This window comes from Acetatifactor muris, from assembly GCF_024623325.1.
Lineage (GTDB): Bacteria > Bacillota > Clostridia > Lachnospirales > Lachnospiraceae > Acetatifactor > Acetatifactor muris.
Map to the genome: position 1 here is coordinate 1 of NZ_JANJZD010000025.1, position 57,671 is coordinate 57,671.

Below are 57,671 nucleotides of genomic sequence, written 5' to 3' on the forward strand. Positions count from 1 at the left end.
CAAAATATCCTTTATACTGTGGCGTACTTTTCTGTGCTGCCTGACATCCTCGATGATCTCCATCCATTCCAGTAACTGCTCCATATCACCATCTCCGTTTTTATTTCCATTATAACGGATAATGGAGCAGTTTGTTCACATTTTATTTACTCATGCGTTTGTCGTGCCGTCCATGTAATCACAAGCCCCCAATCTGATAGCAATAGGAAAATTATTACCAACTGCATTACGGACTGACTTTATAATCTCCTTGTGTAATTTTAGCCGTCCATTAAGCGTTTGTGCATTATATTCGTCTGTACGTTTGTTGGTTAATGGAGAATAAAATTGATTTAACAAATATCCGTGTGCAGAATGAATTTCTACTCCGTCAAATCCAGCTTGTTTTGCCCGTATGGATGCATTGGTAAAATCATGGATTACTTTGTGAATATCAGCCAAAGACATTTCCAATGGGATAAAGCCTGTTTTCGGCATTGGATATGCACTTGCTCCATAAACAGCCTTTCCAGTAGTTTCACTGTTGGCGGCGCCTCCCGCATGACTGATTTGTGCCATAACTTTTGTTCCGTTTTCATGTATCACTGTTGTAAGTTCTTTTAATCTGGTGATGCTGGTGTCATCTGCTATGGAAATTTGTCCTTTTCCAGCTTTTCCTTCGAGATTAACATAGGAATGTTCTGTGATAATTAGTCCAATATATCCACCAAAGGATTTTTCGTGGTAATAATCACAAATTTGCTTTGTTACCTGTCCGTCATCGGTTGCCTTTGCCGTAGCCATAGGCGGCATGACAAGGCGATTTTTTATCGTTAAATCGCCTATTTTGATTGGACTGTTTAATATACTCATTTTCGTACCTCCTGGTTTTTTCTGGACTTTTATAAGTATATCATGATATAATTGATAAAGAAAGAACACACATTTTTGATAGATACTACCTAAAAGGAGAGTATAAAATGAAGAAAGACACTATCCCCTGCAAAGAGATTGATGTACGCCCGTTTGCCTATGCAATATCTTTAGTAGATGGAAAATGGAAAATGCACATTTTATTTTGGCTATGGAAAAAAGAGATTCTTCGCTACAGTGAAATAAAACGGGCATTGGGAAAGGTAACACATAAAATGCTGAGTAGCCAACTAAAAGAATTAGAGAATGACGGCATTGTTATACGCAAAGAATATCCTCAAGTACCTCCCAAAGTGGAATATCGTTTGTCGGAAAAGGGGAAAAGCATTATGCCAATTTTAAGTGCTTTTTGTAAATGGGGACATGAACATATTCCTGACGGTTGGCAAATTCCATAATTGTATGGAATTTCCAATAATTTTTAAATAGGGGTGGGTGAAAGGGATTCCGTAGTAGTCGGCATTGTGGGAATGTGTATAACTGGCTGTCTTATGGAGTTGTGGGTAACTCTGTTTGACAGACGAAAGGAAAGCGGCTCTTTCGCTTTTCCATGTGCTGTGAATAGAGTTATCCATGACGGAATAGCCTGTTATGCACAATTTCCATAATGCTTATCTTTTGGTCTTTGTTTTCTATGGTTCGGAATAGTGTGGTGCTGGCGGTCTATCTCTTGTTTTCGGTTGCTTGCTTCTTTACCGTACATGAGCATCCTCATAAGTCATGTCACCCCAGCTCTTATTATCTGCATAAACACAGCCGCTCATGGTAACTGATACTATCACCAGTACAATGGTTATGGATCATCCCGTTTATCTGCCCGAATACTGCCGCCGCGTTTATCCCTGAAGGGTTCAAATATTTACTGGTGTTTTCCGCCAGCGGCGCCTCATCCTCTATCATCAGACAATCATATACCATTTATCCGTTTCCTTCCTTATCAGCCATACAATCCAAATCTTCTCACCCTACTCTGCCTTTATGAGACTGCAGGGAACAATTTTCCTGACCTTCCATGCTGAAAGGAATGCTGTCAGGCATCCTGCCGCTTCCATACACAGTGTCGGACAGCGAATTGAGGGAGACGCAAACCGCGAATTATTTTTCCAACCTTTATCCAATTGACTGCGCAGTGCTGTCTGTGAATGCATGATCCTGCCAAAAATGCGGCGCACTGCTGTCAGGATGGATTTCCTCCTGAAACTTAAAAGGCAATGGATCCCATCAAGAGATCCACAGCCCATATGAAGTATTCAGTTTTCATCTGCCTGGCAGCCAGGGCAGGCAGATGGACCAGGCCGGCGGTGACAGTCACCGCACCCACCTTCCGCATGAGGGAGCCAATCCTTTCTTCATTCCAGAAGATATCGGAGAAATCGGAGAGCTCGCACCCTACATCGTGGTTGGGAATACACAGGTAGTTTCCATATTTATGGCGTCCGGCGAGGATGTGGAAGTAAGTCCCCCGTCCATTAATCTCAGCTTCATACCATCCGTTTCCCCCGCCCAGCAGGATGATTTCCCCCGTCCAGGTCTCCCTGCGGGAGCTGCTTTTTAAGATACAGGTGTAATTCATGTTCCATGCCCCCTATCCGCGATTCTGGCTGCTGACGGAAGCCAGGATGACATCCGTATCGATCACCTTCCTGTCCATCTGCGCCCCCAGTGTCAGCGCGTCGGTCATCAGGTTGTCCACCAGGCGGGGGCTGCCCTGGGAGTGGCTGTGGACGGCGGAAAGCGCCGCCTGGTCGATGATGGAGGCCGGCCCTCCGGCACAGGCGATCTTGTGGAGGATGTACTGCGCCACTTCCGAATCCGACAGCCCGGAGAAGTTGTAGTGTACGGTGATCCTCTGGCGCAGGGCCTCATGGACGGGCTTCTTCAGGGTGCTGTTCAGGTGGGGCTCCCCGCAGAGGATGAGTGTGAAGCAGTTCAGGGAGTCGTACCCGTAGTTCATGAGCATCTTGATGTCCTCCAGGATGCCGGTGGAGAGGTACTGTGCCTCATTGACGGCCAGGAGGAGGGGCTGCTTCTTGTCCTCGCAAAGGTAGAGGATCTGCTTCTGTACGGTGCGGAACATGCCGGGCTTGCCGCCCCTCGGTTCCACCCCTAAGACGGAGCAGAGCTGGCGGCAGAACTCCATGACGCTGCCGGTGGAGAGGCAGATGTACTCCATGTGGTAGAGGTTCGGGTTCAGGCTCTTTGCGAAGCAGCGCAGGGCGAAGGACTTGCCCATGCCGGGGCGTGCGGTAAAGAGCCCGATGCCCCTTGTATCCTTGAGATAGTCCAGCCGGGACGTCATTTCCGAGATGTCCTTTGAGAGGAACCGGTCCTTCTCTTTTGCATTCTGCTTGTCAAAGGGATTGAAGGAAAGCCCATAGTAGGAAAGGGACATCAGCCTTCACCTCCGATCTTTGAATAATCGATGGACGGCGTGTTGTTTCGCTTCGTCCTGCAGTTCTCATTCTTATCCGTAGGGCGGATGGGGTAATGCTCCCCCTCGTAAAGGATGAAGGCACCGGCCATGTCGTCCGGCAGGAAGCGGATCTCCACTTTGGAGGAGATGAACTGCATGGGGACATCATAGGACACCTTGTCGATGGAGACGGTGGAGTCCCTGTTCACCTTCCTGGTAATACGGTTCAGGAAGCACTCTTCCAGCCATTCCCTGGATTTGGGCATGCGGATGGAGGAACGGGTCTGCTGGTAGCGCTCCATAGGCGTGGTGCCGATGCCGGAATGGACGGATGTATTGTAGGTGCGCATATAGTCTCTGAGCAGCCCGCCAAACTGTGCCAGCGAGGTGATGGAATCCAGGTCCAGGGTATAGAGCCATGTCTCCTTGAGCGTTCTGAACTGGCGTTCGATTTTTGCCTTCGAGGCGCCATCACGGATTTTCGTGTGTAAAAGTACGGTGCCGATGGAGCCGCAGATAAGGGAGAGCTGTTCATTGGAGTAGCTGCATCCATTGTCTACATAAAGCTTTGACGGGATCCCGTGGGCGGCCACGGCATCTTTCAGCACTTTCTGGAAGTTATAGGCATTATCGTTATAGAAGAGCCCGCCGCCCACCAGGAAGCGGGAATGGTCATCGATAATCATGATGCAGTAGACCCTCCTGCGCCGGCCGTCCTCCGTGATATAAGGAAGATAGCATGTGTCAGCCTTTATCCGATATCAGGATAAGGCGGACACCATAAGCCTCTCGGACACGCAAACGTAAAGTGGATGGGGCAGGACTCGAACCTGCGGTGTTTCTGTGTGACGGATTTACAGTCCGCTGCCCTCGCCGCTAGGCATACCCATCCATAATGTGACCAGGGGGAATCGGACCCCCGTATGCAGAGCCACATATCTGCAAAGCGAACTGCGTTCGCTTTACTGCCACTGTCCTATGGCCACAGTAGCTCCTGCGGGACTCGAACCCGACATCTCCGGCTTGAGAGGCCGGTATCCTGACCTTTAGACTAAGGAGCCATAATGATCCCCATGGGACTTGAACCCAATACCTCCGGCTTGAAAGGCCGGTGTCCTGACCTTTAGACCAGGGGACCCTACTGCAGGCATTTTCCAGCCTGCTGTTATCTTATTTTTTCTCTTTCTTATCTTCCATTCATGCGCTGATCTGTATCTGCGCCGCTTTATCCGTAACCAGAATATCATCCAGGCGTACCTGCAGAACCGCTGCAAGCACCACCAGATTGTCTATGGTCGGCAGGGCAACACCCTGCTGCCACTTGTAGATGGCCTGCGGCGTGGCAAAGCCGAAAACATCCTGCAGATCCCTTACCGATAGCCCTGCCTGCTTCCGCAGCCTTGCTATGTTCTGCCCTGTCCTAATCATATCTATAGTTGGCAGATTTACCATGATTCTCACCTCCTGCTATTTGGAATCAATATCCAGGCGGCAATGCTCCATATGGGACTTGAACCCATGACTCCTCGATTAAAAGTCAGGGATGCCCTCTATCCCTTGTGCTCCTCCCAACTGAGCTAATGGAACATAAAAAATACCGCCTACCTCATTTAAGATAAGCGGTACTTGAAATCTATGGACTATTCCCGGCAGCCTTCCAGAAAGCCTGCCTTCAGACATCACACAGTTTTTCGCCTTTTCCTTATCTTACATGAGCGCATCTTAACCAGACTCTGTTCTTTTTCTTTACTGAACAGTGCCTCATAATGTTCGCTATGCAGATAATAAACAACCGGAGTTGTTGCGAAACCATTCGCAGCGAAATTAACTGTTGTCATGATTGTTTCCTTTCCGGACTTATCCGTCCTCTTCGTTTTCTACTGTAACCACTATAACACCGATTCCCGGATTTGTCATTATACTGATAATATAATTTAATGGATGCCCTCCTGTCTGCTATCCCTGCCTCACCTCCAGCCCGTCCAGCGTAAGCCCCGGCAGCCCCACCAGATACCATCTGTCATCCATGCCCATCTCCATACGGGCGGGAATCCATACATCATTCAAGCGGAATTCAAAGACCTCCCCATAGTGGATGCCGCCGTAATCACGCCTGTCACCGTCCTCATCCGTGTAATGAAAATTGTACCTGCCGCTTTCCCTGTCATAAAATAATGTTCCCTGCTTCATAAATGTCCTCCTTCTTAAAATATGTTTCTATATAATAAAGAGTCCCTTTCTCCTATTTTCTTGAATTTTTTTCGCAAATTCTTTTACAAAATCTCTGTTCATGACTCTTCCTCCTCTGCACCCTTCAGCTCCGACTCATATTTCTTTGCCAGCCGGTAGAAGCTGTCTTTCTTGAGCCCTGTGAGCGTCATCGCCTCCTTTGCCGAGATCACGCTGCTTTTCCATCTCCCGTAGCAGTCCTCCCAGTTCTCCGGGTACTCCACCCTCGGCCTGCCAAGGTGCTTCCCGCCTGCCTTTGCCACCTCGATGCCCTGGCGCTGCAGCTCATGGCGCTCCGTCAACCCAACGAAGTTGGGTTTGTCCTCTATCCGCCACATATGCGAATACCGCCAGCACCACATCCGTGATAAGCTGCCCCACCAGTTCCTTCGACTGTGTGGTATCCAGTATGGGCATGGAAGTCACTTTGATGTCAGCGCCGATCTCCTTTGCGATGTGGAACCACTCCTTATAGATCTCGCCGTAGTTCCTCCCGAACCGCTTCAGCTCCGTCACCACCAGCAGGTCCCCTTCCCGCAGGATGTTGTCCACCAGGGAGCGGTACACCGGGCGCTCGAACTGTCTCCCCGATTCTTTCTCTACATAGATGTCGCGCTCGTCGATGCCCTCCTCATCCCGTAAGATGTGGATCTGCCGCTCCGGGTTCTGTTCACGGGTGGATACGCGCACATATCCGAACTTCTTTGCTGCCATGACAGTCCTCCTACTACAATAGATTTATGGTTAGTATCCCTTACAGCCAGTAAGGAATTATCCATCTTGTTGCTTAAGCTGTTAGAATGATAAGAGCAATCGGTATATCGGAAACCTCCTTGAACTTCGCGTCCGTACGAAAGTCTGATAACCAGCTCCTCATTCGCAGCGTTCGTTTTATGCAGGTTGAGCCGCCCTCTCGGTGCGTTCGTGTCACACCACAGTAGATTGAATGGGCAATGAGTAAAACTGGCACTGACCAATTGCAATCTTTATTTAGGAGTGACATTTTTATGAACATGAACGCAGTAGGTATTGATGTTTCCAAACGAAAAAGCACGGTAGCAATCCTCCGTCCTGGTGGGAAGGCTGTTGGAAAGCCCTTTGATGTTCCTCATCTGTCCGCAGATTTCCAATCTCTGATAAAGCGGATCCGGGAGCTTGATGGTGAAACTCGCATTGTCATGGAATGTACTGGCCGCTACTATGAACCGGTGGCACGTGAACTTTCCCAGGCGGGCTTTTTTGTAAGCGCTGTGAATCCCCAGATCATCCGTAACTTCCAGGGACAGGACAATCCTCTCCGCAAAGTCAAGACCGATAAGGCAGATTCCGTAAAAATCGCCCGCTATACTCTTGACAGCTGGGCAAACCTAAAACAGTATAGTCTTATGGATGAATTACGTTCCCAACTTAAAACCATGAACCGCCAGTTTGATTTCTACATGAAACACAAAACTGCCATGAAAAACAATCTGATCGGTCTCATCGACCAGACCTATCCAGGCGCCAATGCCTATTTCGACAGCTCTGCCCGCGAGGACGGCAGCCAGAAATGGGTGGACTTTATTGACACTTACTGGCATGTCGATTGTGTTCGTAAATTGTCCCTGACTGCTTTTATTAACCACTATCAGAAGTGGTGCAGCCGTAAGAAGTACAACTTCAGCAAGTCGAAAGCTGAAGAAATCTACGGAAAGGCCAAGCCGCATATTTCCGTGCAATTCCCAGCTTGTCCATGACGCCCTTCATACAGTTGACAGGGTTCATGACCTCGACCTTCAGCAGCTTCACAAGGTTCCCGGCGGCAAGCTGGTACTTCCCGTACAGGAGCTTTAACTGGTCGTCAAACTCGCTGAGTTTCGTGCCGTTCCTGTGCCCCAGCCGCAGCGGGCTGCCCAGGCTGATGGTGGTGTTCTCCTTTCCGGATACCAGCATGGGGAAGATGTTCGCCCCGCCGGAGCCTGTGTCGGATGTGGTGATCCTTACCACCGGCTTCATCTCATCGGGCGTCTTCCCGTGCAGGGCCAGCTCCTTTTTGTAGGCATCCAGCAGTCCGTCCTCCCCGGAAAGCTCCCAGAGGGCGGATGCCATGTCATGCTCATAGAAGCCGGCAAGGTAGCTGCAGCCTTTGAAGTTCCCTGTCAGGTAGTCCACGGAATGCAGGAAGACCTGCTCCATGTCAAAGCTTTTAAGAAAAGCTTGCACCGCATAATCGTGGCAGTCGCCTCCCAGTACGGCGGAGACCTTTCCTTCCGAGATGCGCAGAAGCGCCTCGCCCTTTGCCACCTTCAGGCAGTCGTTCAGGATTCGCGCATACACGCTCTTTTCCACCCTGCGCAGCCCCGCGCCGGAGATCCCAGCGCGGTCAAGGATGCTCTTGATCGCGCAGCTCCTTACCGGGTAATACTGGTTCCTTACCTTCAGGAGCAGGCCCGTGTTGATGATGGTATCCGTGATGATGTCCTCATCCAGCCCCTCGTCTGCATACTTCTCCTTCAGTTCCTCCTCCACTTTGCTCCCGCTGGTGATCGCCACCAGGCGCAGATTTTTGGAGTTCCTCCTTTCCCAGAACGAATTCCTGCCGATGCTTTTCAGGCACTCAAGGAAATCCTCCTGCTTCTGGAATACGCCGCGGTATCCGTCGGCAAATACTCTTGTCTCATTCATTTTCGTTCCACCTTTCTTTTCTCTCCGTTTGCGGAGGTTATTTTTATCCAGCCGCTTATGCGGACAAGCCCTCATGGGCATTTCTGGCAACAAAAAAGGAATGGCCCTTGACTGTTTCCATTCCATACTGCGTGTGGTGATCCACAAATCTGTTTTTGTCCCTTACAGTTATACACATCCTGCGGAAACAAAAAAGTGCCAAAAGACTGCCATGCTAATACATGGTATCCTCTGACACTACTTACAATCTTAAACAGCGTATGCCCCGGTTCTCCCGGAAAGGAGCCGGAACCTGCCGGTTTCCTCGGAGGTGCGGATATATCGGGTATATCCAGCCTGTCCCCGTTCCCCGTCTGCAGGTAAGCATAAAAATCAATTACGGGTTTATATTAACACAATATCTTGTATCATGTCAACTTGAATATACTATATATTCCATATCCTTTTGCTGCTATTTTTATCTTTTCAAATTTTTTTCAAGTTTTTTCAAGTTTTTATCCCCTCCCGGATATTTACTTTATAGATCAGCTTTTTATCGTGGCTGGTCATTTGTTCTTTGGGGAGAAAGCAGGACTGCCTTATGTTGTATTCCATTCCCTGCGCCACTCCAGCACAACTTATAAGCTGAAGCTCAACCATGGGGACCTGAAGGCAACACAAGGGGATACCGGTCATGCGCAGATTGATATGATTACCGACGTTTATGCACATATCCTGGATGAGGACAGAAAAGTGAACGCCCAGAAATTTGAGGCCACGTTTTATGCCAAAAATCCTGTTAATCCTTTGAAGGATGTAAAGCCGCCTGAAGAAACCGGCACTGACCTGACAAATTTAATCGCAGCACTGGAACAGTCTCCGGAACTGGTTGCCATGCTGACAAAAGCACTGAAAGGATAACTTTTGAAAAAAGTTTGATATTAGCAGCTAAAACCTGCTAATTCTGCAATTAGCAGATTATTAGCAACAGCTCTGAAAGTGCAGTTTCGTGTTCGATTCCCTCTTAGCAGCATGGCTGATAACAAATATCCAAAAAACGAGTCCTCTGACTTTTGGTTTTCTCTTGAGACAAAAAAAGAAAAGCATTGAAAAATCCAGTGTTTTCAATGCTTTCCAGCGTCCCCGAGACGACTTGAACGTCCGACCTATCGCTTAGGAGGCGATCGCTCTATCCAACTGAGCTACGAGGACTTGTATGAAAAACCTGCTAATAAGCAAGTCATTCAGCTATTAAATTGTTGATTTTACGTTGCTCTGGCAATCGAACACCTACCACTTAGGAGGCGGTCGCTCTATCCATTTGAGCTACGGAAACGTGTATAAAATTGTGTGTGGCTTGCGGTCTTCTGCTCCTCCAAAAAGTTTCCGTTGTAGGTTCTCTTAGGAGGCGATCGCTCTATCTATCTGAGCTACGAGGACCTGTATGAAAGACCTGCTGACAGGCAAGTCATTCAACTATGAATTCTATGCGAACTCTTCCGGAAAATTGATACTCCCCTGAAGCCAGATGACGCCTTTAAATCTTCTGCCCACCTGTGGCTCGCCATATACATCTATTATATTAACAGATACATCAAATGTCAACTCATTACAGCAAATTGTTAAAATATAAATTTTCTCTCCGGTTACCTCATTTGTAACCAGACGTATTGCCATGATTTCACCTAAAATGGAATACTGATCACATTCCACACCATAGGGCATAAAATAAGTATCCACCAGGCTGAATACATCTTCTTTCTGAATTCGTTTGGATATAATAGTATACATATCCATATCTTCCAGAGTCAATGTCTCAATGGCATCTTCGTCTCCCTTTCTGGCAGCTGCCATAAGATTGTTCCTGGCGACAGAATTCTTTTTTACACGCTGCTCCTGTTCTGCGTCCTTTTGAATGGGAAACAATATAGTGCCGCCTGTTGACAATGCGGACAGAGTAAGTGTTGTACCGCGTACAGGAAGTCTGTTGGTCGCTTCTGCTCTTATATAGGGAATCTTATCTTTCAGGTAAAAAATCAGTGAAATGCCAACCTTAATATCATCGCACACACCAGCATAGGATTCTTTGTCCGCATGTCGTTCTACCGACACATCTTCATAAGAAGTGATGCCGGTGCCATCCAGATAAGGGTAATAATATTCATAGATAAATCCGTCTTCTTCATCCAGTTCACCACAGACAGCGACGCCGAGACCTTTGGCAAAATCTTTGCAAAATTCGCCTACTAATATATTTTTTTGATTTCTGGCGAGACTTCGCCTGTCAGCATGTATCACTGCATCTGTCAAAAGCTCCTGAAGTTTTTTACGGCTTTCCATTGTACTGAATCCAATAGCACGCATATATTTATGCAAATATTTCACCTTCTTTATTCTGATATTATTTTATTTTTTTATAGTATTTTTATTTTGCATTCGGCAGGATTTTTTCCTTCCCACCCATATAGGGACGCAATGCCTCTGGTATTCTGATGCATCCATCCGCATTTACATTATTCTCCAGGAAAGCGATCAACCCTCTGGGAGTTGCCAATACTGTATTATTTAAAGTATGCACATAGTAAGTCCCATTTTCTCCCTTGGTGCGGATTCCGAGACGTCTCGCCTGAGCGTCTCCCAGTGTGGAACAGGAACCCACTTCAAAATATTTCTGCTGTCTGGGACTCCAGGCTTCGATGTCACAGGACTTCACTTTCAAATCAGCCAGGTCACCGCTGCAACATTCCAATGTGCGCACCGGAACATCCAGATTCCTGAAAAATTCTACTGTATAGGACCACATTTTATGATACCAGTCCATAGAATCCTCCGGTTTACAGAGCACAACCATTTCCTGCTTTTCGAACTGATGTACGCGATATACTCCTCTCTCTTCGATTCCGTGAGAACCTACTTCTTTTCTGAAGCAGGGGGAATAAGAAGTCATGGTTACAGGCAGACTGCTTTCTTTTACGATTTCTCCTTTAAATTTACCAATCATGGAATGCTCCGATGTCCCAATGAGATACAAATCTTCCCCTTCTATTTTATACATCATTGCTTCCATCTCAGCAAAACTCATAACTCCATTTACCACACTGCTGCGAATCATAAAAGGTGGAATGCAGTAAGTAAATCCTTTGTCAATCATAAAATCTCTTGCATAGCTAATCATCGCAGAATGAATTCTTGCCGCGTCGCCCATGAGATAATAGAACCCGTTTCCGCTGGTTCGGCCAGCTGCATCCTTGTCCAAACCGCTGATGCTGTTCAGGATATCAGCATGATAAGGAACCTCAAAATCAGGAACCAGAGGTTCTCCATATTTCTGTATCTCCACGTTCTCACTGTCATCTTTGCCGATGGGAACAGATTCGTCAATGATATTGGGGATAACCATCATAATTTTCGTAATTTTTTCCTGAAGCTCCGGTTCCAGTTTTTCCAGCTCAGCCAATCTCCTGGCATTGGCAGCAACCTCTGCTTTTTTTTCTTCTGCTTCTTCTTTTTTCCCCTGGGCCATCAGAGCACCGATTTCCTTTGAAATCTTATTCCGGGAAGCACGCAGGCTGTCTCCTTCCTGCTTTGCCCGTCTGCTTTCTGCGTCCAAAGTAATTACTTCATCTACCAGAGCAATTTTCTCATCCTGAAATTTTTTCTTAATATTTTCCTTTACAATATCGGGATTTTCTCTCAAAAATTTAATATCAATCATAATTTATTTCATTCCTTTCTTTTTTCTGCCTGTTTTATACTCTTTTTAGCAATGGCCAATGCCTCTTCTTCTTCGGCGCTCAAAGTAATTTGATTATCACTATTTCTGATTTCTTTTGAGTAGGAGTAACATCCATCCACGCTATGAACAGAATTAATAATGAAACCATTATCATTTTCATCCAGTAAAGCCAGACTATAACTCAGCTGCCCGCCCATCTGATTAAATGCATCATATTTTACCAGGCCCATTTTCTGATATGTGGATTCCATTTTTTTAAACAGAATGGATATATCTTTTCTGTTTTTGTCAGTACTGTTTTTTAGAAATTTGTTGTCTTCAAATAAAGCAATGATATCCTGTTCCAGGCTGGCCCCTTCTTTACCTGCAAGAAATTTATCTAGTCTTTTCTTCAATTTATTTACCTTGACAATCTGAATGATCAATATAATTATCAGTATCAGAATTAAAACTGCAAGAACAAGTATTCCAACGGCCATATATCCCAAATCAAAAGATTCCAGTCCCAGCCGATTTAAAAAATTACTGTTTCCCTGTATCATATATCTCCTTTTGTACTTAAATAAATTACTTTTCTCCAATCATATCCAACAGTCTGTCCAAATCCTCATGATTATAGAACTCTATTTCAATTTTTCCGCTTCCCTCTCCTTTGGAGGTAACTGTCACCTTAGTACTCAATTTCTGTTTCAGCTTGTCCTCTATATCCTGATAAATGACCTGCATGGTTTTGTCATCGGATTTCTTTTTTGCTTTTTCTGGTTTGTGCAGATTTTTCACTAATTTTTCTACATCCCGCACACTTAATCTTCCATCAAAAATTTGCTGTGCAAGTGTGTATTGTTCTTCTGGGTCTTCCACTGCCAAAAGCGCACGCGCGTGGCCGGTACTGATCATATCATCAATAACCATTTGCTGTACTCTCTCATCCAGCTTCAGCAGACGAATAGAATTGGTAACTGCAGCACGGCTCTTTGATACTCTTTCTGCCACTTCATCCTGTTTTAAATTAAATTCTGTCAGCAACCGTTTATAGGCCTGTGCTTCTTCAATTGGATTCAAATCTTCCCTCTGAATATTTTCAATCAGGGAAATCTCCATAATCTCCTGCTCAGAATAATTTCGAATAATTACAGGAATTTCTTTCAATCCAGCTAATTTTGCTGCACGCCACCTCCGTTCACCGGCGATAATTTCATAATGATCCTTTTTGTCTTGCACCAAAATCGGCTGTATTAATCCAACCTGCTTAATCGAATCTGACAACTCCTGCAATGCATCTTCATCAAAATTCTTACGCGGTTGTTTTCTGTTGGGTTCTACCATAGTGATTTTTATAATTGTTTCCTGAGTACCCTTGCTATCTGTACTTTCCATTTCACTCATCGCGGCAGCTTCTTTTTTCTTCTTTGCCTCTCCCACTGCATCTGGTATCAGAGAGTCAAGTCCTTTACCCAGTCCTCTTGCTGATTTTCCAGCCATATTATCTTATCCCTCCCTACTCATCTATCATCAAGCCCTTTATCAACCAACCGATTTTAATAGCTCAATATTTAAAACTTCTATTTTATAACTTTCAAATCACCACGACAATATAATTATAAATCTTCTGCCTTAATATTGACAATATAATTATCTTTTAAATTTTTTACTTTTGTTTGAAACATTTCTGTCATTAAAGTAATATCCAGCTTCCATGTTCCAATTATAAACATGCATCCCTCTTTTTTCAATACCCGTTTACATTCTGAAATAATTTTATCGTATTGATTTTGAATGTGATATAGTCCATTATAAATAACGACAATATCAAAAGACTCATCACTAAAACTCATTTCAGCCGCATCCATTTTTTTAAATTCTATCTTTTCTATATTATGAATCTTCTCATTCAGACGATTTTCATCAATATCAATACAATAAATTTCTTCTGCATATTGGACAGCAGAAAGAGAAAAGTCCCCACTCCCGCAAGCTATTTCCAATAATTTTTTATTTTCAATTTCCTGTTTGATGAGTTCAACAACTGTATCTGTTTTTTTCATTATGAATTATCCTTTAATTATTTGATTATTTTATATAACTGGATATTTTTTCTGAGCTACTCAAATAAGAAATTATATATTGCTGATAATCTCTTCAGCTAATTGCATATAAGCTTCCGCACCTGCTGATTTTGCATCATATAAGTTTATAGGCATACCATGACTTGGTGCTTCTGCCAATCTGATATTTCTAGGTATCAGTGTATTATAAATTTTCTGACTCAGATTCTGCTTTACATTTTCCACTACCTGCATAGAAAGATTTGTACGGGAATCATACATTGTAAATACAGCGCCTTCCATATCTAAATCAGGATTTAATCTTTCCTTTACCAGATTAATTGTATGAATTAACTGACTTAGTCCTTCCAAAGCATAATATTCACATTGAATAGGTACCAATACGCTGTCTGCTGTAGTCATAGCATTAATCGTAAGCATATTCAAAGAAGGTGGACAGTCAATGATAATAAAGTCATACTCTTCTTTTATGTAGTCTACTTCTTTTTTTAATATGTATTCTTTTCTGTCTATTCCGATTAATTCTATTTCTGCCGCTGCCAGATTTACATTAGAGGGCACAATAGAAATATTGGAAATAACATTTTTTATAATACAGTCACTGATAGAACATTCCCCGAGAATTAAATCATATATTGTGTTTTCCAGATTATTTTTATCTATGCCAAAACCACTGGTAGTATTACCCTGAGGGTCAGTATCGATTACCAGGACTTTCTTGCCTTTTTCTGCCAGACAGGCGGATAAATTAATGGATGTGGTAGTTTTACCTACTCCACCTTTCTGGTTTGCAATCGCTATGGTCTTTGCCATTGTATACTCCTTTCATATATGATACATCATTTATTTTACTTTTACATTTTGGTCTCAGGTAAGTCATGTTTTTTATTATAGCACTTATTGTTAAAGATAGCTATATAAAAGTTAAATTTTGTTCCAGTTAAAATAGCAAAAGTTAGTTAATGTGGAAGTAACTGAGTTTTAATTTGTTTGAAATTATTATAGAAAGCATTAATTTTCTGACGTTTCACAGTAATATTTATATGTTTCACGTATATCTGCACAATATATTGGGTCATATGTTTCACGTGAAACATTATCTTGTGTTCAAAATAACAACGGCACAGAATGTTTCACGTGAAACATTCTGTGCCACATAAATAAACTTATCACTGGATTTTTTAAATTTAACTACCTTTTCGGAAAATCACCCCCTGCAATTTTGACTTTCATAATATCAGTAACTTTTCAGAAATCATTTTTATCTTTAATTCACGTTTTATTAAAAACCCAGCATTTTCATCCATTATCATTCTCTGATACTGATACATATCATTCTGAATATCAATGTCAAGATTCATCCATGAAATACAAATATCCTTTTTCCACTCCTTTATGATTAAATTACTCCATTATCATCATACCAAAAAATACTTGATTGGTATGAAAACGTCTCTGTAAGTTCTTTCTCACTTTGACTTCAATATAAATCTCTGTGTCGGATAATTCAAAGAGACAGTCAACTCTCCAGGAACAAATCCCATATAAATATAAAATGCCCGGGAAGCAATTCCTTTTTCATCTCCTTCCCGAAAAGTTTCCACTGAGATATCTCTGTTAGAATCCAGCTTTGTCAGCATCAGCTCAATCATACGGGAAGCTATATTCTTTCTTCTGTATTCCGGATGAACTGCAAGACAACCAATCATATTATGTTTTACAGAAAACAACAATATGCCTGTCACCATATTTCCATCCAAAGTACAGATAGCTCTCTCCTCTTTTATATTCTTTATCAAAGTTTGATAATATTCTTCTATTCCTTCATTTGTCTCAAGGCCAGGAAAATTATCTCTTACAATTTCAACCAAACTCATCCAGGACTCCACATTTTCAAAGGAAGCAAAACCAACTGTTAATCCTCCTTCTCTGTTACCATGTGCATCAAATTCATGTATATCGCCTAAATCAAATAATTTATCCAGAAACCAATAAGGAACCATAATCCCGGCATTCTGCATACGCAAAGCTTCTTCTCGTCCTACCCACTTCACCTGCTTTACCTCTGCATTCTGTAAATGCAGATTTCCGATATCAATATCCTTCTTAACAATATAATAATCATCAAATCCATCCGAAAAATTCATGGTAAAACTAGGACGTTTCTCTGATAAATCCAGCTTCAGCCCAAGCTCCTCCAACACTTCTCTCTCTGCCGCCTGTCCACTGTCATCACCGGCCACCGCAGATCCTCCTACCGATACATCCCACATATTGGGCCATCCTTTTTTAAAAGGCTGTCTTTGTTGAATTAAAAGCTGATTTTTGCTGTTAAAAATACAGACATGTACTACCAGATGATATTCTCCTTTTTCCATCTTATCTCCACGTCTGTGTGTTTTACCTGTTTTCACTCTGTCCTTTGTATATACATCCCACAATTCTTCTTCCAACTTTACAGGTACCATAATACCTCCTTCTCTTTAAACAAATTACAGGTTTCAATAAAACAATTCTAAATCAAAATCATACCGTTTTTTATGGCAAAAACTGCTGCCTGTGTCCTGTCATATACATCAATTTTTCTGAAAATATGCGACAAATGATTTTTAACTGTCCTTTCAGCAATATTCATAGAAGATGCAATTTCCTTATTCAGCATTCCCCTGGCCACATATATCAGAATCTCCTTCTCCCGTTCTGTCAATAAAGCAAGCTTATTCATTTCGTCATTCTGCGTTAACTCTCTCACACTTTTTGTATTTAATACCTTTGCCAGCTCAGACTGTATATATTTTTCTCCCTGCAAAACAATATGAATTGCCTTCTTTAATTGTGCAAAATCACAATTTTTCAACAGATATCCATCTGCCCCTGCCTGGAATACCTTTACCAGATAATCCTCATCATTTTTATCATTTAAACCAGTCACAATCAAAACCTTTAAGTTCATTCCATTATTTCTTATATCCTGCAGAACTTCAATACCAGTCCTTACCGGCATAAAGATATCCAGTAACAAAAGATCCGGCATTTGATTCTGCTTCTGATAGTTTAACAACTTTTCAATACATTCTCTTCCGTCTCCCGCCTCATCTGTCACAATGAAACCTTTATCTGATTCAAGTAACTGTCTGATTCCCTGTCTCACCAAAGTATGATCATCAGCCAACATTACTCTTATACTCACATTCCACCTCTGCCAAATCAATTTTCAGATAACCTGTAATCATTCCTCCTGCCTCAGACAATCTCTCAGCTTATCTGCAATTTCTCTCAAATATCTCCCAATAATAATAAAATCCTGCTTTGCCTGAACCGGATTCCTTTCAATATAACCAAAGCACCCTTCCATCCTCTGAACCAGATTATCAAGACCAGAAAGTGTATCCTTACATATACTTTCCATTTGCTCATTTCTCTCAGTATTCTCTGTTTTACTATGCTCTAAAACATTCTCAAGTCTTTCGACATAATCTGTCAGAATATTTTCCCTTGACAGTAACTTTTTATTTGCTTCCTCGCAGGCAGCCTTTTCCTCAGAAACGTTTTCTATTCTCCTCTTTTCTTCTGTATCGGCCCTTCTCGGCGAGAAGATTCTAAAATCATCAGATACAGAATCCACATAAGAACTGAGATAAGCCTCTGCCGTTTTCATACATTTTGAATTATGTTCTATCTGAATTTCTATATCTGACTTTTCCCGACGAAATTCATTCAATATGGAACGCAAAGTATCATAATCTTCGAATCTCATAGTATCTCCATTACATCGAAACCAAAATATCTACATAACAATTCCGACATATATCACAATCACTTATATAGTATGCTTTACTTACCTACACCGTATATAGGAAAATGCGGCTATCTATCTTAATCCTCGCCTTCATAAAAGCTGCAGCCACAACGTCCATTTTCCTTTGTCCTGTAAAGGGCAGAATCTGCATTTTTATAAAGCTCATCCCTGAAACCGGAAGGAGAAAAAGCACCGCCGACACTGAGAGATACTTCAGGCAGACCATCCGTTGGATGAAGCAATTCCTCATTGATATCATTTATTTTTTTCATAATTACAGATTTCATATCCGGTAATATATCTGTCAAAATAACCGCAAATTCATCTCCACCGATTCTGGCCGTATAATCCGAAGTACGAAAACTTTCTTCCAGAATCTTCGCCACCTTTTTTAGAACAAGATCTCCCACTTCATGCCCATATCCATCATTGATCAACTTAAATTTATCTACATCAACAATTAGCAAAGCTATGGGAATCTGTTTCAGCTTCAGAAGCTGTCTGAGATTCTCAAAAGCACCTCTGTTGATAATTCCTGTAAGAGGATCATGCTCTGCACGGTAATTGAGCATTGCTTCATTCGCCGCATTCAACTCATAAATATTATTATAAGTCAGCGCCAGGTATTTAAACTCGTAAGACCCCGATATATCCAGCCTTTCCTTATCTTCTATATTTTCTATATAAATTTTCAGCGGTTTAATAATCAATACGATTATCAGGAAAAACATCAGAATATTTTCAACAAACAATATGCTGATCAATACCTGTTGCCTGGTCATGGTCTGTTTCAGATTCTGCACACTGTCTTCCTGTTTCTCAATAGTATCATCAATATTCTTATTCAGGAAGAATGAAATATCATTCATTATCACACTTTTTTTATTCTGATATTCCTGGCCAAAAACCATATTGCGTGCTTTTTCTATCATTTCATCATAACTCAGATTTTTGTCCTCTTCCTTAATTTCCACATTCTTAACCACATCCGGGAAAAGCGACATATCCGATTCCTGTGCCACGGAAATCAATTTCATGGCATAAATTTCTTCTTCCATCAGTTTATTAGAATTATCAAGTGCACTCTGAAGATATTCACCCGCCTTTTCTCCCAGATGCAGGGCCTTCATTTCTTCCAGAGCAGAATCTCTTCTCTTTACTGTATAAACTTCTCTAAAGTATTCTTCCACATACTTTTTATCCATTGTCACCGTATAGAGACGCACCTGCTCTGTGAGGTAATCCGAACCTTCCTTTACCAGATCTGCATTTTTCTCACAGGCAATATAATCTTCCATGGCAGAAGTCATCAGATTATATCGATAAGAAGCGTTAATTGTCGCAAGAATAAGCATTATGTACAAAATAAAAGAAATCAAAATCATACAAATATTCATCGTACGTATTTTGATTCCCTTTACAGTTTTTTTACTATTACCATTCACCTGTTTTCACCATCCTTTTAAATCCTATGTTCTATTATACTCTATTTTGGTGAAAACTGACAACTTATTTTGTAACAGCTCTGAAAACAGATCAGACAGATCCGTAAACTGTCACACTATATGTTACAAAGGTTCCTTTCCCGGCAGTCCCGCTTTTCTGGGATACCGGACAGGTGTCTTTCTGTCCTTTTGTATTACATACAGAACCCGACCGATATCTGAATCAGGCAGCATAAAATCAACCTTTTTCTCCAATCTTCCTCCTAACAGCGAAATAGCTTTGCCTGCCTGCTCCATTTCATCTGAAGATTTCTCGGATTTATAAGCAATAAAATATCCGTTCTGTTTTACAAAGGGAAGACAGTATTCCGAAAGTGTGGAAAGATTTGCTACAGCCCTGGACACGCATAAATCAAAATGCTCTCTCCACTTTCCCTGTCTCGCATAATCTTCTGCTCTTCCGTGGACCGCTTCCACATTTTTCAGTCTCAATGCGCCAATCACAGCATTCAGGAACTGAATTCTCTTATTCAGAGAATCCAGTAATATCACATGAGAATCAGGAAATATAATTTTCAAAACCAGTCCCGGAAATCCTGCTCCTGTTCCAACATCAATCACAGAGACAGCTTTGCTGATATCATAAGCCTTTATCAGAGAAGCACTGTCTATAAAATGCTTCTTCATTACATCTTCAAATTCTGTTATGGCAGTCAGATTCATTTTCTGATTCCATTCCAGCAACATCTCATAATACTGCATTAATTGTGACAATTGTCCGTCAGTTAATGTAATGCCCAGGGAATTCATATCCCTTACCAGGTTTTCACTATTATATTGATCCATACAAAATCTCCGCTTTATATTCTTTTTATTTTGATTTTCCTAAATTCTGTATTTTCTTCGCCATACTCATATGGATGCTCCTCTCTTTCCTTATCCTGCCGGTAAGCTCAACATTTCTGACAGCTATTTTATTCCGCCGCAGCCTGCATGGAATAATTTATGTAACGGCATTATACCAGAAAAAAGAATAAAAGCTCCACCATTTTACACTGGAAAATTGTCAGCCATTGGTTGCATCAGCTATTTTTTTATCTTTTTCCATGTGTTTGAAAAGTCTGATCAACACAATAACTGCTATAAAGGCCAGAAGCATCTCTGAAGTTACCTGCGCATAAGGCAATCCATAAAGAGGAAACAGTTTATTCAGAATAAAAAGCGCCGGAATCTCAAATATTACTTTTCTGAGAATGGCAAAAATCAAAGCCTTCTCTCCCATGCCCGTAGACTGGAACACACCTACCGCCAGAAAGTCCACACACATAAAAGGAAGCTGCAGACACATGGCTCTGAGAAAATGAGTACCGTAAGAAACAATTACATCATTGTTCATAAACAATCGAATCAGAGAACCTGCAAACACAAAATATCCCACTGAGACCGTAATTACCAGACACAGACAAAGTTTCATGGCATAGAAAACTGTATCTTTCATTCTCCGATGATTACCATTTGCATAATTATATCCAATCAAAGGCAAAATACCCTGCGACAGACCAAAAAACAAGTTCATGGGTACCATATTAATTTTCTGCGCAATTCCCATGGAAGCCACCACATCAGAACCAAAAGAAGCAGAAAAGTTATTCAATAAAGTCATACTGGTCACATTCAGCAGATTCTGTATGCTGGCCGGTATACCCACAGCACAGATACCCAGAATAATTTTCTTATCAAGAGTAAAATATTTCGGAGAAATCGATACATATGTATGTTCCCTTCTCACAAACAATAACACGAAAAAATAACAGCAGGCTGCCGTATTTCCAAGAAAAGTTGCCAGACCCGCTCCTTCCGCACCCATATTCAGTCCCCATGGAAGAATAAACAGCGGGTCCAGAATCATATTCAATACACAGCCGCTGATAGTCCCTATACTGGCATGGAGAGTAGCGCCCTCCGAGCGAACCATATATGCCATAACCACATTCAAAATCGCGGGCACCGCCCCCCAGCAGACAGTCCACTTCATATAACCTGCAGTTGCGGTAATTGTATTTTCTTCTGCTCCCAGCAAATGAAGTAAATTTGTCCGAAAAAGAATACTTCCAAGAGAAAACAATGCCGCCGCACAAATTGTACAGTAAAATCCCACAGCAGAAGAACGTCTCACTGTCTCCTCGTCATGACGTCCCAGAGCCCGGCTCATCATACTGCTGGTTCCCACTCCAAAGAGGTTATTTACCGCATTAAATGCCAGCATCAGCGGTGCCACCAGAGTAACTGCAGCATTCTGTATCGGATCATTCAGCATACCCACAAAATATGTATCAGCCAGATTATAAATAATCATAATCAAAGAACTTATAATTGTGGGAATCACCATTTTCCTGACAGCTGCAGGAACAGGCGTCCGCTCAAATAATTCTGTTTTATCCTGATTTTTTATTTTCAATTCACTCATGAAATCCCTCTCATGTGCCTTTGTAATATACTTTATCTGCCATATCTTTCCAGATACACAAGCAATACAGAGATATCTGCCGGGGAGACGCCGGATATTCTGGATGCCTGTCCAATGGATATCGGACGAAAGAGCTTCAGATTCTGTCTGGCTTCTATCCGAAGGGAAGGCACTTCATCATAATCAAGATTCCCAGGGATTTTCTTTTTCTCCATCTTCCTGTATTGCTCTACCTGACGTTTCTGCCTGACAATATATCCTTCATATTTGATTTCGATATCTACCTGTTCGATTACTTCTGCCGGCAGTGCCTTTCTATCCCTGTCGATTTCTCCCAGAATTTCATAGGAAAGTTCCGGACGACACAACAATTCTGCGAGACTGGCTGCTGTCTTTAAGGAAGAACTGTCATGAGATTCCAGAAAGTGCTGTACTTCCTTATTTGCACCTACAGAAGTATTTTTCAGTCTTTCTATTTCACTCTCTATCAGCCTTTCTTTTTTCAGCAAATGTTGATATTCTTCCTCGGATATCAATCCTGCTTCATATCCTTTCTTTCTAAGCCGGAGATCAGCATTATCCTGACGCAACAATAGCCTGTATTCCGCACGGGATGTCATCATTCTGTAAGGTTCTCTGTTATTTTTCGTCACAAGGTCATCAATCAGCACACCAATGTAACCTTCTGATCTGTCAATTGTCAGAGGGCTCTTTCCCAATATTGACATGGCTGCATTTATTCCTGCTACCAGGCCCTGACAGGCTGCCTCTTCATAACCGCTGCTTCCATTAAACTGTCCTGCGCTGAAAAGTCCCCTTATTTTCCTGAATTCCAGAGTAGGATAAAGCTGTCCCGCATGAATACAGTCATATTCTATGGCATAAGCATTGCGCACAATCCTGCAGTTTTCCAGGCCGGGAACCGTTCTGTACATGGCAAGCTGGACATCCTCGGGAAGGGAGGAAGACATTCCCGCCACATACATTTCATTGGTATGAAGTCCTTCCGGTTCAATAAAAACCTGATGTCTCTCCTTTTCCGCAAATTTTACCACCTTATCTTCGATGGAAGGACAATATCTGGGACCTGTCCCTTCAATAATTCCGGCATAAATCGGAGACCTGTCCAGATTTTCCCTGATAATCTCATGCGTCTTCTCATTTGTATAAGTAAGCCAACAGGATACCTGTTCCTTCTGTACTGTATCCGGATCCGTTGAAAAGGAAAAAGGAACGATACGTTCATCTCCAAACTGCTCTTCCATTCTGGTAAAATCCAGACTTCTTCTGTCCATTCTTGCAGGAGTTCCTGTCTTAAAACGACGAAGCTCAATCCCCATTTTCTTCAATGATTCTGTCAGATGATTGGCAGCCTGCAGGCCATTTGGTCCCGTATAGGTGATAGACTCTCCGCACAGACACCTTGCCCCAAGATAAGTTCCCGTACACAGAACCACTGCCTTACATTCATAAACCATTCCGGTAAAAATCTTTACACCTTTTATTCTCTTCTGATACCCGTCCGGTTTCTCCTCAGAATCTGCTGTCTCTTCCCACAGCAGTTCACATACTTCTGCCTGCTTGATAACCAGATGATCCTGATTTTCCAGAACCTTTCTCATTGCTCTGGTATATTCCGCCTTGTCAGCCTGCGCTCTCAGAGAATGAACTGCAGGTCCCTTTGACACATTAAGCATTTTCGACTGAATAAAGGTTCTGTCAATATTTTTCCCCATTTCGCCGCCCAATGCATCCAGCTCTCTTACCAGATGTCCTTTGGAGGATCCTCCCACATTGGGATTACAGGGCATCAGAGCAATACTGTCCACACTGACTGTAAAAATAACTGTTTCCAGACCCAGCCTGGCACAGGCCAGAGCTGCCTCACAGCCAGCATGTCCTGCTCCGATTACACATACATCCACTTTTTCCACAAATTCATTTGTTTTACTCATCTCTATTTTCCCATACAAAATTTAGAAAAAATTTCTTCCACCAGATCATCATCCACTTCTTCCCCTGTAATTCTGCCCAGAGAAGCATAGGCATTCATTAAATCAATGGAATAAAAATCCTCCGGCATCCCGTTTTCTATACTCTTTTTTACCAACAGCAACGAGTCAAATGCCTCCTGCAATGCCTCTTTATGTCTCATATTTGTAATCACAATTTCACTGGTACTTTTTATTTCTTCCCGGAAAAACATATCCTTCACAGTCTTCTCAAAGATATCCAGTCCCTCTTCTTCTCTGGCAGAGGTTCTGATTGTTATCACTTCTTTCTCCTGAAAAGAATCCTCCGGATATCCTTCCTCCCGAAAAAGATCCTGAATCATTTCTTCTGTCACCGCATTTTTCAGATCACTTTTATTCATCAATACAATAACAGGTTTATTCTTTATCAGAGATATAATTTCTCTGTCATTTTCATCCAACTCTGTGGATGTATCCACAACATAGACAATCAGGTCCGCAGATTCTGCAGATTCCTTCGCCTTCTCCACCCCTATTTTTTCCACAATATCTCCGGTATCACGAATACCCGCTGTATCTACGATATTCAGGCAGATTTCTCCTAATTTCACTGTCTCCTGCAGAATATCTCTCGTTGTTCCGGCTATATCAGTTACAATCGCTCTCTCTTCCCCTGCAAGGCAGTTTAACAGAGAAGATTTTCCTGCATTTGGTTTCCCTACAATTACCGTCCTGATTCCTTCCTTTATCAACTTACCGTTTTCAGCAGTATCAATCAGCTTTTTGATTCTATCTGACAGATTTTCTATTTTTACAGACAATTCCCCGGGATATTTTTCCAGAATGAAATGTTCCGGATCATCCAGCGCAGATTCGATAAAAGCAATCTCATGAATCATTTCCGCCCTGAGCTTTCTCACTTCTTCAGACAGAATTCCTTTCAGCTGACTTACAGAAGAAGCCAGGGCATATTCATTCTGAGAATGTATCACATCCATTACCGCTTCGGCCCCGGCCAAGTCAATTCTCCCGTTTAAAAATGCTCTCTTCGTGAATTCTCCCGGCTCTGCCAGCCTCGCTCCGCAGAAAAGGGAAGCGGCAAGAATTTTCTTCATCACAAGTACACCGCCGTGACATTGTATTTCCACGGTATCTTCCCCTGTAAAGCTTCTGGGGGCTTTCATAACCACGGCCATTACTTCGTCAATGACAAAATTCCTTTCTTCTCCAACCACATATCCATAATACATTCTGTGGCTTTCCGCCTTGAACAGCATTTTTCTTCCGGAGGGCAGTCTGAATAATCTGTCTCCGACTTCTATCGCATTTTCTCCGCTGATTCTGATAATCCCGATTCCGGAATCGGTTATCCCTGTGGCAATTGCCGCTATTGTATCTTTTTTCATCATAAATCACTTTTCTTACAATCTGTGCATATCAACACACTGAAAATCAATGATTACATATATTACGAGGATTCTTCCATTTATTACAAAAGGGCCGCCGCATTAAGTCATTCAACTTTTTTCTTAATGCCACAGCCCTATCCTTTTCTTAAATTTATCTCTTATAAGTGACAACTACTCTCCTGAAAGGTTCATCGCCTTCACTGTGGGTAGATATATACTTATCGTTCTGCAGAGCTGAATGAATGATTCTTCTCTCATAGGGATTCATCGGCTCCAAAGACACCGGTCTTCTGGTCTTTTTTACTTTATAGGCTATATTTTTTGCCAGATTTTCCAGGGTTTCTTTTCTTCTCTGCCTGTAATCCTCTGTATCCACCTTTACTCTCACGTAATCTTCTGTCTCTCTGTTTACAACCAGAGAAACCAGATACTGCAGAGAGTCGAGAGTCTGTCCTCTCTTTCCGATGAGTACTCCCATTTCTTCTCCAGAAAGCTCTATATCCATAGTCTTTTCTTCTTCCTGATATTTCACTTCAACGGCCACATTCATGTTCATCGCCGCAAATACATCACTCAGAAAATTTTCAGCCACTTCCTCAACAGACATCTCTTCCATCTTTACAGCAGCTTTGATAATTGCAGGTTTGGAACCAATTCCTAAAAACCCGGCAGAACCTTCCTCTATTACCTGATAATCAAGTTTATCGCTGGTCACACCAAATTTCTGACATGCCTCCGTAATGGCTTCATTTAAAGTCTTAGCAGATACTTCGATATACTCCTGCTCCTTAACCATCTCTTTAAACCTCCTCATTCTAGTTCCGCATAAATCGTATCAATCATATCTGAGATCACTTTACTTATTATTTCTCTCATTGTATTCTCTGACCATATTGGCCTTTTCCATCATGCTTCCAGGTTTTGCACTGCTGCTTCTATACTGCTGATTATCCTTCGAAGCTGCTTCCTTTTCCTTCTCCGATACACCGGAATTCACATTTGCCTTACTTTGAATACTCGTTCTGTTCTGAATACTTCTTGTATTCATATTCGCATAGGCATTCATTCTCTCCTGATTCTTCTTCAGCTTTTCCATCTTTTTGGCACTCTTGGCAGAATTCTTCGCTATCACCTGCTCAAAATCCATCTTGTCAATATGCTTGTTAATGATAATCTGCTGAATACTTCTCACCACACTTCCGGCTACCCAGTACAGACCCATACCTGCAGGGAACGAAAAGCAGAACCATGCGGACATCAGCGGCATAATCATATTCATAGTCTTCATGGAAGCAGCCATGCTGGAAGCTTTCTCATTACCGGAAGCAGGCTGCTGCTGAGGCATCAGCTTTACGTTGATCCACTGTGTCACCGCGGACAGAACAGGAATCATCACAGCGCCGATCACAATTCCCCACGCACCCAGTTCCATACCTGTTTTAATCAGAGCACTGGGAGAATCTCCCATATTCAGACCCAGGAAATTATTGTAAATGTCTATCAATCCCCTGGTTGATTCATTACTTAAAATCAACTGACCTCCCACTTCGGGATAAGTAAGGCTGGCCAACTGGTAATGATCCGCTATTGTTTCCAGATCAGCAGAGGACAGTTTATTCAGCACATCAATAATGCCGTTGCTGAGATTTCCGTCCGTCATGGACCTTCCATACATACTGACTACATTGGAAATGCTGTCAGAACCTGAATTCTGAAGAAATCCGCCTCCGTCAACAGATATGATTTTATCAGCCAGTACTCTGAAAGTATTCCCAATCTTTGTCACATAAGCCGGCATGGAATAAATGACTCGATACAGGGCAAACAAAATAGGCATCTGAATCAGCAGCTGTACACAGCTTCCGCTTGGTGATACACCATACTTTGCATAGACAAGCTGAATCTCCTGATTCTTTGCCATCATGGAATCATTATCTTTTCTTCCTTTATACTTTGCCTCGATTGCCTGTAATTCCGGATTCATTTTCGCAGAAAGCTTGGAGAATTTCTGCTGCTTGATATTCAGAGGCGTCATTAACAGATTTACCACAATCGTAAACAGAATAATTGCAAGACCTATATTGGGAATTCCGATAAAATCAATCACATAAAAGATTGCGTTCATGATTTTACCGAGCAGCCATGCAACCTGCCCTATAATTGGGGTGGTATTCTGAGTCAGTAAAATTAAATTCATTTATTCTCTATCCTCTCAGTCAGATTGTGTCGGTTCATCAATTCCCCTGATTTCTCCTTTTTCCGATGACAATTTCATCCGGAACCGGGTCAAATCCCCCTTTTGAAAAAGGATTACAGCGCAGTATTCTCCACCCGGCCAGCAAACTGCCCTTAAAAGCACCGTGCTTCTGAATGGCCTCTAAGCCATACTGAGAACAACACGGTATATAAGGACATTTTGTTCTCTTCAAGGGAGACAAATATTTCTGATAAAATCGAATACCGGCAACCAATAATTTTTTCATGCTCTCATAAAATTTCCAAAGCCTTAATCAACATAAAAATATACCTTGATAATATGATGAAGCTTTCCAAGGTGAAGCAGGGCTTTTTCAATCTCATAGTATCCTGCCGAAGCCGTGCTCTTCCTCGCAACGATTACGATATCCAAACCACTATTGAATATCGCTTCATGTAATCTGTAACTTTCTCTCACCAGTCTCGTCACTCTGTGCCTGACCACACTGTTTCCGACCTTTTTACTCACACTGATTCCAATCCGGTTCTTCTCCGTGCCATTTTCCTTCACATACATAACCAGATATCTGTCTGCATAAGATTTACCATTCTGGTAAACGAATTGAAACCTGTGATTTTTACTCAGACTTTCAGAAAACCTCATCTGCCATCCTCCGTCTGCATTTCACAAACGTAATCAAAAAGGTCACATTTCTGTGACCTATGCGGACAATACTTTTCTTCCTTTTGCACGTCTGGCCGCCAAAACTTTTCTTCCACCGCGAGTACTCATTCTTGCTCTGAATCCGTGAACCCGAGCATGCGAACGCTTTTTGGGCTGAAATGTCATTTTCATGGAAAAGCACCTCCTTTTCTCTGAACCTTTTATATAAAGGCAACTTATTTTCTCTTCACACGTATATTTCAGGAAAATAGCATATTGATTGTATAAAAAAAAAAGCCTTATGTCAAGGAAAATTCGGCAAAAACAGGATATTTATATAATAAAAAAATTTTACATGGGTTATACACATAGATATCCACAACAAATTCGTGTTAATAAGTTATACACAGTATGTTGATTATTTGTGGATAATTCAAGTAAAAATGGTATGAATCTTGTGTAATAAAACACAAATTAATCACAGCCCCTTATAAAACAGCCTTTTTTCGTAATGTATACTTATCCACTTATTCACATTTATATCCACATAAGTATGTATACAAGTAAATTATAAACAAAGTTATTCACATTATGTGGATAATTTTATCCCTGTATATGTTCAAAACTAATATTTGAAATCTTTTGAAAACTATATTACAATAGTGAAATGCAGCATTTTCGTTCGAGGGAGGAAAAGACAATGGAAAGTATCAGGGAAAACTGGACTGCCATAAAGGAAACCATTAAGAGAGAATATGATCTGACTGATATTTCCTACAGGACATGGGTAGAACCACTTGCATTGTACAATGCGGACAATCATATTGTAAGCATCATCATACCGGAAGAACAGTCTCATATGATTGATTATATTTCTTCCAGATATAAGAGTTTTTTTCAGGTCACCATAACGGAGATGCTGGAAGAAGATTATGATATTAAATTCGTCCAGGAAAAAGATGTGATCAAAGAAATGCAAAAGGACAACCTTCCTGCAGAAAACGATCCCTCCAATCACATCAATTCCGAAAATGCAAATCTCAATCCAAAATATAAATTTGATACTTTCGTGGTAGGCAGCAGCAATAAATTTGCCCATTCCGCTTCCCTTGCAGTGGCGGAATCTCCCGGACTCACTTATAATCCTCTTTATCTATACGGAGGTCCCGGCCTGGGCAAAACACATCTGATGCATTCCATAGGACATTTTATTATGGAACAGAATCCAGATAAAAAAGTTCTCTATGTGACCAGCGAAGAGTTTACAAATGAAGTAATCGAATCTATCAGAAGCGGTAATGCTGCTTCCATGACAAAGCTCCGCGAAAAATACAGAACTGTAGACGTTCTGATGGTAGATGACGTTCAGTTTATTATAGGAAAGGAAAGTACACAGGAAGAATTTTTCCACACATTTAATGTACTTCATTCAGCCAGAAAGCAAATCATCCTGTCCTCGGATAAGCCGCCGAAAGAAATAGAGACTCTGGACGAAAGATTTCGTTCCAGATTTGAATGGGGACTGATTGCCGATATACAACCTCCCGATTATGAGACGAGAATGGCAATTCTCCGGAAAAATGCCGAGCATTCCATACACCCCATTGATGAAGAAATTATCAAATATATTGCTACCAATATCAAATCCAACATAAGAGAACTGGAAGGTGCTTTCAATAAAGTAGCCGCCGCCGGTAAGCTGAACAAAGTGGACCTGACCCTTGCAGTGGCCGAAGAAGCGCTGAAGGACGTCATTTACCCCAACAAGGCAAGAGAGATTACTCCTGCTCTGATTATTAATGTGGTCTCCGAACACTTTGGCGTGAGACCGGAAGATATTACATCGAAAAAAAGAAATTCCGAATTTGTACTTCCCAGACAGATTGTTATGTATCTCTGCCGGGAACTGACAGATACCTCTTATATGAACATAGGAAAGCTTCTGGGAAAAAAGGACCACACCACGATTATTCATGGAGTCAACAAAATTACCGCGGAAATACAGACAAATGAAGATCTTAAAAATAAGGTGGATATTATAATAAAGAAGATAAATCCTTCTTAGAAGATAAATCCTTCTTAGAAGATAAATCCTTCAGAAGATAAACCATTTCCAGAGAAAATTACCCACATATCCATGTGGGTAGTATGTGGTTAATGTACGTCCTGAACAGGAAGGAAAAGAAAAGAGAAAAACGACTGTGAATAACTTCATTTTTATTCTCAGGATATTTTTTCATTATTAACAAGTTTTCCATTCCATTTTTCCTTGAAAAATAGTATAATAGAGACACTTATGCACTTATCAACAACCCTTATTAATAATATTATGAATATCTTTATCTATATATAAGAAACGCGAAATTTTCTGACAGGGAAGGAGTTATCTACATGAAATTAATTTGTTCCAAATCAAATCTTCTGAATGGTGTACAGATTGTATCAAGAGCCGTTCCCAACAAAACGACAATGTCCATTCTTGAATGTATATTGATAGATGCTTCCAACGGATTGATCACCTTAACCGCCAATGATATGGATCTGGGAATAGAGACAGTCATAGAAGGAGAAATCCTGGAAAAGGGATTGATTGCACTGGATGCGAAAATATTTCTTGAAATTGTAAGAAAGCTTCCCGACAGTTCTATCAGAATAGAAACAGATGCTTCTTATAAGACAATCATTACCTGTGAAAAAGCAAAATTTACTTTAATGGGTAAATCCGGAGAAGATTTCTCCTATCTGCCTGTAGTGGAAAAGGAAGAGAGTATTTCAATCAGCCAGTTTACTTTAAAGGAAATGGTCAGACAGACAATTTTTTCCATTGCGGATAATGACAATAATAAACTGATGACAGGAGAATTGTTTGAGATCAATGGAGACGAGTTGAAGCTGGTCTCTTCAGACGGGCATCGTATCTCGATCCGTAAAATTCAGCTGCGGGAAACCTACGCGCCAAAGAAGGTGATTGTTCCAGGGAAAACCCTGAATGAGGTGAGCAGGATTCTTCCCGGAGGAGCGGACAGTTTTCTGACCATATATTTTACTTCAAAACATATTGTGTTTGAATTTGAGAATACAGTTGTAGTATCCAGACTGATAGAAGGAGAATATTTCAACATTGACAGAATGCTTTCCAGCGACTATGAGACAAAGGTACGGGTAAATAAGAAAGAATTCCTGAACTGTATTGACAGAGCCACTCTTCTGACCAGAGAAGGGGACAGAAAGCCTATTGTAATCAACATCAGCGATGCAGGCATGGCACTGAGAATTGAATCCGCGCTGGGAAGTATGAATGAAGATATTGACATCGAAAAGCAGGGAAGAGATCTGATGATCGGTTTTAACCCGAAATTTCTGATAGATGCGCTTCGTGTCATAGATGAAGAAGAAGTGGATCTGTACATGGTAAATCCAAAGGCTCCCTGCTTCATCAAAAATGAGGACAAGGGATATATTTACCTGATACTTCCGGTAAGTCTTGTAGCAAATTATGCAGGCCGTCAGTAACATTGAGCAAAATCTCATGCAGGTATCATTTTCAGAACAATGGAAATGATTCGGCGGCAGTTTCTGAGGAGAGATAGAGAATGGAAATCATACATCTGAAAGAGGATTATATAAAACTTGGTCAGGCTTTAAAGGCTGCCGGTATGACAGATTCCGGTGTGGAAGCAAAGTATGAGATTCAGGAGGGTCTGGTAAAAGTGAACGGAGAGACTGAAACCAGACGCGGTAAAAAGCTGTCAGCCGGCGATATTGTGGAATATAAAGGAAAAACCATTAAAATAGAATTGTGAAGACGGTATTAATATGGTGATCAAATCAATAGAACTGGCAGGTTACAGAAATTATGATTTTCTTAACATGCAGTTCGACAGAGGGACAAATATCCTGTATGGGGATAATGCGCAGGGAAAAACGAATATACTGGAAGCTATTTTTATGGCTGCCACCACAAAGTCCCACAGGGGAAGCAAGGACAGAGAAATCGTCAATTTTGACAGAGAAGAGGCACATATCAGAACTTTTCTGGAAAAAGAGGGTGTGGAGACGAGAGTGGATATGCACTTAAGAAAAAGCAAATCAAAAGGAATTGCCATCGACGGACAGAAGATAAAAAAGGCTGCGGATTTGCTTGGTCTGTGTAATGTGGTATTTTTTTCACCGGAGGATTTGGGAATTATCAAGAACGGGCCCGTTGAAAGAAGAAGATTTGTGGATATGGAACTGTGCCAGCTGGACAGCTTCTACCTTTATAATCTGAATCATTACAATAAAATTGTCAATCAGCGCAACAAACTGTTAAAAGATATGTATATGAATCCGTCACTGAAGGAAACTTTGGGAATATGGGATATGCAGCTGGTCTCTTTCGGAAGCAAAATAATAGAGCGCAGAAAGTTATTCGCAGAACAGTTAAATGATATTATTTATGATATTCACAGAAAGCTTTCAGGGGACAGAGAGAACCTTGTCATCCATTATGAGCCGGATGTTGAGATTGAGGATTTTGAACAAAAGCTACGACAGAGTCAGGAAAAAGATATCAGATCAAAGATGACATCGACAGGTCCTCACAGGGATGACTTTTCCTTTATGATAGAAAATGTAGATATCAGAAGATATGGTTCTCAGGGGCAGCAGAGGACGGCAGCCCTGTCTTTGAAACTATCTGAGATAGAACTTGTGAAGAAAATTACCAAAGATAATCCAATCCTTTTGTTGGATGATGTGTTGTCTGAACTGGATTCTAACAGGCAGAATTACCTTTTAAACAGTATAGGGGATATTCAGACCATCATTACCTGTACCGGTCTGGAAGAATTTGTCAACCACAGATTTGAAATCAACAGGGTTTACAGGGTATCGGAAGGAACCGTAAGCTGTATGAATACGGATGTTGTATCGTAAAACAGAAAGGATATATTTGTATGAACGAAGAAACAATCAACAACACTGCAGTGGAACATGAATATGGTGCAGACCAGATCCAGATTCTGGAAGGACTGGAAGCGGTTAGAAAGCGTCCGGGAATGTATATAGGAACGACTGCCAGCAGAGGTCTTCATCATCTGGTGTATGAGATTGTGGATAATTCAGTAGATGAGGCACTGGCCGGATTCTGTGATACTATTGATGTAAGAATAAATGAAGATAATTCTGTAACTGTTATTGATAATGGACGGGGAATTCCTGTAGGCATCAATCAGAAGGCAGGCATTCCTGCGGTAGAGGTGGTATTTACTGTTCTGCACGCCGGAGGAAAGTTCGGCGGAGGCGGTTATAAGGTGTCTGGAGGTCTGCATGGTGTGGGAGCATCTGTGGTAAACGCTCTCTCTGAATGGCTGGAAGTGGAAATCCGTCAGGAGGGAAAGGTTTACAGGCAGCGTTATGAGCGGGGAAATGTATGTTATCCCTTAAAAGTTATCGGAACCTGCGGAGAAGAAGAAACGGGAAGTAAAATCACATTTTTGCCGGACAAGACTATTTTCACGGAAACTACGATTTTTGACTTTGATTTACTGAAAATAAGGCTTCGCGAGATGGCTTTTCTGACCAAAGGTCTGAGAATTATACTGAGGGATGGAAGATCAGAAGCAGAAACTCTTCAGGAACATGAGAACAGCCAGATCAATGAATTGTTAAAAAGAGCGGAAGAAGATCGAAAAGAAGAGCAGGAAGCCGGGGAAAGCGGATCCGGAGAAGAAAAAAGGGAAGAGAATATAAAAGTAAAGAAGGAGAAGAAAGCAGAATTTTACTATGAGGGCGGAATCAGGGAATTCGTATCTTATCTGAACAGAAGCAAGGCTCCTCTTTATGAGAATATCCTTTACTTTGAAGGACAGAGAAACGGTGTGTATGTGGAGGTTTCCTTCCAGCATAATGATTCCTTTAATGAAAGTGTATTCAGTTTTGTGAATAATATCAACACACCTGAAGGCGGAACACATTTACAGGGATTCAGAAACGCTCTTACGAAGACTTTCAATGATTACGCAAGGAATGCAAAGCTTTTAAAGGAGAACGAGCCCAATCTTTCAGGGGAAGATATCAGGGAAGGACTCACTGCCATAATCAGTGTGAAGATAGAAGATCCTCAGTTTGAAGGACAGACAAAGCAAAAGCTGGGAAACAGTGAAGCCAGAGGTGCTGTGGATGGAGTTGTCAGTGAACAGCTTACTTATTTCCTGGAACAGAATCCCATGCTGGCAAAATCTATCTGTGAGAAATCTATTCTTGCTCAGAGAGCAAGGGAGGCCGCCCGCAAGGCAAGGGATCTGACCAGAAGGAAGACTGCTCTGGACGGAATGGCCCTGCCCGGCAAGCTGGCGGATTGTTCCGATAAGGATCCGAAAAACTGTGAAATCTATATTGTGGAAGGTGATTCCGCAGGGGGAAGTGCGAAGACAGCCAGGTCTCGTGCAACACAGGCCATATTACCTCTGAGGGGGAAGATTCTGAATGTGGAGAAGGCCAGACTGGATAAAATTTATTCCAATGCGGAAATCAGGGCAATGATTACAGCTTTCGGCACAGGCATTCATGACGATTTCAATATCGAAAAGCTTCGTTATGACAAAATTATACTGATGACGGATGCAGATGTGGACGGAGCTCATATCAGCACTTTACTTCTCACTTTTATTTATCGTTTTATGCCTGATCTGATTAAAGAGGGCCATGTGTATCTGGCAAAGCCTCCTCTGTATAAGCTGGAAAAGAATAAAAAGGTGTGGTACGCATACAGTGACGAAGAACTGGACGAAATTCTGAAGGAAGTGGGCAGAGACCAGAATAATAAAATACAGCGTTATAAGGGATTGGGAGAAATGGATGCAGAGCAGCTCTGGGAGACAACCATGGACCCGGCCAGGAGAATTCTTCTGCGCGTGAACTATAATGAGGAGATGGAATCTGAGCTGGATCTTACTTTTACCACACTTATGGGAGATAAGGTAGAACCCAGACGGGAGTTTATCGAGGAAAATGCAAAGTTTGTGAAGAATCTGGATATCAAATGACACTTTTTGAGCTTGAGAGTAAGGAACTGTCCGGAAATAATTTGATTACACAGGTTATTTCACGGCAGTTCCTGTGACAATGAAAGAGGAACAGAATGAAAGATGATATTTTTGATAATAACCCGGAGATTGACAAGATTCATGAAGTAGATTTAAAAGAGAAAATGGAATCCTTTTACATCGATTATTCTATGAGTGTCATTGCTTCCAGGGCGCTTCCGGATGTCAGAGATGGTTTGAAGCCTGTTCAGCGCAGGGTGCTTTATTCCATGATTGAGCTGAACAATGGTCCGGATAAGCCTCATCGTAAAAGTGCACGTATTGTCGGTGATACAATGGGTAAATACCATCCCCACGGAGACAGTTCCATTTATGGGGCTCTGGTTAATATGGCACAGGAATGGTCCACAAGGTATCCGCTGGTGGACGGACATGGGAATTTCGGTTCCATGGATGGGGACGGTGCGGCTGCCATGCGTTATACAGAGGCAAGACTTTCTAAAATTTCCATGGAGCTGCTGGCTGATATCAACAAAGATACAGTGAATTTTTCACCAAACTTTGATGATACGGAGAAAGAACCGGATGTACTTCCCAGCCGTTATCCGAATCTGCTGGTAAATGGTACCACAGGGATTGCAGTTGGTATGGCTACCAATATACCGCCTCATAATCTTCGTGAAATAGTAAGTGCTATTGTGAAAATCATAGATAACAGGGTAAATGAGAACAGGGAGACTTCTATCGAAGAAATTCTTTCTATTGTGAAAGCGCCTGATTTTCCTACAGGAGGTCTCATTCTGGGGACAAGAGGCTGTAATGAGGCCTACAGAACGGGAAGAGGCAAAATTATAGTCCGTGCCGTGACCAATATAGAAACGCTTCCCAACGGTAAAAGCCAGATTGTTGCAACTGAACTGCCTTACATGGTCAATAAGGCAAATATGATTATCAAGATTGCAGAGCTGGTAAAGCTGAAGAAGATTGACGGGATCACAGATATACGCGACGAATCCAACAGAGAAGGTATCAGAGTGGTCATTGAACTCCGCAAGGATGCCAACGCCAACGTAATACTGAATCAATTATATAAACATACGCAGCTCCAGGACACCTTTGGTGTCATTTTGCTGGCTCTGGTGGATCAGCAGCCGAAAATAATGAATCTTCCTGATATGTTGAAATATTATCTGATTCATCAGGAGGATGTAGTCACAAGAAGAACCAGGTATGATCTGAATAAAGCGGAAGAAAGAGATCATATTTTACAGGGATTGTTAAAAGCGCTTGATTTCATTGATGAAGTCATATCCATTATCCGCAGCAGCCGAAATACACAGATTGCAAAAGAAAGACTGATGGAGAGATTTGAACTTTCTGACCCGCAGGCACAGGCCATTGTGGATATGAGGCTGAGAGCTCTCACTGGTCTGGAAAGAGAAAAGCTGGAGAATGAACATGAGGAGCTTCAGAAAAGGATAAAGGAATTGAAGACGATTCTGGCTGATAAAAAACTTCTGTTGGGTGTTATCAAGAAAGAAATTATGGAGATTTCTGAGAAATTCGGAGATGACAGACGTAGTAAAATCAGCTATGATGATTCTGATATATCTGTGGAGGATTTAATTCCAAACGAAAATACAGTGATTGCTCTGACTTCTCTGGGATATATCAAGAGAATGACAGTGGATAATTTTAAATCTCAGAACAGAGGCGGAAAAGGAATTAAGGGTATGCAGACCATCGACAGTGATTTTATAGAAGATCTGTTGATGACCACCACGCATCATTATCTGAATTTCTTCACCAGTCTGGGACGGGTGTACCGTTTGAAGGCTTATGAGATTCCGGAGGCAGGAAGAACAGCCAGAGGGACGGCGATAGTTAACCTGCTGCAGCTGGCACCGGAAGAGAAAATCACGGCAATGATTCCCATTAAGGAGTATGACAGTGAGAAGAATCTCTTCATGGTCACGAAGAAGGGAATCGTAAAGAAGACTTCCATGATGGAATTTATGAATATTCGGAAAAAGGGTCTGACGGCGATAAATCTCAGAAGTGATGATGAGCTGATTGAAGTCAAGGTTACGGATAAGGACAGCGAAATTTTCCTGGTGACCAAACAGGGAATCTGCATTCGCTTTAAGGAGACAGATGTAAGATCCACAGGCAGAAGTTCCATGGGTGTAATCGGTATGAATTTATCCGATGAAGATGAAATTATCGGCATGCAGCTTCAGAGCCAGGGTGATTCTCTTTTGATTGTATCCGAAAACGGACTGGGAAAACGTACCTACCTGAATGAGTTTACTGTTCAGAATCGCGGCGGTAAGGGAATTAAATGTTATAAAGTCACAGAAAAAACAGGAAATGTGGTAGGCGTCAAGGCTGTGACTGATGAAAACGAAATTATGATGATCAGTACGGAAGGCATTATTATCCAGCTCAGGATGCAGGACATTTCTACTTTGGGACGAGTTACTTCCGGTGTGAAGATGATTGATATGGAAGAAGGCGTTAAGATAGCGCAGATAGCCAAAGTCAGGGAAAAAGTATCCGACGGAGAGCAGGAATTTGATGACCCGGAAGATGCCATGAAAGAGATTGAAGAAGAAGAGATACAGGAAAGTGAAAATGTAATAAAAGGAACAGAAGAAAATCAGGAAACATAAAGTAATAAAAAGAGCTGTAACACTGACCGTGTCGCAGCTCTTTTGTCACCTTTTTGTATTTATTTGGATACCGGAGCATCTCCTTTACTTTTTATGACAATCGTTTTTTTGATATCTGTGTCTGTAACCTGAAGTACTTTACACTGAAATTTCCACTCGTTCCTGAAATCAAAAAGATATTTAAACTGTTTGCCCTTGGATAATCCGATCTGGCTTAATCTGTAATCATAAGTAGAAGGAAACTCAGGGTAGGGAGGATTTGCCAGATAACAGTTTTCATTGCTCCATATTTTATTGTCCATAAAAAATCCATGTTCATGGTCTTCTTCTTTTAATTCAAATGCATTCAGAATAGACGTATGAAGATCTGATAATCTGCTGTTGCCTGAAATCTGAATATGTCGGTAACAGCCGGAACCAAGGGAAACACTGATAATATAGGACTGTCTCACAGAAATAGGAGTCACTTTATCTTCCTGTGGTTTCTCCTGCTCCGGTATTCCGAATCGATCCCAGAAGGTAAGTTCTGCTTCCTCCAGGACTTTTAATTCTTTCTCAAAACTGAGAGAAATCTTCAACTTTTTACATATATCTTCTGCAAAGGCATAAGTGCGTTCATCCCGGACTTTAATCTCTTTGGGACATAATTCATGCTGCAGAAAAGAATCTATAAAATTGTCAATCAGATGATCAGGGTTTTCTTCATAATGAGATACCGGCGATATGGAGAGAAAATAATCAGTAGCACTTTCTATTGCAATTAAAACAACAGGATAATTGGGGATTTCTTCCGGACTATTTTGAACAGGTTGAGGAAAACGGATAATTTCACATTCCCATATGCCGACTTTCTTTTGTTTCTTTAATTTGGCAACGGCAATATCATTGGTGGCTTTTGGAGAGGGATACGATGGAGAAATTTTTTCAGGTACAGGTATTTCTTCTGTTATATATTTTCCCCCCTTCAATTTCAGAGATACAACCGTATCAGGATCATCATAAATCTGTGTCATTCCCAGAGTATAATTCATGTCATTTATGAGAATATCCGCCAGTGCCATGGAAGCTGAAAAGGCTTCACAGAGGTACTCCTGCTCCTGTTCGGTCAGAAATAAGACAGGTATACAATTAGTGGTATATTTAATAAACTGAGGATATGCGTTCTTTCCGGAGAGCCGTATATCATGAGAAGCAGTATAATTTTTGATTTCTTCCTGCTCTTCTTCTGTGAGCTGATTTTTACCGACAAAAAGACATTTAATACATTCCTGCTGAATCAGAGCTTCCTGAAATTTAAAGGGAGAAAAAGAATCTGTCAGTATTTTGTCCAACTCTGTAATGGTGCGGAGGCAATTGAAACCTTTATCTCCCAGATAAATGGTGAGGCAGCTGCGTCCGTTTACGGAATTGGTAATGTTAATATAACCTGTGTTACCATCGGAAAATTTTACCGCAAAAACATGTACATTCAATATGATATTCCAAACTTTTTTCTTTTTGAATTTAAATGCCATGGAATATAATTTATCAGAAATCATAATATTTTACCTTTCGTGTATATTTTTTTTATCATATCACAAAACAGTAAAGAAAGTCCATGTTTATTTGTAAAACTTCGTCAAATGCATTATATTTATTTAAATAATTTTGATTTTTGTTTCAGGTGAAATTATTCTGAAAATTTCTGCTACATTTATTTTGACCGGACTGGATAAAAAGCTCAAGTCCCGAAATACAGCCCGGCCAGGTTTCCTTTCGGCTATTTCAGTAATGATGTTTTCCGGTATATCCTCATCAAAACAGGCAATCATATCTCCATCATTGTAAATATGAATATGAGAATTTCCCCACATTTCACTGCGCAGAGGCATGGAAAGAAGCAGTCCCCATTCCAGAAGACAGCCGAATATCAGATCGAGATCATTCCGGTCTGACTTAATATTTGATTCCATGAGAGACAGAATATTCTGTTCATATTCATCTGCACTGTAATAAATATCAGTCATATTGCTGTCAGCCAGCCTGAAAACACGAAAACCTGTATCCTGGTTCTGAACCGTATCAGAGTATTCTTTTTTCAGTTTTGCCCCGGAACGGCGAATACGTTCCTTCCCCAGTTCACAGATAGATTCATATCCTGTCTGGAAGGCAGTGGAATTCTCAGAAGGCTTTTCCGGAATCTGCACCATGATAAATTTTCGATGTCCATTGCTTTTGAAATTATATTCCATAACTGCCTGAGCGGTTGTTCCGGAGCCGGAGAAGAAATCCAGAACGATATCATTTTCCTCTGTGGAAATCTGCAGCAGCCTGTATAAAAGCTTTACCGGCTTTGTATAGTCAAACAGTCCGTTGACATCAAAGAGAGCATCCATATTTTTCTTGGCCGTGGAAGTATCTCCGGCAAATTTCCTTGTGAATAACGTAGTTGGAACGAGTCCGTCATTTACGTCACAGAGATAGCGCTTCATCATAGGCATGGAATCCCCGTTTCCCCAGATGACTGCATTTTCACTGACAAGCCGGTTCCAGGTGTCTTCGCTGAAAGCCCAGTATCTGTCCTTTGGTCTGCTGATAATTGTACCATCCGGTTTTGTAATCTGATAATCCGCACTATAATAATTATGAGCAGTTATGGGGTCTGCCTTCCAGGGACCCTTTGGGTCATTGTCAGGATTGCCGTAAGCATCCGTATTTTCTCTGGGCAGCAGGTGAATTCGAAATCCATCCCCGTCTCCGGCATTTTCTCTCTTTTTTTTGGCATAACACAGAATATATTCATGAGAGCCGGAAAAATTAATGGCAGAATTTTTCCGGGTGTGAACTTTTTCCCATACAATCTGAGCTATAAAATTGCGCTCTCCGAATATTTCATCACAGATAAAACGCAGAGCCGCCACCTCATGATCATCAATGCTGATAAAAATGACACCATCCTTTGTCAGCAGATTTCTCGCCAGCATCAGCCGGGAATAAATCATGCTGCACCAGTCTGAATGAAACCGTCCGTTGTAATCCGTATTTTTAAACAGAGAACGATTCTGTTCATCAAATTTTTCCGTGAGTTCATTGTATTTATCTGCATTTTGAGCAAAGTTGTCCTGATAAATAAAGTCATTGCCGGTATTGTAAGGCGGATCAATATAAATCATTTTCACTTTTTCAAGATAGCTTTCCTGAAGAAGCTTTAATACATCCAGATTGTCTCCCTCAATATAGATATTTTCAGTGGTATTCCAGTCTACACTTTCGTCGGGACATGGACGCAGCGTCTTCCTAACAGGTTTACAGGCTTCGGCAATGGCTGCTTTTTTTCCAACCCAGGTGAACTCATAGACTTCATTGCCTTCCTGCAATTCATCGGAAAAAAGCTGTCTGAAACGTTCAAAATTTACAGTTTTTATCATTTTACCGTCTTTTCCCATGCATTCAGTAATACATTCTGGAAAAAGCGCCTCAAGTTGATTTATATTTTGCTGAAAAATATCCACTGACTCCATTCTCATTTTGTCCATATGAAACTGACTCCGTTTTGGTTATACTTTATGTGAGGAATATTTGTAACTATTCAGCATTGTACAACATCCGAAGCAGTGAATGCAAGCGCAATATCAGGGAAATAAACATGAGAAAAGCCTGTTCCGACAATTGACTTTAAGTTAGGCGTACTGTATAATGCAGGAAGCAGCCCAAAATGGCCGCAGGTTACAGAAAGGACAGGATTACAAATGCATTGGTCAGACAAGATTGCGGAAAAAATTATCAGCAGAAATCCGAACAAAGAAGAATATGTATGTGCCGCTGGAATCAGCCCTTCCGGTTCCGTTCATATCGGTAATTTCAGAGATATTGCCACCAGCCTTTTTGTGGCGAAAGCATTGGAGAGAAAAGGGAAAAAAGCAAAACTTCTGTTCTCGTGGGACGAGTATGACAGGGTACGGAAAATTCCGGTGAATGTGGCTAAAGTAAGGGATGATATGGAAAAGTATATCGGAGTTTCCTATGCGGATACGCCGAATCCTTTTGATACGGAAGAAAAGTCTTATGCGGAATATTTTGAGAAAGAATTTGAAGCTTCCATTAAAAAATTCGGCATTAAAATGGAATACAGATATCAGGCTCAGATGAATAAGAGCGGAAAATATAAGGATTATGTGATTGAAGCTTTGCGCAAGAGAGGTGAAATATTTGATATTCTTGACAGCTTCCGTACACAGGACGCACAGGAAGGAGAAAGGGAAGCTTATTATCCGGTGAGTATCTATTGTCCGGAATGTCACAGGGATACCACAAAGATACTCGGCCTTTCGGAAGATTGTACCAGAGCAGACTATATCTGTAAGTGCGGTTATAAAGGAGAACATGATTTTACGAAAGATTATAACTGCAAGCTGGCCTGGAAGGTTGACTGGCCCATGCGCTGGAAATATGAGCAGGTTGACTTCGAGCCGGGCGGAAAGGATCACGCAAGTCCGGGGGGAAGCTATGATACCAGTAAAGTCATTGCAAAAAAGATTTTTGATTATGATGCCCCTGTTTTTCAGGGATATGAATTTATCGGTATAAAAGGTTCCACAGGTAAGATGTCTGGCTCTTCCGGTTTGAATCTGACTCCGAGTACGCTGCTGAGCATCTATCAGCCGGAAGTGATTCTGTGGCTCTATGCCAAATCGGAACCTAATAAAGCATTTGATTTCTGCTTTGACGACGGGATTCTGAGACAGTATTTTGAGTTTGACAGGCAGTACAACAGTTATCTGGATGGCTCTGCGGATGAATATATAAAGGATATTATGAACAGCTGTCTGATGTTTGATGAGAAGATCAGAACGGTTCCCATGTCTCATCTGGTTCAGCTTGGTTCCATTGTGGATTTCAATCCGGATATGCTGGAGACAGTATTCGAGAAAATAGGAACACCATATAAATATGAAGATTTCAAAGAGCGTCTGGGTTTGGCTGAATACTGGCTGGAGAATTGTTCTCCGGAGAATGTAAATAAGCTTTGTCCGGTGAGAAACTGGCCTGTGTATAATGAATTGAATGAGCAGGAAAAAGCAGCTGTGAAAATGCTGTATGAATATCTCTCCGGAAATGAGTATACGCTGGAAGATCTGAATAAAGAACTGTATGAGATTCCTAAGAGAATATATGGCTATGATGTGGAAAATTTAAAGGCCCTGCAGGGAACTTTCTTCAAGGATGTATATAAGCTGCTGCTGAATAAGGAGAAAGGCCCCAGACTTTATCTGTTCCTTTATGCCATTGAAAAGGACAGATTCCTTTCTCTGCTGGATTTCTCCACACCGATTACCGAGGAAGAAACGAAGGTCCTGACGGCTCCGGAAGAGGTGGAGGAAGAGGAAAAGCCTGCGGTAGAATATGGAGAGCCGGATGAGGTGGCACCTGTTGCAGAAGAAATCAGTATTGACGCATTCAGAACAATTGATCTGCGGGTGTGCAGGGTACTGAAATGTGCTGAAATCAGAAAGTCACACAGCTGTTATAAGATTACTCTGTTTGACGGTATCAAAGAGAGAGTGATTGTATCCAGCATTAAGCAATACTATAAGCCGGAAGAATTGATCGGCCGGAAGATCATTGTGGTGGCAAATCTGCAGCCTACCCGTTTTGTGGGTGTAAAAAGCGAGGGAATGCTGTTGGCCGGAACCAATAATGCATGTGGTTGTCAGGTGGTGTTTGTGGATGATATCATACCGGAAGGAACAAGGATTTGTTAATAGGAAGCAAAAGCTGCTGCAGAAATGCGGCAGCTTTATGTGACTTTAAAACGATAAAAATGTAAAAAGAAAGGTGTGGAAGAAATGATTGTACCAAAGCATTTTGAGGATTTGAATGTATTACATGAGAATACGATGCCGGATCGGGCGTATTATATCCCTTCCGACAAAAAGCAGACAGATCTGACAGAGCACAGGGAGAAGTCGGCACGCTTTACTTTATTGAACGGAGACTGGGATTTTCGTTATTATGACAGTGTATATGATGTGCGGGAAGAATTTTATCGGGAAGAGAATACTTCCGGACCTGACTGGAAGAAAATTCCTGTACCTTCGGTATGGCAGAATCACGGATATGACAGGCACCAATATACAAATATAAATTATCCGTTTCCTTTGGACCCGCCTTATGTACCTTATGAAAATCCATGCGGCACTTACAGACGTCATTTTACCTGGCATAATAATGCAGATGCGCCGAAGGTTTTTCTGAATTTTGAAGGAGTGGATTCCTGCTTTTATGTGTGGATAAACGGACAGTACATAGGATATAGCCAGGTGTCCCATGCCACCTCAGAATTTGATGTGACTTCCGTCCTGAGAGAAGGAGATAACCTGCTGGCTGTACTGGTATTAAAATGGTGTGATGGAAGTTATCTGGAGGATCAGGATAAATTCCGGATGAGCGGTATCTTCCGGGATGTGTATCTGCTGAGCAGGCCTGAAAACTGCATTTTTGATTACTTTGTCAGGACTCGTCTGAATCGTGACAGGACTGAAGCCGATGTGGAGATCGCATTTTCCTATCTGAATCATGAGATTCCTGTGCATGTATCCATAGAGGATATGGACGGTAACAGAGTAAGTGAAGGAAATGGCAGCGGGTGTGTTGTTCTGCCGTTGAAACAGATTCATCTCTGGAGCGCGGAGACTCCTTATCTCTATACATTGGTTATGGAGACAGAAAGAGAAGTCATCACAGAACAGCTTGGACTGAGAGAGGTCTGCATTAAAGAGGGAATTCTGTATTTTAACGGAGAAAAGGTTAAATTCCATGGCGTAAATCGTCACGACAGCGACCCTGTAACCGGATTTACCATCAGCACTGCACAGATGCATCGGGATTTGCAGTTGATGAAGGAGCACAATGTAAATGCGATTCGTACCAGTCATTATCCCAATGCACCCCAGTTTTATCAGCTTTGCGACCAGTATGGCTTCTATGTGCTGGATGAAGCGGATAATGAAAGTCATGGAACAGGTTCGGCTTATAATCAGAAGGATAGAACCTCAAATGTGTGGATTGCAGATAATCCAGATTTCATTCAGGCAACGGTAGATCGAACGAAAAAATGTGTCATCCGTGACAAGAACAGACCTTGTATATTCGGCTGGTCTATGGGAAATGAGTGTGCTTACGGCTGTACTTTTGAGGAAGCTCTGAAATGGACAAAATCTTACGATGACACCAGGATTACTCATTACGAAAATGCTTACAATGTGCCGGAAGGAAGAGTCACAGACTATTCCTGTGTGGACATTTACAGTGGAATGTATCATGATATAAAAAGGATTCATGGATATTTTGCACAGACAGATGTACAGGACAGCAATCATCGGTATGATGTGGCTTCCAGAAGGCCTCTGTTCCTGTGTGAATACAGTCATGCCATGGGCAACGGCCCTGGGAATCTGGAGGATTATTTCCAGGTGATGCAGCAATATGATGGTTTCTGCGGCGGAATGGTATGGGAATGGTGTGATCATGCCATTGATAAAGGTTTCAGTATAGAGGGGAAAAAGATTTACTATTATGGAGGAGATCATGAAGAGTATCCTCATGACGGTAATTTCTGCATGGACGGGTTAGTGTATCCGGATCGCAGGCCTCATACGGGACTGAAAGAATTTAAAAATGTCCATCGCCCTGCCAGAGCGGTTTCCTTTGATGCTGCCCGGAAAGCGGTCAGAATCCACAATTACCTGGATTTCACAAATCTTAAGGATTACTGTAAACTGAATTGGGAAGTAAATTGTGACGGTGAAATCATTGCATCCGGAGTCATTGAAGACGAAAATCTCCTGAACATAGCACCTCATACAGAAGGAGAAATCAGCCTGAATCTTCCTGCACCAAAGGATGGAAAATGCTATCTGAAACTTATGTGGATATTGAGAGAGACAAGGGGAATACTTCCGAAAGGCTGGAATCTTGGATTTGATGAGATAGAACTTTCCGCATCTGACAGCCAGAATGCAAAAGCAGTTGAAATTCTGAGTCAGCCTTTTACATCCGAAGGCATAAGCGGAAATCTGAAAGCGGAGGAAGATGATCACTACCTGACAATTATATCAGATCATTTCCGTTATACTTATGATAAATTCAAAGGTGTGTTTGCGGAAATGACAAAGGATAACAAAAAGATTCTGGAGCATTCCATGCAGTATAACATATGGCGTGCGCCTACAGATAACGATATGAATATCCGCAATACCTGGAAAGAAACAGATTATGACAGACCTGTCACAAGATGTTATCACACAGAGTATGCACTGCACACAGAAAAAGGTAAGCAATTTGTTGAAATCAACAGTGATCTGTCTCTTCTGGCGATTTACAGACAGCGTATTATGGATATTCATGCTGTCTGGCGTGTATGGGAGGACGGAAGCCTGGATGTATCCCTGAAAGTCATGAAAAATCCGGTATTCCCCCGTCTGCCCAGATTCGGTATCCGCCTGATGCTTCCCAAGGATATGGGACAGGTAGAATATTATGGATTGGGTCCGGTGGAAAGTTATGTTGATAAATGCCGTGCCTCCTGGCATGGAAAGTTTGAAGAAACAGTGGATTCCCTGTTCGAGGATTACATTCGTCCTCAGGAAAACGGAAGCCATTGGGATGTAAGCTATGTGGAAGTAACCGGCAAAGGGGATAAACTTTCTGTAGCTTCAGAAAAGCCTTTTTCTTTTAATGCTTCCCGTTATACCCAGGAAGAGCTCACAGAAAAGGCACATAATTATGAGATTGTACCGTGTGGATATACCGTTTTATGTATTGACTACAGGCAGGATGGAATTGGTTCCAACAGCTGCGGACCGGAACCGGAAGAACAGTATCGTTTTCTGGAGAATGAATTTACATTCTCATTTGGGATTCGGATTGGAAATCAAGAGTAAGGAAAATTATCTGTCGGTGTTCCGATTTCCTGAGAAAGGTGGAAAAAGTGTTCTCGACGAAATATTACGACGAAATCACAACAGAATTCAGGCGCCGGATGGAATTGCCGGAGAAAAGCATCTGTGGGAAAGTCAGCAGTGTAAAACAGAAAATACTGTCTGACAGAACGGAAGATTTCCTTCGAGAGAAAAAGAAAGAGATTCAGGATGTCATGGCGGACTGTACAGAAGAGGAAAGACAGGCCCTTACCTTTCTGTACAGTGCCATGCCTGTCAGTGATATGCTGGATTATCCGGCAGCACTTTTTCTGGACTATGCAAAACATGGTGTGTATTTATGGCAGGATGGCCCTTTTTCCGGTCGTATACCGGAACATATTTTTGCTGATTATGTATTGCACCACAGAATTAACAATGAAGACATTACGAAGACCAGAAAATTCTTCCATGACAGGATTCAGGAGACAGGCTCCGTACGAACGGATTTCCTTTACAATGCGGCGGTGGATATCAATTACTGGTGTGCAGGGGAAGCTACATATCGCTCCACAGATAATCGTACCCAGAATCCCTGTACCATGTATGGAGCCGCTATTGGACGCTGCGGAGAAGAATCCACATTGACAGTGACGGCTCTGCGCAGCATGGGAGTTCCCGCCCGGCAGGTATACGCCCCTCTGTGGTCTCACTGTGACGACAATCACGCATGGGTGGAGGTATGGTGTGACGGACAGTGGTATTTCCTGGGGGCCTGCGAGCCGGAACCGCTCCTGAACAGAGGATGGTTTCAGGAGGCTTCTTCCAGGGCAATGATGGTTCATTCCAGATGGTTTGACAGCTGTGAGCCGAAGGAAGAACAGGTGGGAAAAAAGGGTGCGGTCAGAATTCTCAATCATTTGTCCCGATATGCCCCCACAGTGTCTCTGTCAGTAAAAGCAGAGGATGAGGAAGGGAATCTGCTCCCCGGAGTAAAAGTAGAATTTCAGGTTTTAAATCAGGGAGCATTTGGTACAATAGCAGAAGTATGGACAGGATGCGAACCGGAAAATTACGGAATCGCCGGACTGGTCACAGGATATGGCGATCTGCAGGTAAGTGCCGGGGGCTACAGAGAATCGCATAAGGGTAAGGAATGGCTGTATGGAGAGAGACGGATTCCTCTGCATTGCATGGAAGATAAGCAGAAGGCGGAATTCGTTGTTAAGATGAAGTCTCTTCCGGAATGTCCGGAAGAAAGTATGGAATTTGTCTTTCATGCGCCGCGGACAGGATATAAAGCTTTTTCCAGTGACAGGGAGGAGGCTGGGAAACAGCGGCTGGATGAAATGATTCTGCACCGCAATCAGAAAGAAAAGAACTTTTATGAGGAAGCGGAAGCTTCCAATGTGCTGATGCTTTTTAAAGGTCAGAACAGAAGTCAGGCAGAGGAAATACTGCGCAGCGCCAGAGGGAACATGAGAGAGATGATACGTTTTCTGGAGTGGGATGCGGCAGAGTATCTGCCGTCTGCGTGGAAAAAGGGCGATGGGCATGAATGGAAGCTGAAAGTCCTGAATACGCTGAGAGAGAAGGATTATTGGGATATAGATGCAGATATATTGAAGGATTGCTGCATAAATGCTTTTCCGTATGCAGAAAATCTGCCGGAAGATATTTTTTTCCCGTTTCTCCTGTCTCCGCGGGTGTCGGATGAAATGCTCAGACCCTGCCGGACAATGCTTTCCCGGTATCTGAGTAAAGATGTGACGGAAGAAGTGCGGAAATGTCCGGCGATTCTCTGGAAGGCAGTGGATGAAGAAATCCGGTCTCTGCCGAAGGAGGAATATGAAGACTTGATTACTTCCTCTTATCATTGTCTGAGGGGAGGGATTGGCAGCAGGCATTCAAAAAAGGTCCTGTGTGTCAATCTCTGTCGCAGCCTGGGGATTCCGGCCAGATTGAATCCGTTTGACGGTACTGTGGAGTATTATAACGGAGAAGATTTTACAGCAGCGGAGTATTTGGCGGATGACAGAAAATGCAGACTGATATTATGTGAAGATGATTCAACGGAACATCGTCCGAAGTTGTCCGACTGGGAGCATTATTCTCTGGAACGATTTGAAGAAGGAAGATTTCTGCGTCTGTGGCCTCATCAGATACCGGACAGGATAAAGGACGGAGAACTGGAATTGAAATTAAGAACGGGAATCTATCGGATACTGACATCAGACAGGCGGAAAAACGGTGATCAGATTGTAAAAATGACGGTATTTTCCCTGAAAGAGGGAGAGGACAGGAGAGAGACACTTTCTTTTGGAAAGTTACAGGAAGAAAGCGGAGCAGCGGAAGTTCCGGTGAAAGATTTTGTCCTGAAGACATTAAAAGGAACAGACATGGCATTGTCAGAAATGCCGGAGGAGGAGAATGTACTTTTTCTCTGGCTTGAGCCGGGCAGAGAACCAACAGAACACATTTTAAATGAGCTTTATGACAAAAGAAGAGAATTCGCAGAATTAAAGAATTCATTGTATGTGATAGTAAAGAATTCGGAAGATTTGAAGAATGTCACTGTTCAACGGACAATAAAGGCACTGCCCCGGCTGAGTCTCTTTATAGATGATTCTGATGAAAATGCAGCAGCTCTGGCCCAACAGGTTGGAGAAGAGAAAGGTAATCTGCCACTTGCTCTGGTTCTGAATCATGAGAAGAAATGTCTCTACAGCAGTGCAGGTTATAATGTTGGGCTGGCGGACGCGCTGCTGAAAAATCTGCTGAATATGTAATGTGTCCAGACCGACATATTGCAATAACGTAATAAATGATAATAAAATTTCTAATATATCACAGAAAGGAAAGGGTACAGGAATATGGTAATCTATGCAGTAAAGAATTATGATGAAATGAGTCGTAAGGCGGCAAACATGATTTCAGCTCAGCTCATTCTGAAACCGGAATCAGTATTGGGACTGGCTACAGGCTCAACTCCGGTAGGGGCTTATAAGCAGCTGGTGGAATGGTATGAAAAGGGAGATCTGGACTTTTCCAGAGCCTCCAGTGTAAATCTGGATGAATACAAAGGATTGTCTGGGGAACATGATCAGAGCTATCGGTATTTTATGAATTCCAATCTGTTTGATCATGTAAATATTGACAGGAACAGGACAAATGTGCCTGATGGTCTGGCGGAAGACGCGGAAGCGGAATGCCGTCGATATAATCAGCTTATCCGGGATTTGGGAGGAATTGACTTACAGCTCCTGGGTATCGGTGGCAACGGACATATCGGCTTTAACGAGCCCTGTGATGTATTTGAGAAAGGGACTCATGTGGTGAAGCTGACAGAGGAGACGAAAGAAAGTAATTCCAGATTCTTTGCTTCCATAGAGGAAGTTCCCACCCAGGCTCTGACGATGGGTGTGGGGAATATCATGTCTGCGAGAAAGATTCTGCTTCTGGCTTCGGGAGAGGCAAAGGCGCAGGCTCTTTATGACTCCTGCTTTGGACCTGTAATACCGGCTGTGCCGGCTTCTGTGTTGCAGCTGCATCAGGATACAGTGATAATTGCAGATGAAGCAGCGCTGAGTCTGATACGTGAAAAAGGTTACAGTGAACAGGTAATTTATATTTAAAGTGCCAAAGGCAGGTTTAAGACTTATATTTTAAATGGAGGGATAAAAGGCTGTGATTATCAAAAATGGCAGTGTCTATCAGGAAGATAAAACTTTCGTAAAAAAAGATCTATATATAGAAAACGGATTTATTGTGGAAAGTGCCGGGCAGATAACAGACCATTCGGAGATAGATGCTTCGGATCTTCTGGTGCTTCCGGGACTGATTGATATACACAGCCATGGGGCGGTGGGACATGATTTTTCAGATGGTAATCCGGAAGGCCTGGAGAAAATACTTGCCTATGAATATGCCAATGGAATTACTTCCTACTGCCCTACCTCCATGACCATCCACAGGAAGGAACTGGAGCACCTTTTTGAACGGATGGGAAATTTTCAGGAAGGCCGGGGAATGGCGCATGTAGCCGGAATCAACATGGAGGGGCCATTTCTGGATGCTTCCAAAAAGGGTGCTCACAGGCAGGAGTGCATTATGGCGCCTGATGTGGACTTTTTCCGGAAATGCAATCAGGCCTGCGGAAATCGGATTTGTCTGGTTACTCTGGCGCCGGATGTAGAAGGTGCCATGGAGTTTGTCAGGGAGCTTCACAATGAAGTATCCATTTCTCTGGGACATACAGGAGCGGATTACGATACGGCAAAAGCAGCTCTGAAAGCAGGAGCAAACCATGTGACTCACCTCTTCAATGCCATGCTGCCCCTGGGACACAGGGCACCGGGGCTTATCGGCGCCGCGGCAGAAGAGGAAAACTGTATGGCAGAGCTGATCTGTGATGGAATTCATGTACATGAAAGCATGGTGCGGGCCGCTTTTAAGCTTTTCCCGGGGAGAATCGTCCTGATCAGCGATTCCATGCGCGCTGCCGGAATGGAAGACGGAACTTACGATCTGGGAGGGCAGCAGGTAACGGTGAACGGAAAGCTTGCCACACTTTCCGACGGCACCATTGCCGGTTCCGCCACCAATCTGTATGACTGTATGAGGACTGCCGTGTCCTTCGGCATTCCTGTGGAAGAGGCCATCGCTGCCGCTACCATAAATCCCGCCAGAAGCATCGGGATTTATGACAGGGTTGGTTCTCTGAGTCCCGGAAAGCGGGCGGACGTGATTCTGGCGGACAGAAATCTGAAGCTTGTGAAGGTGATTTGATATCGTTTTTTCTGCTTGTTTTTTTCTCATGATTGTGCTAGAATACACAATCAAGTGTATATGGACATTACAGGTGCCGGAGAGCGTCAGGTTTGAGATGTTCGGTCCGGTGAAAAGGGAAGCAGGTGAGAGACCTGCACGATCTCGTCGCTGTGAGAGAGGAGTTCTGCTTCCACCGCAGAAGCAAAGGCGGTGCATGTCACTGGGAGAATCCCCGGGAAGGCGGAGCAGAGTGATGATACTCAAGTCAGAAGACCTGCCTGTAATGGGTACTGTGTAGTCACGAGGAATTGGCTGGTACGGAATCGGCAGATTGTCTTTCGAATGTGCGGAAGAGGAATCTGTCTGTTAAGGTACGCCGGCTCCTGTGATGATGCAGGAGCTTTTTTGCGCCCCCACAGGCGGAGAATCCTGCAAAGCAGGATTCTTATTCATTATGCACAGATAAATGTATTCAGGCAGGAGGAGAAAATGAGCAGCAAAAGCAGCAGTGGAAACAAAAAAATTGTAATCGGAATCATTGTATTGGTGGTATTGATTGGTCTGTTTGCCATTCTTTACAGTGTATTTCGGGAGAAACCTGTGGAAGGCTCCAAGTCCATTACCATTGAAGTGGTAAATCAGGCAGAGGAAAAGACGAGCTATGAACTGAAAACAGATGTGGAATATCTCCGTCAGGCTATGGAGGAAGCGGAAGGTCTTACTTTTTCCGGTACCGAGAGCGAATATGGCATGATGGTGGAAACTGTGAACGATGAGACGGCTGATTACAATGTGGATGGGGCATACTGGGGATTCTTTGTGAATGGGGAATATTGCAATTACGGTATTGATACCCAGCCGGTAGAGGATGGAGATGTGTTCTCCATTGTCTATACAACTTCCGGAGAATGAATGTCCGAAATCCGAAGAGTCTGTGAGGAAGAGATGACACAGTTCCGTGAATTTCACAAGAGCACAGGAAATGAATAAAGAGAGAAAAATGAATTTCAAAAGGGAACCGGAAAAACGAAAATACGGAAAACTGACAGTTCAGGATATAACTCTCATCGGGCTGATGGTGGCAATTCTGGAAGTATGCAAGGCGGCTTTGAGCTTTTTGCCTAATATTGAACTGGTCAGTTTCTGGATTATCTTATTTACTGTCTTTTTCCACAGGAAAATCTTTTTTGCCATACCGGCTTTTGTCCTGATTGAAGGACTGATCTATGGGTTTGAAATGTGGTGGTTTTCTTATATGTATGTATGGCCTCTGCTTGCCCTGGTCAGCTATATATTCAGAAAGCAGGAATCCGTCTGGTTCTGGAGTATTCTGTCGTCTGTTTTCGGTCTGTTTTTCGGATTCCTGTGTGCGGTTTCCTATGCAGCAGTGGGCGCGGTGGACGGTGGGCTGCAGAGTGGTCTGCATGCCGGATTTGTCTGGTGGGTGGCAGGGCTGAAGATGGACATTCTCCATGCCGTGGGAAATTTTGCACTGATGATGGTACTGTATAAGCCGGTATATATGACGATGAAGAAACTGGTGGCAAACTATTATTTTGACAGCTAATCTTCTTCATCCTCCGACAGGGAGAGAGAAAACAAACTCGCTTCCCGCCCCTTCCGTGCTGACCACATTGATGTGTTCCCCATGGCAGTTGATGATCTCCTTTACGATGGACAGTCCCAGCCCGGTTCCCTTTTTATCCTTGCCACGGGACAGGTCGGATTTGTAGAAACGGTCCCAGATAAGCTTCAGGTCATCTTTTGGTATACCGATGCCGGTGTCTTTGACCGATACGAAGAGCTTACTGTTCTTCACAAAGGTCTCCACTTTAATGATAGAGTCATGATGGCTGAATTTGATGGCATTGTCCAGCAGGTTATAGAGGACCTGCTGGATTTTTTCCATATCAGCATGTACCAGAAGCTCATCTCCGGTAAGAATCATTTCTATGGCGATGGTTTTCCTGCGGCAGGTACCTTCGAAGGAAGTAGCCGTGGACCGGATGACACTGTTGATATCGAAGTCTGTCAGGTCCAGAAGCATGCCTCTGGTGTTCAGATTATTGAGAGACAGCAGGCTGTTGGTAAGCTTTGTCAGACGTTCGGTTTCATTCAGTACAATATTCAGATATTTACCGTGCATATCTTCGGGGATGGTGCCGTCAATCATGGCTTCCAGGTAACCTCGTATGGAAGTCAGAGGAGAACGAAAGTCGTGAGATACATTGGCGATAAATTTCTTCTGATCGTCTTCCGCACCTGCAATCTGGCTGGCCATATGATTCAGACAGGCGGCCAGGTAACCGATTTCGTCGTCACTTTCCACCTGAAATTCGTAATGCATATTGCCGGCAGCGTACTGTTCTGTGGCATGGGTGATTTTCCTCAGAGGAATATAGACCATCTCTGTGAAAAAAATCAGGATAATCAGGGACAGCAAAAGCAGTATCGCCATGGTTATATAGGAAATATTCAGCATATTGTTGCAGGATTCCTGAATTTCCGCCATACTGCAATGGATGACCACATACCCCTTCACTTTGTAGCCGGAAGTAATGGGAGAGAAGACACTGAGCACTTCTTCTTCAAAATTGTCAAAAAAAGTATTCACCATATAATAAGAACCGCCGGTGGCGGTAGGGTCAAAATTCTCTATGGTAATTACCTGTTCCACATTCAGAGGGGAATCTGTGTCCAGGACCAGACTGCCGGAAGGATTGATGATACGGATAATGGAATCCAGATAGACAGCCAGAGAATCCAGCTGGGATTTTACCGTCTCCAAATCCATTTCACGGGCATAGAGACCGGTGGCATAGGTATCGGAAATGCGGTTGGCTTCAATATACAGATGTTCCGCCTTTTCCCGAACCAGCCGGTCTCTGGTCATACTGGGCACAAAAGTAGTGACAATGATAAAGCTGAATACACTGAAGATAAAATATGCCAGAATGAACTTCAGATAAAGGGTTTTCTTCATGTATTACGCACCTCAAATTTATAGCCGATGCCCCAGATGGTGGTGAGCTTCCAGTTGGCATGGTCCTTGATTTTCTCCCGAAGACGTTTGATGTGCACATCTACCGTGCGGGTGTCGCCGATATATTCATATCCCCAGATCTGGTCCAGCAGCTGCTCCCTGGTAAATACATGGTTGGGGGAAGACGCCAGGAAATATAACAGCTCCAGTTCCTTGGGAGGCATTTCCACAGTCCGTCCCTTGTAGAGAACAGAGTAATTGGTAAGGTTGACTGACAGATCCGTATATTGAACGCATTTGTCATCCGTGTTGGAGGGAACGGCTGCTGCAGGTTTATACCGGCGGAGCACTGCTTTGACTCTTGCCACCAGTTCTTTGGAGTCAAAAGGTTTTTCAATGTAATCGTCCGCTCCCAGCTCCAGACCCAGCACTTTATCGAAAATTTCTCCTTTTGCGGAGAGCATGATGATAGGAACAGAATATTTTGCGCGGACTTCCCGACATACCTGATAACCGTCGATACCGGGAAGCATGATATCCAGCAGAATCAGATTAGGGGTAAAGCTTTCCATGGCAGGCATTACGGATTCACCGTCGTTGACAATCATGGTCTCATAGCATTCCTTTGTCAGATAAAGGGCAATCAGCTCGGCGATATTATTGTCGTCGTCTACGATTAAAATTTTCTGTTTGCTTACCATACAAATAACCATAACCTTTCTGTAACCTGCGGCTTTTACCCTGAAAAGTATCGTATTTCAGGTACAGACAGCCGCAGGTACTTTATTCAATCATCTACAGATACACATACTTTATTCTGTGCGGATGTTATTTAAAGGTGACAATAGTGACACCGGAGTCTCCTTCCCCATATTCACCCAGACGATATTCCTTTACATATTTCAGACGCTTCAGATGGCCGTGTACGGCACTGCGGAGAGCGCCGGTTCCTTTACCGTGAACCACACGGACACTTGGAAGGTGTGCAAGGTATGCGTCATCCAGATATTTGTCCAGCACGGACAGGGCTTCGTCCACCGTCTTGCCCAGAAGATTGATTTCCGTGGAAATGGAGAGGGTCTTGGACATTTTCATTTTGCCTGAAGCGGAGGAACCGCGCTGAAGGGCCGGAGCGGAAATGGCTTCCTCCTCCGCATAGATCAGATCCCTGATATTGGTCCGGGTGCGGATGATACCGCACTGTACAAACAATCCTCCCTTTGCGTCGGGTAATGTACTGACGATACCTTTGAGGCCCATGGACACAATTTTCACGGAATCGCCCTTTTTCAGCTTTTTGGGGTCTATGGTTCGGGACTTTTTCTCCGACTGCAGCCGATTTTCGCCGTTTACGGATAGACGGTCATTTTTCTCATTGATTTTATCCCGGACTTTCTGTCTCTTTTTCTCCAGTTCCCTGATATCCAGCCCGGCTCCGGCCTTATTGAAATCCCGGATAGTTTCGTCTGCGATTTCCTTTGCCTCCTGGAGGATTTCCCTGGCTTTTTCGTTGGCTTCTCTTAAAATTCGGTCTTTGGCCTGATCGAGTTTCTCATTCTTTTGCTGAAGCTGTTCCTGAAGTGTACGGATACGCTCCTTATGCTGTGCGATTTCCAGCTGTTCCTTCTCAATGGTGACACGGCTCTGTTCCAGATCTGCAATGACGTCTTCGAAGGTTTTATCTTCTGTGCCGATCTGTTCTCTGGCGGCGTTGATAATCTCTTCAGATAACCCCAGCCGGGAAGAAATGGCAAAGGCGTTGCTCTTGCCGGGAATGCCGATGAGCAGTCTGTAAGTAGGCCGCAGGGTTTCCACATTGAATTCGCAGCAGGCATTTTCCACATAAGAAGTGGAAAGTGCGTAAATCTTCAGTTCGCTGTAGTGCGTTGTGGCCATGGTACGGATGCCTCTGTCATGGAGATAATTCAGAATGGCAATGGCCAGAGCCGCACCTTCCGTGGGGTCCGTTCCCGCTCCCAGCTCATCAAAGAGACAGAGGGAATCCTGGTCGGCGTGATCCATGATGTGAACAATTCTCTTCATATGGGAAGAAAAGGTGGACAGACTCTGCTCGATGCTCTGTTCGTCTCCGATATCCGCATATACTTCTGTAAAAACAGATAATTCTGAGCGATCCAGCGCCGGAATGTGCAGACCTGCCTGCCCCATCAGAGTAAAGAGTCCCATGGTTTTCAGGGAAACGGTCTTGCCGCCGGTATTGGGGCCGGTGATAATCAGCAGGTCGAAATCTTTTCCCAGATGGATATCGATGGGAACTACTTTCTTCCTGTCCAACAGAGGATGACGTCCTTTTCTGATGTTAATATAACGGTCCGTATTGAAAATGGGTTCTGTGGCATTCATTTCCATGGCCAGCTCTGCTTTGGCGAAAATAAAGTCCAGAAGAGACATGATTTTCTGGTTTGCAGTCAGCTCTTCGGTATGTTCGCCTGTCTGAGCGCTTAAATCAGCCAGAATTCTGCCGATTTCCTCTTTTTCTTCCAGCTCCAGCTCACGCAGCTGATTGTTCAGACTGACAACAGCGGCCGGTTCTATAAAATAGGTGGAACCTGTGGCGGACTGGTCGTGAATCATACCACTGACCTGTCCCTTGTATTCCGCCTTGATGGGAATGCAATAACGATTATTGCGCATGGTAATTACAGCATCCTGCAGATAAGTACGACAGGAACCTCCCAGCATGGAATTGAGCTGATTATGAATTTTCTCGTTGGTCTGTATCATGGAGCGGCGGATACTTTTCAACTTCGGACTGGCATCGTCGGCGATTTCTTCTTCCGAGAGAATACAGCGATGAATTTCGTTGGCGATCTGTGTCAGAGGAGCCAGCTGTTCAAAGTATTCGTCCAGAGTGTCCGCCTGGGTATCGTCTCTGTCCCGCCTGCCGTAAGTCTTGATGCGGGACACGTTGTCCAGCAGAGAAGCAATATTCAGCAGTTCCAGGATTGACAGGGTAGAACCGATTTCCAGAGAGCGAATGGAGAATCCCAGATCCTTATTGTTGCCGAAAGAAGTGCTTCCGGACCTGAACAGGCGCGTGAGAGCATCCGCAGTGTGACGTTGATTTCTGCCGATTTCCTCCAGGTCCGTGGAAGGCTTTAATTCCCGACACAGCTTTCTGCCCGGTTCGGAATTGGCTTTCCCGGCCAGCATTTCCGTGATTTTGTTATATTCAAGAGTATTTAATACTTTTTCGTTCATAAGTGCTCCTTCTGATTCGGTGGTTTACTGATTACAGTTCAATCTAAGGTTTGCGAAACGGTTTCAATGACAAAGTCATTATATCATACCCCTACGCGTATTTCCAGTGACAGTTCCGAATCAGGTATCTGACTGTCATTGTTCACA

Annotated in this window: 48 protein-coding genes, 5 tRNA genes, 3 pseudogenes and 1 riboswitch (1 of these 57 running past the window's edge); of the genes and pseudogenes, 16 read left to right on the forward strand and 40 right to left on the reverse strand. The window is 42.8% G+C overall.

Annotated features, from left to right (window positions below):
* Nucleotides 1-150: 150 nt before the first annotated feature.
* Nucleotides 151-852 (reverse strand): NADH:flavin oxidoreductase, encoded by a 702-nt coding sequence (locus tag NSB25_RS20365; protein ID WP_103241378.1) that lies wholly within the window; start codon nt 850-852, stop codon nt 151-153.
* A gap of 107 nt (nt 853-959) precedes the next feature.
* Between NSB25_RS20365 and NSB25_RS20370 the strand changes: the two genes are divergently transcribed.
* Nucleotides 960-1,310 (forward strand): winged helix-turn-helix transcriptional regulator, encoded by a 351-nt coding sequence (locus tag NSB25_RS20370; protein ID WP_103241379.1) that lies wholly within the window; start codon nt 960-962, stop codon nt 1,308-1,310.
* Between the two features lie 340 nt (nt 1,311-1,650).
* Here NSB25_RS20370 and NSB25_RS20375 read toward each other — a convergent pair whose 3' ends face one another.
* The 12 genes and pseudogenes from NSB25_RS20375 to NSB25_RS20430 form a co-directional block, all read right to left on the reverse strand.
* The gene (locus NSB25_RS20375; RefSeq protein ID WP_172455227.1) at nt 1,651-1,830 is read right to left on the reverse strand and encodes a hypothetical protein; all 180 of its coding nucleotides are present in this window, start codon (nt 1,828-1,830) and stop codon (nt 1,651-1,653) included.
* A gap of 283 nt (nt 1,831-2,113) precedes the next feature.
* Nucleotides 2,114-2,485, reverse strand: coding sequence for a DUF6618 family protein (locus NSB25_RS20380; RefSeq protein ID WP_103241380.1), 372 nt, complete (start codon nt 2,483-2,485; stop codon nt 2,114-2,116).
* Nucleotides 2,486-2,497: 12 nt separating this feature from the next.
* Nucleotides 2,498-3,304 carry an ExeA family protein gene (locus NSB25_RS20385; RefSeq protein WP_103241381.1) on the reverse strand — a complete coding sequence of 269 codons (807 nt, stop codon included), beginning with the start codon at nt 3,302-3,304 and terminating at the stop codon, nt 2,498-2,500.
* Nucleotides 3,304-4,077, reverse strand: a pseudogene (locus tag NSB25_RS29485) (DDE-type integrase/transposase/recombinase); the annotation flags it as partial. The gene NSB25_RS20385 and the pseudogene NSB25_RS29485, both read right to left, overlap by 1 nt.
* A gap of 57 nt (nt 4,078-4,134) precedes the next feature.
* A tRNA-Tyr gene (locus NSB25_RS20395) sits at nt 4,135-4,217 on the reverse strand.
* Nucleotides 4,218-4,313: 96 nt separating this feature from the next.
* Nucleotides 4,314-4,386 (reverse strand) — tRNA-Glu (locus tag NSB25_RS20400).
* Between the two features lie 4 nt (nt 4,387-4,390).
* Nucleotides 4,391-4,463 (reverse strand) — tRNA-Glu (locus tag NSB25_RS20405).
* Between the two features lie 59 nt (nt 4,464-4,522).
* On the reverse strand, nt 4,523-4,777 hold the full coding sequence (locus NSB25_RS20410) for a helix-turn-helix domain-containing protein (RefSeq protein ID WP_103241382.1): 255 nt from the start codon (nt 4,775-4,777) through the stop codon (nt 4,523-4,525).
* A gap of 43 nt (nt 4,778-4,820) precedes the next feature.
* Nucleotides 4,821-4,912 (reverse strand) — tRNA-Lys (locus NSB25_RS20415).
* Between the two features lie 369 nt (nt 4,913-5,281).
* Nucleotides 5,282-5,515, reverse strand: coding sequence for a DUF5348 domain-containing protein (locus tag NSB25_RS20420; RefSeq protein ID WP_103241383.1), 234 nt, complete (start codon nt 5,513-5,515; stop codon nt 5,282-5,284).
* A gap of 98 nt (nt 5,516-5,613) precedes the next feature.
* Nucleotides 5,614-5,856, reverse strand: a complete 243-nt coding sequence (locus NSB25_RS20425; protein WP_257479307.1) for a hypothetical protein — start codon at nt 5,854-5,856, stop codon at nt 5,614-5,616.
* On the reverse strand, nt 5,840-6,268 hold the full coding sequence (locus tag NSB25_RS20430) for a recombinase family protein (protein ID WP_242982555.1): 429 nt from the start codon (nt 6,266-6,268) through the stop codon (nt 5,840-5,842). Before NSB25_RS20430 ends, NSB25_RS20425 begins: the two co-directional genes overlap by 17 nt.
* A 293-nt stretch (nt 6,269-6,561) precedes the next feature.
* Between NSB25_RS20430 and NSB25_RS20435 the strand changes: the two are divergent.
* Nucleotides 6,562-7,269, forward strand: a pseudogene (locus NSB25_RS20435) (IS110 family transposase); the annotation flags it as partial.
* On the opposite strand, the gene NSB25_RS20440 reads toward NSB25_RS20435, so the two are convergent.
* Nucleotides 7,214-8,218 (reverse strand): transposase, encoded by a 1,005-nt coding sequence (locus NSB25_RS20440; RefSeq protein WP_146040137.1) that lies wholly within the window; start codon nt 8,216-8,218, stop codon nt 7,214-7,216. The pseudogene NSB25_RS20435 and the gene NSB25_RS20440 overlap by 56 nt on opposite strands.
* 570 nt (nt 8,219-8,788) lie before the next feature.
* Between NSB25_RS20440 and NSB25_RS20445 the strand changes: the two are divergent.
* Nucleotides 8,789-9,118 (forward strand): annotated as a pseudogene (locus NSB25_RS20445) (site-specific integrase); the annotation flags it as partial.
* Between the two features lie 217 nt (nt 9,119-9,335).
* Here the strand turns inward: NSB25_RS20445 and NSB25_RS20450 are convergent.
* The 20 genes from NSB25_RS20450 to rpmH all read right to left on the reverse strand — a co-directional run bounded on the left by NSB25_RS20450 (nt 9,336) and on the right by rpmH (nt 28,144).
* Nucleotides 9,336-9,409: transfer RNA gene (locus NSB25_RS20450), tRNA-Arg, on the reverse strand.
* Nucleotides 9,410-9,682: 273 nt separating this feature from the next.
* The gene (locus NSB25_RS20455) at nt 9,683-10,561 is read right to left on the reverse strand and encodes a DUF3881 family protein (protein ID WP_306817674.1); all 879 of its coding nucleotides are present in this window, start codon (nt 10,559-10,561) and stop codon (nt 9,683-9,685) included.
* Between the two features lie 61 nt (nt 10,562-10,622).
* Complete coding sequence (gene serS, locus NSB25_RS20460; RefSeq protein ID WP_103241386.1) at nt 10,623-11,912, reverse strand: serine--tRNA ligase; 1,290 nt, start codon at nt 11,910-11,912, stop codon at nt 10,623-10,625.
* A gap of 8 nt (nt 11,913-11,920) precedes the next feature.
* Nucleotides 11,921-12,475 (reverse strand): DUF4446 family protein, encoded by a 555-nt coding sequence (locus NSB25_RS20465; RefSeq protein ID WP_103241387.1) that lies wholly within the window; start codon nt 12,473-12,475, stop codon nt 11,921-11,923.
* Nucleotides 12,476-12,500: 25 nt separating this feature from the next.
* Nucleotides 12,501-13,415, reverse strand: coding sequence for a ParB/RepB/Spo0J family partition protein (locus NSB25_RS20470; RefSeq protein ID WP_103241388.1), 915 nt, complete (start codon nt 13,413-13,415; stop codon nt 12,501-12,503).
* Between the two features lie 116 nt (nt 13,416-13,531).
* Nucleotides 13,532-13,978: a class I SAM-dependent methyltransferase gene (locus NSB25_RS20475; RefSeq protein WP_103241389.1), complete on the reverse strand. Its 447-nt coding sequence runs from the start codon at nt 13,976-13,978 to the stop codon at nt 13,532-13,534.
* Nucleotides 13,979-14,050: 72 nt separating this feature from the next.
* The gene (locus NSB25_RS20480) at nt 14,051-14,812 is read right to left on the reverse strand and encodes a ParA family protein (protein WP_103241390.1); all 762 of its coding nucleotides are present in this window, start codon (nt 14,810-14,812) and stop codon (nt 14,051-14,053) included.
* A 656-nt stretch (nt 14,813-15,468) separates the two neighbouring features.
* On the reverse strand, nt 15,469-16,467 hold the full coding sequence (locus NSB25_RS20485; RefSeq protein ID WP_306817672.1) for a GNAT family N-acetyltransferase: 999 nt from the start codon (nt 16,465-16,467) through the stop codon (nt 15,469-15,471).
* 47 nt (nt 16,468-16,514) lie between these two features.
* Nucleotides 16,515-17,189, reverse strand: a complete 675-nt coding sequence (locus tag NSB25_RS20490; RefSeq protein WP_103241434.1) for a response regulator — start codon at nt 17,187-17,189, stop codon at nt 16,515-16,517.
* A 39-nt stretch (nt 17,190-17,228) separates the two neighbouring features.
* Nucleotides 17,229-17,756, reverse strand: a complete 528-nt coding sequence (locus tag NSB25_RS20495) for a hypothetical protein (RefSeq protein ID WP_103241391.1) — start codon at nt 17,754-17,756, stop codon at nt 17,229-17,231.
* A gap of 119 nt (nt 17,757-17,875) precedes the next feature.
* Nucleotides 17,876-19,183 carry a GGDEF domain-containing protein gene (locus tag NSB25_RS20500; protein ID WP_242982558.1) on the reverse strand — a complete coding sequence of 436 codons (1,308 nt, stop codon included), beginning with the start codon at nt 19,181-19,183 and terminating at the stop codon, nt 17,876-17,878.
* A 183-nt stretch (nt 19,184-19,366) separates the two neighbouring features.
* Complete coding sequence (gene rsmG, locus NSB25_RS20505; RefSeq protein ID WP_103241393.1) at nt 19,367-20,089, reverse strand: 16S rRNA (guanine(527)-N(7))-methyltransferase RsmG; 723 nt, start codon at nt 20,087-20,089, stop codon at nt 19,367-19,369.
* 220 nt (nt 20,090-20,309) lie between these two features.
* Nucleotides 20,310-21,710 carry an MATE family efflux transporter gene (locus NSB25_RS20510; protein ID WP_103241394.1) on the reverse strand — a complete coding sequence of 467 codons (1,401 nt, stop codon included), beginning with the start codon at nt 21,708-21,710 and terminating at the stop codon, nt 20,310-20,312.
* A 32-nt stretch (nt 21,711-21,742) separates the two neighbouring features.
* Nucleotides 21,743-23,665, reverse strand: a complete 1,923-nt coding sequence (gene mnmG / locus NSB25_RS20515; protein ID WP_103241395.1) for a tRNA uridine-5-carboxymethylaminomethyl(34) synthesis enzyme MnmG — start codon at nt 23,663-23,665, stop codon at nt 21,743-21,745.
* A 2-nt stretch (nt 23,666-23,667) separates the two neighbouring features.
* Nucleotides 23,668-25,089 carry a tRNA uridine-5-carboxymethylaminomethyl(34) synthesis GTPase MnmE gene (gene mnmE, locus NSB25_RS20520; protein WP_172455230.1) on the reverse strand — a complete coding sequence of 474 codons (1,422 nt, stop codon included), beginning with the start codon at nt 25,087-25,089 and terminating at the stop codon, nt 23,668-23,670.
* 154 nt (nt 25,090-25,243) lie between these two features.
* Complete coding sequence (gene jag / locus NSB25_RS20525) at nt 25,244-25,888, reverse strand: RNA-binding cell elongation regulator Jag/EloR (RefSeq protein ID WP_103241397.1); 645 nt, start codon at nt 25,886-25,888, stop codon at nt 25,244-25,246.
* 60 nt (nt 25,889-25,948) lie between these two features.
* A complete protein-coding gene (locus tag NSB25_RS20530; RefSeq protein ID WP_103241398.1) occupies nt 25,949-27,289 on the reverse strand; it encodes a YidC/Oxa1 family membrane protein insertase in 1,341 nt (446 codons plus the stop codon).
* A gap of 37 nt (nt 27,290-27,326) precedes the next feature.
* Nucleotides 27,327-27,575: a membrane protein insertion efficiency factor YidD gene (gene yidD, locus NSB25_RS20535; protein ID WP_103241399.1), complete on the reverse strand. Its 249-nt coding sequence runs from the start codon at nt 27,573-27,575 to the stop codon at nt 27,327-27,329.
* A 23-nt stretch (nt 27,576-27,598) separates the two neighbouring features.
* On the reverse strand, nt 27,599-27,952 hold the full coding sequence (gene rnpA, locus NSB25_RS20540; RefSeq protein WP_103241400.1) for a ribonuclease P protein component: 354 nt from the start codon (nt 27,950-27,952) through the stop codon (nt 27,599-27,601).
* A gap of 57 nt (nt 27,953-28,009) precedes the next feature.
* Nucleotides 28,010-28,144 carry a 50S ribosomal protein L34 gene (gene rpmH / locus NSB25_RS20545; RefSeq protein WP_103241401.1) on the reverse strand — a complete coding sequence of 45 codons (135 nt, stop codon included), beginning with the start codon at nt 28,142-28,144 and terminating at the stop codon, nt 28,010-28,012.
* A gap of 508 nt (nt 28,145-28,652) precedes the next feature.
* On the opposite strand from rpmH, the gene dnaA reads away from it, so the two are divergent.
* The 6 genes from dnaA to gyrA all read left to right on the forward strand — a co-directional run bounded on the left by dnaA (nt 28,653) and on the right by gyrA (nt 37,652).
* On the forward strand, nt 28,653-30,017 hold the full coding sequence (gene dnaA, locus NSB25_RS20550) for a chromosomal replication initiator protein DnaA (RefSeq protein ID WP_103241402.1): 1,365 nt from the start codon (nt 28,653-28,655) through the stop codon (nt 30,015-30,017).
* A 326-nt stretch (nt 30,018-30,343) separates the two neighbouring features.
* Nucleotides 30,344-31,465, forward strand: coding sequence for a DNA polymerase III subunit beta (dnaN, locus tag NSB25_RS20555; RefSeq protein WP_103241403.1), 1,122 nt, complete (start codon nt 30,344-30,346; stop codon nt 31,463-31,465).
* Between the two features lie 80 nt (nt 31,466-31,545).
* Nucleotides 31,546-31,755 (forward strand): RNA-binding S4 domain-containing protein, encoded by a 210-nt coding sequence (locus tag NSB25_RS20560; RefSeq protein ID WP_103241404.1) that lies wholly within the window; start codon nt 31,546-31,548, stop codon nt 31,753-31,755.
* A 13-nt stretch (nt 31,756-31,768) separates the two neighbouring features.
* Nucleotides 31,769-32,869, forward strand: coding sequence for a DNA replication/repair protein RecF (recF, locus tag NSB25_RS20565; protein WP_103241405.1), 1,101 nt, complete (start codon nt 31,769-31,771; stop codon nt 32,867-32,869).
* A 20-nt stretch (nt 32,870-32,889) separates the two neighbouring features.
* Nucleotides 32,890-34,980, forward strand: a complete 2,091-nt coding sequence (gyrB, locus tag NSB25_RS20570; protein WP_103241406.1) for a DNA topoisomerase (ATP-hydrolyzing) subunit B — start codon at nt 32,890-32,892, stop codon at nt 34,978-34,980.
* A gap of 95 nt (nt 34,981-35,075) precedes the next feature.
* On the forward strand, nt 35,076-37,652 hold the full coding sequence (gyrA, locus tag NSB25_RS20575) for a DNA gyrase subunit A (RefSeq protein ID WP_103241407.1): 2,577 nt from the start codon (nt 35,076-35,078) through the stop codon (nt 37,650-37,652).
* Nucleotides 37,653-37,711: 59 nt separating this feature from the next.
* Here gyrA and NSB25_RS20580 read toward each other — a convergent pair whose 3' ends face one another.
* Both NSB25_RS20580 and NSB25_RS20585 read right to left on the reverse strand, forming a co-directional pair.
* Entirely contained in the window at nt 37,712-39,190 is a 1,479-nt protein-coding gene (locus NSB25_RS20580) for a DUF6930 domain-containing protein (RefSeq protein ID WP_103241408.1), read from the reverse strand.
* Between the two features lie 99 nt (nt 39,191-39,289).
* Nucleotides 39,290-41,059 (reverse strand): site-specific DNA-methyltransferase, encoded by a 1,770-nt coding sequence (locus NSB25_RS20585; protein WP_242982559.1) that lies wholly within the window; start codon nt 41,057-41,059, stop codon nt 39,290-39,292.
* Nucleotides 41,060-41,380: 321 nt separating this feature from the next.
* Here NSB25_RS20585 and lysS point away from each other — a divergent pair, with 321 nt between their 5' ends.
* The 7 genes from lysS (at nt 41,381) to NSB25_RS20620 (ending at nt 52,886) form a co-directional block, all read left to right on the forward strand.
* Entirely contained in the window at nt 41,381-43,393 is a 2,013-nt protein-coding gene (gene lysS / locus NSB25_RS20590) for a lysine--tRNA ligase (RefSeq protein WP_103241410.1), read from the forward strand.
* An 84-nt stretch (nt 43,394-43,477) separates the two neighbouring features.
* On the forward strand, nt 43,478-46,573 hold the full coding sequence (locus NSB25_RS20595; protein ID WP_103241411.1) for a glycoside hydrolase family 2 TIM barrel-domain containing protein: 3,096 nt from the start codon (nt 43,478-43,480) through the stop codon (nt 46,571-46,573).
* 47 nt (nt 46,574-46,620) lie between these two features.
* Nucleotides 46,621-49,338, forward strand: coding sequence for a transglutaminase-like domain-containing protein (locus tag NSB25_RS20600; RefSeq protein ID WP_146040138.1), 2,718 nt, complete (start codon nt 46,621-46,623; stop codon nt 49,336-49,338).
* An 84-nt stretch (nt 49,339-49,422) separates the two neighbouring features.
* Nucleotides 49,423-50,184: a glucosamine-6-phosphate deaminase gene (nagB, locus tag NSB25_RS20605; RefSeq protein WP_103241413.1), complete on the forward strand. Its 762-nt coding sequence runs from the start codon at nt 49,423-49,425 to the stop codon at nt 50,182-50,184.
* Between the two features lie 52 nt (nt 50,185-50,236).
* Entirely contained in the window at nt 50,237-51,337 is a 1,101-nt protein-coding gene (gene nagA / locus NSB25_RS20610) for an N-acetylglucosamine-6-phosphate deacetylase (RefSeq protein WP_103241414.1), read from the forward strand.
* Nucleotides 51,338-51,391: 54 nt separating this feature from the next.
* A riboswitch (cobalamin riboswitch) is annotated at nt 51,392-51,615 on the forward strand.
* Between the two features lie 193 nt (nt 51,616-51,808).
* On the forward strand, nt 51,809-52,231 hold the full coding sequence (locus NSB25_RS20615) for a DUF4430 domain-containing protein (RefSeq protein ID WP_103241435.1): 423 nt from the start codon (nt 51,809-51,811) through the stop codon (nt 52,229-52,231).
* Nucleotides 52,232-52,319: 88 nt separating this feature from the next.
* A complete protein-coding gene (locus NSB25_RS20620; protein WP_103241436.1) occupies nt 52,320-52,886 on the forward strand; it encodes a hypothetical protein in 567 nt (188 codons plus the stop codon).
* Between the two features lie 6 nt (nt 52,887-52,892).
* Here the strand turns inward: NSB25_RS20620 and NSB25_RS20625 are convergent, their stop codons facing one another.
* From NSB25_RS20625 to NSB25_RS20640, 4 genes are all read right to left on the reverse strand, one after another.
* Entirely contained in the window at nt 52,893-54,302 is a 1,410-nt protein-coding gene (locus NSB25_RS20625; RefSeq protein WP_103241415.1) for a HAMP domain-containing sensor histidine kinase, read from the reverse strand.
* On the reverse strand, nt 54,299-55,003 hold the full coding sequence (locus tag NSB25_RS20630) for a response regulator transcription factor (RefSeq protein WP_103241416.1): 705 nt from the start codon (nt 55,001-55,003) through the stop codon (nt 54,299-54,301). The genes NSB25_RS20625 and NSB25_RS20630 overlap by 4 nt, the downstream gene beginning before the upstream one ends.
* A gap of 127 nt (nt 55,004-55,130) precedes the next feature.
* Nucleotides 55,131-57,524, reverse strand: coding sequence for an endonuclease MutS2 (locus NSB25_RS20635; RefSeq protein ID WP_103241417.1), 2,394 nt, complete (start codon nt 57,522-57,524; stop codon nt 55,131-55,133).
* Between the two features lie 142 nt (nt 57,525-57,666).
* Nucleotides 57,667-57,671: the end of an EamA family transporter gene (locus NSB25_RS20640; RefSeq protein WP_103241418.1), read on the reverse strand. 856 nt of this gene lie beyond the right edge of the window; the window shows 5 of its 861 coding nt (coding positions 857-861); its start codon lies off the right edge, out of view — the gene reads right to left on this strand; it ends in the stop codon at nt 57,667-57,669.

Excerpts from the sequence above, each read along its gene's own strand:
- NSB25_RS20620 (WP_103241436.1), top strand. The coding sequence starts at position 52,320 with ATGAATTTCAAAAGGGAACCGGAAAAACGAAAATACGGAAAACTGACA.
- serS (WP_103241386.1), bottom strand. The coding sequence starts at position 11,912 with ATGATTGATATTAAATTTTTGAGAGAAAATCCCGATATTGTAAAGGAA.
- NSB25_RS20560 (WP_103241404.1), top strand. The coding sequence starts at position 31,546 with ATGGAAATCATACATCTGAAAGAGGATTATATAAAACTTGGTCAGGCT.
- NSB25_RS20370 (WP_103241379.1), top strand. The coding sequence starts at position 960 with ATGAAGAAAGACACTATCCCCTGCAAAGAGATTGATGTACGCCCGTTT.
- NSB25_RS20625 (WP_103241415.1), bottom strand. The coding sequence starts at position 54,302 with ATGAAGAAAACCCTTTATCTGAAGTTCATTCTGGCATATTTTATCTTC.
- NSB25_RS20630 (WP_103241416.1), bottom strand. The coding sequence starts at position 55,003 with ATGGTAAGCAAACAGAAAATTTTAATCGTAGACGACGACAATAATATC.
- NSB25_RS20480 (WP_103241390.1), bottom strand. The coding sequence starts at position 14,812 with ATGGCAAAGACCATAGCGATTGCAAACCAGAAAGGTGGAGTAGGTAAA.
- gyrA (WP_103241407.1), top strand. The coding sequence starts at position 35,076 with ATGAAAGATGATATTTTTGATAATAACCCGGAGATTGACAAGATTCAT.
- NSB25_RS20420 (WP_103241383.1), bottom strand. The coding sequence starts at position 5,515 with ATGAAGCAGGGAACATTATTTTATGACAGGGAAAGCGGCAGGTACAAT.
- nagB (WP_103241413.1), top strand. The coding sequence starts at position 49,423 with ATGGTAATCTATGCAGTAAAGAATTATGATGAAATGAGTCGTAAGGCG.
- NSB25_RS20595 (WP_103241411.1), top strand. The coding sequence starts at position 43,478 with ATGATTGTACCAAAGCATTTTGAGGATTTGAATGTATTACATGAGAAT.
- NSB25_RS20580 (WP_103241408.1), bottom strand. The coding sequence starts at position 39,190 with ATGATTTCTGATAAATTATATTCCATGGCATTTAAATTCAAAAAGAAA.
- dnaN (WP_103241403.1), top strand. The coding sequence starts at position 30,344 with ATGAAATTAATTTGTTCCAAATCAAATCTTCTGAATGGTGTACAGATT.
- NSB25_RS20465 (WP_103241387.1), bottom strand. The coding sequence starts at position 12,475 with ATGATACAGGGAAACAGTAATTTTTTAAATCGGCTGGGACTGGAATCT.
- NSB25_RS20500 (WP_242982558.1), bottom strand. The coding sequence starts at position 19,183 with ATGATTTTGATTTCTTTTATTTTGTACATAATGCTTATTCTTGCGACA.
- jag (WP_103241397.1), bottom strand. The coding sequence starts at position 25,888 with ATGGTTAAGGAGCAGGAGTATATCGAAGTATCTGCTAAGACTTTAAAT.
- NSB25_RS20375 (WP_172455227.1), bottom strand. The coding sequence starts at position 1,830 with ATGGTATATGATTGTCTGATGATAGAGGATGAGGCGCCGCTGGCGGAA.
- NSB25_RS20430 (WP_242982555.1), bottom strand. The coding sequence starts at position 6,268 with ATGGCAGCAAAGAAGTTCGGATATGTGCGCGTATCCACCCGTGAACAG.
- NSB25_RS20385 (WP_103241381.1), bottom strand. The coding sequence starts at position 3,304 with ATGTCCCTTTCCTACTATGGGCTTTCCTTCAATCCCTTTGACAAGCAG.
- NSB25_RS20585 (WP_242982559.1), bottom strand. The coding sequence starts at position 41,059 with ATGATAAAAACTGTAAATTTTGAACGTTTCAGACAGCTTTTTTCCGAT.
- NSB25_RS20615 (WP_103241435.1), top strand. The coding sequence starts at position 51,809 with ATGAGCAGCAAAAGCAGCAGTGGAAACAAAAAAATTGTAATCGGAATC.
- recF (WP_103241405.1), top strand. The coding sequence starts at position 31,769 with ATGGTGATCAAATCAATAGAACTGGCAGGTTACAGAAATTATGATTTT.
- NSB25_RS20455 (WP_306817674.1), bottom strand. The coding sequence starts at position 10,561 with ATGCGTGCTATTGGATTCAGTACAATGGAAAGCCGTAAAAAACTTCAG.
- rnpA (WP_103241400.1), bottom strand. The coding sequence starts at position 27,952 with ATGAGGTTTTCTGAAAGTCTGAGTAAAAATCACAGGTTTCAATTCGTT.
- NSB25_RS20495 (WP_103241391.1), bottom strand. The coding sequence starts at position 17,756 with ATGAGATTCGAAGATTATGATACTTTGCGTTCCATATTGAATGAATTT.
- rpmH (WP_103241401.1), bottom strand. The coding sequence starts at position 28,144 with ATGAAAATGACATTTCAGCCCAAAAAGCGTTCGCATGCTCGGGTTCAC.
- mnmE (WP_172455230.1), bottom strand. The coding sequence starts at position 25,089 with ATGAAAAAAGATACAATAGCGGCAATTGCCACAGGGATAACCGATTCC.
- NSB25_RS20485 (WP_306817672.1), bottom strand. The coding sequence starts at position 16,467 with ATGGTACCTGTAAAGTTGGAAGAAGAATTGTGGGATGTATATACAAAG.
- NSB25_RS20440 (WP_146040137.1), bottom strand. The coding sequence starts at position 8,218 with ATGAATGAGACAAGAGTATTTGCCGACGGATACCGCGGCGTATTCCAG.
- NSB25_RS20470 (WP_103241388.1), bottom strand. The coding sequence starts at position 13,415 with ATGGCTGGAAAATCAGCAAGAGGACTGGGTAAAGGACTTGACTCTCTG.
- rsmG (WP_103241393.1), bottom strand. The coding sequence starts at position 20,089 with ATGGATCAATATAATAGTGAAAACCTGGTAAGGGATATGAATTCCCTG.
- NSB25_RS20380 (WP_103241380.1), bottom strand. The coding sequence starts at position 2,485 with ATGAATTACACCTGTATCTTAAAAAGCAGCTCCCGCAGGGAGACCTGG.
- mnmG (WP_103241395.1), bottom strand. The coding sequence starts at position 23,665 with ATGAGTAAAACAAATGAATTTGTGGAAAAAGTGGATGTATGTGTAATC.
- lysS (WP_103241410.1), top strand. The coding sequence starts at position 41,381 with ATGCATTGGTCAGACAAGATTGCGGAAAAAATTATCAGCAGAAATCCG.
- NSB25_RS20510 (WP_103241394.1), bottom strand. The coding sequence starts at position 21,710 with ATGAGTGAATTGAAAATAAAAAATCAGGATAAAACAGAATTATTTGAG.
- gyrB (WP_103241406.1), top strand. The coding sequence starts at position 32,890 with ATGAACGAAGAAACAATCAACAACACTGCAGTGGAACATGAATATGGT.
- NSB25_RS20635 (WP_103241417.1), bottom strand. The coding sequence starts at position 57,524 with ATGAACGAAAAAGTATTAAATACTCTTGAATATAACAAAATCACGGAA.
- NSB25_RS20475 (WP_103241389.1), bottom strand. The coding sequence starts at position 13,978 with ATGAAAAAAACAGATACAGTTGTTGAACTCATCAAACAGGAAATTGAA.
- NSB25_RS20410 (WP_103241382.1), bottom strand. The coding sequence starts at position 4,777 with ATGGTAAATCTGCCAACTATAGATATGATTAGGACAGGGCAGAACATA.
- NSB25_RS20530 (WP_103241398.1), bottom strand. The coding sequence starts at position 27,289 with ATGAATTTAATTTTACTGACTCAGAATACCACCCCAATTATAGGGCAG.
- NSB25_RS20365 (WP_103241378.1), bottom strand. The coding sequence starts at position 852 with ATGAGTATATTAAACAGTCCAATCAAAATAGGCGATTTAACGATAAAA.
- yidD (WP_103241399.1), bottom strand. The coding sequence starts at position 27,575 with ATGAAAAAATTATTGGTTGCCGGTATTCGATTTTATCAGAAATATTTG.
- dnaA (WP_103241402.1), top strand. The coding sequence starts at position 28,653 with ATGGAAAGTATCAGGGAAAACTGGACTGCCATAAAGGAAACCATTAAG.